Origin of the sequence: Brachybacterium sp. JB7 (assembly GCF_003335205.1) — a bacterium.
Lineage (GTDB): Bacteria > Actinomycetota > Actinomycetes > Actinomycetales > Dermabacteraceae > Brachybacterium > Brachybacterium alimentarium.
In genome coordinates this window covers 57,672-113,875 of the sequence record NZ_QPGN01000009.1, presented here as the reverse complement: position 1 = coordinate 113,875, position 56,204 = coordinate 57,672, and the positions used below count along the sequence as shown (strand labels likewise).

Here is a 56,204-nt window from a genome sequence, read left to right as displayed (position 1 = left end):
CTCTACGCCCAGTTCGCGCGCGACCGGAAGGGCGCGACCGCGCAGTCGGAGTCAGAGTCAGAGGCGGAGGCGGAGCAGCACCCGTCCGAGAACTGAGGGCGGACCGGGCGGTGCGCACCAGCCGCTCGGCGTCCAGGGACCTCCGCCCCGCCACGGCACCGCGCCTGGTCGTAGTCTGGAAAAGTGCCTGAGCTCTCCTCCGCCCCCTCCCCCTCCGCACGTCCGGAGCGCCCCGCCCCGAGCCGTCGGTCCTGGCATCGCCGGGCCGCCCGACCAGTCACCTGGTGGATGCTCGCGCTGATCGTGGTGGTCCTCGTCCACCCCTGGATCCCCCAATCGCGCTGGCTCATGGTGCACATGGTGACCCTCGGTCTGATCACCACCTCGATCATGGTGTGGGGTCAGCACTTCACCGAGGCTCTGCTGAAGACCCGTCTCGGGGACGAGACCCGCGCCCGACAGGTCACGCGAATCCGCCTGCTGACCGCGGGCATCGTGGTGACCATCGCCGGCATGCTCCCCTCCTGGCCATGGCTGGTGCTGCTGGGCGCGCTGATGGTCTCCGCCGCGCTCGTCTGGTACGCGATCGCGCTGGGTCTGCAGGTCAAGGCCGCGCTCGCACCGCGATTCGTCTTCACCGTGAAGGCCTACATCGCCGCCGCATCCCTGCTGCCGCTCGGTGCCGTGCTCGGGTCGCTGCTCGCCTTCGAGGCCGGGGAGCCCTGGCAGGGCCGGCTGCTGCTGGCTCACCAGATCCTCAACGTCCTGGGGTTCGTGGGGATCACTGTGACCGGCACGCTCCTGACGCTGTGGCCCACGGTGCTGCGCACCCGCATCGATCTCCCTGTGGCGCGCCGGGCCGCACACGGCACGACCGGGATGCTGATCGGCGTGCTGGGTGCTGTCGTCGGGGCGCTGCTGGGCTCGCCGATGGTCGGCGTGATCTTCCTGCTCGCCTACGCGGCGTCCTTCGGCTGGGTCGTCACGACGCTGGTGCGGCTCAGCATCCAGTCGGCCCGGCAGGAGCGGACGGTCCCTCTCCCACGGTTCCCCCTGCTCTCGATCGCCGCCGGGGTGGCCTGGTTCGCCGTGGCCCAGCTGGGGCTGCTGACGCTGTGGTGGCGTCATGCTGACTCCCCGCTGTCCAGCTCCCTGCTCGCCGCGGACGTCCAGCAGCTCACCGCGCCCTTCGTCGCCGGTTTCCTGCTGCAGGTGCTGCTCGGGGCGATGAGCTACCTCCTGCCGGTGACGATGGGCGGTGGGCCCCGGGCACTGAAGGGCTCGCTCGGCATGATGAGCCGCTTCGCGACGGCCCGCGTCGTCGCCTACAACCTGGTGGTGGCGCTGGTCGTGCTCGCCGGTGCCGACGGCACCGTCGCGGACGGCGTGTTCTCGATGCTGACCCTGGGCACTGCGCAGATCGCCGACGTCGGTTCCTGGACCCGCATCCTGCTGTCCCTGCTGGGCTTCGTGGTGCTGGTGAGCTTCCTGGTGCTGATGATGCTCGCGGTGCGCGCGAGCGTGCGACTGCGCCGCGAATCGCTGCCGACCCCGGGGATCGGTGCACCGAGCGCCTCAACGCCTCCGGCGTCGCCAGCGGCCCCGGCACCCTCAGCGACCCCAGCAACCCCGGCAACCCCAGCAACGTCAGCCTCGTCAGCCTCGTCAGCCTCGTCGAAGCCTCCGGCGTCCCCGGCAGAGCGCACCGTGAACCGTCGTGCCCTGTCCGGTGTGCTCGTCGGCATCGGCTCCGTGCTCGGCGTCACGGCCCTCGGCACCTCGCTGGACCGCTCTCTCGGAACGAGAGCCGGCGGCGACGACGGAGCAGGCGTCTCCCCCGCAGGGTCCGTCACGCCCACCGGCGAGACCACCACGATCGCCGTGAGCATGGCGGAGATGCGGTTCTCCCCCGACGTGCTCGAGGTGCCCGCGGGGGATTCCCTCGTGATCGAGCTGAGCAATGACGACGAGCAGGACGTGCATGACCTGGTGCTCGCCTCGGGCGTCTCCTCCGGTCGGCTGCGCCCCGGGGAGTCGACGACCGTGGATGCCGGAGTGATCGAGCACGATCTGGACGGCTGGTGCTCGATCGCCGGCCACCGCGCGATGGGCATGACCCTGCAGGTCGTCACCGGTGAGCGCGGCTCGGAGCATGACCACGCGGCGAACATGACCGGTGCGGACGAGCTGGCCCGCATCCCCCTGGACCTCCAGTCGGCTCCCGGCGCGGAGCACACGCTGTACGACGCCCGCCTCCCCGAGAGCAGCGGTCCCGAGCAGCGCCTCACGCTGGAGGCGGTCGATGTCCCCGCCGAGATCGCCCCCGGTCTGGTCATGGATGCCATGACCTATGCGGGCACGGTCGTGGGGCCGGTGATCCGCTCCGAGCTCGGCGCCCGCCTCACCGTGGATCTCGTCAACCACGGCGCGATGGGACACTCCCTGGACCTCCACGCCGGCCAGGTCGCCCCCGATCAGGCGATGCGCACGATCGCTCCGGGCGAGAGCCTGGAGTACGCGATCACCACCGACCATGCCGGCGCATGGCTGTACCACTGCTCCACGATGCCGATGAGCGTGCACGTCTCCGCCGGCATGCTCGGCGCGCTGATCGTGCCGCCCGCAGGTCTCGCCGCAGCGGACCGCGAATACGTGCTCGTGCAGTCCGAGCACTACCTGGTCCCTCCGGGCGCCCCCGGAGCCGCGGAGACGATGCACGAGGGCGCGCTGCCGGTGAGCTCGGCGAAGATCGCCGCGGAGCAGCCCGATGCCACGGTCTTCAACGGTCACGCCACGCAGTACCTGGACGCACCGCTCGTGGCGAAGGTCGGCGAGCGGGTGCGCGTGTGGGTGGTGGCGGGAGGACCCTCACGAGGAGTGTCCTTCCACGTCGTCGGCGCCGTGTTCGACACCGTGTTCAAGGAAGGTGAGTACCTGCTGGCCCCGGAGAACGAGAACGCCGGAGGCGCCCAGGTGCTGGACCTCGCCTCTGCCCAGGGTGGCTTCGTGGAGATGGTCTTCGAGGAGCCCGGCACCTACACCGCCGTCAACCACTCCATGGTCGAGATGGAGCGCGGAGCGCGGGCGCTGATCACCGTCACCGATTGACGGATGCGCCCACCTAGACTCCGGCCATGGCCTTCACCGTTCGCCCGCTGACCACCGACGATGCGGACGCCGTGCACGCCCTTCTGCGCCGCTCCTCCGACTGCCGCCGAGAGATGAGGCGCCGCGATGCGACGATCGAGGACGGTCTCGGCCTGCTCGGCCCCTGCGTCCCGCTTGAGGGGTCCGGGGCGAGGTGCACGCACGGCCTGCTCGACGCGGAGGGCACGCTGCGCGGGATCTGCGAGACGGTCTCCCACTGGCCCGCGCCGGGAACAGCCCACCTCTCCCTGCTGCTGGTGGACGGTTCGGCCCGGGGCCGCGGGCTGGGACGGCTCCTGCACGACAGCGTGGTCGCCCAGCTGCGGGCCGACGGGGTACGGCGCCTGCGCACCGACACGCTCACGGCCGCTTCCCCAGGCGTCCCGAGCACCGCGGAGACCGAAGAGACTGAAGAGACTGAAGAGACTGAAGAGACTGAAGAGACTGAGGGTCCCCGAGAGCGGGACCCCGTCGGCTTCTGGGAGCACCTCGGATATAGGCCGACGGGCGCACCCCTCGCCGCCCTCGACAGATCGGTCGAGCACCCCGCACGGACCTTCCTCCGCGAGCTGGTGCCGGTCGTCCCGGAGCCACGCGCCGGTCTGCATCATCTGGAGCTGTGGACCGCTGCCCTCGCAGTCACCGCGCCGAGCTGGCACTGGATGCTCACCACGCTGGGCTGGACGGCGGAGCCGGTCCCGGGCTGGGACACCGGGAGGATCTGGCGTCACGACGACGGGTCCTACCTCGTGCTCGAGCAGTCCCCCGACACGCTGGGACGGCGCTCCGAGCGACGCGGCCCCGGGATGAACCATGTCGCGTTCACCGTGAGATCCCGCGCAGAGCTCGACGCCCTGCGCGCCGAGGCCCCGGCACACGGCTGGACCGAGCTCTTCAGCGGTGCGTACCCGCACGCCGGCGGGCCGGACCACACCGCCTGGTACGGCGAGGACCCGGAGGGCATCGAGGTCGAGCTGGTGGCAGCGGTCGTGCCGGCAGCTGCCCCGGACGGTGCGGCCGAGGACTCCTCGCGGAGCTAGAGCTTCGTCATCGGCGCGTAGCGCAGCAGCAGGCGCTTGGTGCCGTGGGGCGGTTTGAACTGCACCTCGATCTGGGTCTTCTCGCCCTGGCCGGAGACCTCGGTGACCGAGCCCATCCCGAACGTGTCGTGGGTGACACGGTCGCCGACGGCGAGCTGAGGCATCTGCGCCGCGGAGACCGGCTTGCGCCCCGAACCGAGGCTGGGACGCTTCACATCGCTGCGTCCGCCGCCGAGTCCTCCGCTGAAGGACGGGCCGCGCTGGTCGCCCGCGGAACGGAATCCACCGCCGTAGCTGCTCGACCCGGAGCCGCCGAAGCCGGCACCGCTCAGCGAGGACCCGGCCCGGGCGACGTCGAGCACGCCCTCGGGGATCTCGTCGAGGAACCGGCTGCCCGGCATGAACTGGGACTGTCCCCAGGTGGATCGCATCTGGGCGCGTGTGAGATAGAGCCGCTCGCGGGCACGGGTGATGCCCACGTAGGCCAGACGCCGTTCCTCCTCGAGCTCGTCGGGATCCCCCAGCGTGCGGTTGTGGGGGAAGGTGCCGTCCTCCATCCCGGTGAGGAAGACGACCGGGAACTCCAGGCCCTTCGCGGTGTGCAGGGTCATCAGGGTGACGAACTGGTCCTCGGAGCCGGGGATCTGATCGGCGTCGGCCACCAGGGCGACCTTCTCCAAGAAGCGGTCCACCAGCGAGGCCTCAGGGTCGTCCGGGGCGTTCAACGCTGCATCCGGCGCAACGTCGGCTCCCGGTGCGACGTCGGCTCCCGGTGCGACGTCGGCTCCCGGCCGGGCCTCCGCGTCCGGCTGCGCAGCTGCAGTCCCGTCCGCCTCCGCAGTGACCGCGATGCCCGCCGCTGCGGCAGGCTCCGTGACTGTCGCGGCGGCGTCCTCGTCCTCGTCCTCGGAGAGGGCTTCGAACTCGCTGGCCGCGGCGTCGGCGGCCTCCGTCTGCGCTTCGAACTCCGCGGCGACGCTGATCAGCTCGGCGAGGTTCTCCAAGCGCGATTCGTCCTGCGGGTCATCGCTCCCCTGCAGCTCGGCGTAGTAGCCGGAGCGCTGCAGGATCGCCTCGACCAGTTCTGCCGGGCCGTCGCCCCGCTCGGCCATGTCCTGGAGGTCCTCGAGCATCGCCACGAAGCTGCGCACCGCGTTCAGCGAACGGGTCGCGATTCCGGGAGCCTCCTCGGCCCGCCGCAGCGCCTCTCCGAAGCTGATCCGGTCGCGCTCGGCGAGCATCGCGATCGCCGCCTCCGCACGGTCGCCGATACCGCGCTTGGGGACGTTGAGGATCCTGCGCAGATTGATCTCGTCGGCCGGATTGGCAAGAACCCGCAGGTAGGCCATTGCATCCTTGATCTCACGGCGCTCATAGAAGCGCGTGCCGCCGACCACGCGATACGGCAGGCCCACCCGGATCAGCTGGTCCTCCAGGGCACGCGACTGCGCATTGGCGCGATAGAAGATCGCGATGTCCCCGGCGGAACGGCCGTCGTCGACCAGCGCGTCGATCTGGCGCCCGATGTAGCGGGCCTCGGCCTGCTCGTCGTCAGCCACGTAGAGGGTGATCCTGTCGCCCTCACCGTGGTCGGTCCACAGGTTCTTCTTGCGCCGGCCCTGGTTCTCCTCGATCACCGCGTTGGCCGCGGAGAGGATGTTCTGGGTGGAGCGATAGTTCTGCTCGAGCACGATCGTGCGCGCGGAGGGGAAGTCCTTCTCGAACTCGACGATGTTGCGGATCGTCGCACCGCGGAACGCGTAGATCGACTGGTCGGAGTCGCCCACCACGGTGAGGTCGGCGCGCGGGTCCTCCCCCACCAGCTCGCGGACCAGCTGGTACTGGGCGGTGTTGGTGTCCTGGTACTCGTCCACCAGGAGGTGTCGGAAGCGGCGACGGTAGCCCTCGCGGATCCCCGGGTTCTCCCGCAGCAGCGTCACCGTCAGCCCGATGAGATCGTCGAAGTCCACCGCGTTGGCCTGCCGCAGCCGCTCGGTGTAGTTCGTGTAGATCCGCGCGAGCGTGCGTTCGAAGGGGTTCTTCGCGCTCTCGGCCTGGTCGGCGAAGTCGATCGGATCAGTGAGATCGTTCTTCAAGGAGGAGATCCGCGAGGCCAGGGCGCGCGGCGCGTGCTTCTTGGTGTCCAGCTCGAGATCCTTGGCGATCGTCGTGATCAGGCGCAACGAATCGGCGCTGTCGTAGATCGTGAAGGAGCTCTTGAGCCCGGCGGCCTTGGCGTCGCGCCGCAGGATCCTCACGCAGGCGCTGTGGAAGGTCGAGACCCACATGCTGCGAGCGACGGGGCCCACCAGTTCCTCGACGCGCTCACGCATCTCGGCGGCGGCCTTGTTGGTGAAGGTGATCGCGAGGATCTCCCCGGCCATCGCCTCCCCGGAACGCATCAGGTGCGCGATGCGACGGGTCAGCACACGGGTCTTGCCGGAGCCGGCGCCCGCGACGATCAGCAGCGGGCTGCCGCGGTGCTCGACGGCCTGCAGCTGAGCGGGGTTCAGGCCGTCGGCGAGCTCGGACAGGATCGCCGGATCCACTCTGCGTGGCATCCAGGGTCCGGGCGTCACGGACTCGCGGTCTGCGAGCTCTGCAGGGTGCGGACCGTCCCCGAGAGGCTGCGCGTCGCGGCGCAGAGGCGCTTCGTCGAACGGCGGCTCGTCCTCGTAAGGAGGCTCGTCCTCGTAGGGCGGTTCCTCCTCAGGAGGCGGCTCCTCCTCGGTGAGCTGTCCAGTGAAGCTCCCTCCCCGGGACAGCGCATCGCGCCCGTCGGCCCCGTCGTGCTGCGAGGTCGACGGGGTCACCTTCACACCGTCGAGGCGGCGGAAGGAGTCCGGCAGGGAGAGATCGTCGAAGAGTGAGCTCATGAGGTCTCCAGGATAGGCACGGGACCCGACAGCGCGTGCGCCGCCAGGTCCGGTGTGGACGGCGGGACGTCGGTGGAGGATCGATGGATCCGCACGATCCGAGGAGGGTCAGGCGCCGATGCGGAACACCGCGACGATCACGTTGAGCACGATCGCGGTCGGGATGCCGAACCAGACGAGGGAAGGGGTCTCCTCGCGGCGGCTGATCGCCACGACGGAGCAGATCGCCGCGATCGCCGCGAACAGCAGCTTCAGGGCGAACCACAGATGACCGGTGCCACCGGTGGCCATGGACAGCCCCATCATCACGATGCCGATCACGAGGGCGGTGGCGGACGCGTGGGCGATCGCCTTGTTCGGCTGCCGGGTGCCGGCGGCGGCGACCCACAGCCCGAGCGCCACGGCCCAGGAGAGCAGGTGGAGGACGACGAGAACCGAGAGCACGAAGGACATGCCTCCACGATACGGGGACGCACCTGAGAGCTGCCCTCCCCCACATGCGAGAATCGCCGCATGTCAGCGGCATCCGACGGCTCCCCCGACTTCCCACGCGCGGCCGGCTCGTCCGGCTCGTCCGGTGCATCCGGCCCCGAGGGATCCGAGGGCTCCGCGGAGCGCGACGGCACCGCGGGTTTCGAGGAGCGCCACGACACTGCGGGTTCCGTCGGCTCCGTCGGGTCGGCCGTCCCCTGGGTGCCTGCAGACCTCGACCTCGCCGAACGCCCAGGCATCCCCGCCTCGAAGATCGTGCTCGGCGCCCTGTCGCTCGTACTGGTGCTCGTGGTGCTGATCTGGGCGCTGCCCTGGGCGACCGGCGCGAGCTGGGCGCAGATCTTCGGCACGCTCGCCGGGGCTCCCGTCTGGGCCGTGCCCGCGGTGACGCTGCTCGGGGCCGCCGCCCTCGTGCTCGAGACGGTCACCGTGCGCACTGCCGTGACCGGGTCCCGCTATTCCTCCGCTCTGCTCGGGCACACCGCGTCTGCCGGACTGGGTCTCGCCCTGCCCGGCGGGTCCGTGCTGGGTCTCGGGTTGATGGGGTGGATCCTGCGCCGCGCGGGCCTCACGATCCCGGTGATCCTCACCGGGATCATCGCCGCCTCGCTGGTCGAGATGGTGACCACCTCGATCCTCGTCCCCCTCCTGGGACTGGGCGCCTACGCCGTGAGCTCGACGCTCGGCATCACCGGCCTGTCCCTGCCCGGCGCGCTCTGGGCCGCCCTGATCGCCGTGCTGGGTGCCATGGTCGCCCTCGCCCTCCTCGTGGTCGTGCTGCGGCGGGGATCCCTGGCCGGGATCCTCGGACGGCTGGACGGCCTGGTGCCCGCGCACGTCGCCGCCGGGATCCTCACCCAGCGCAACGCCCTGGTGGAGATGCTGCGTCAGCGGCCGCTCATGCTGCTGCTCCCCACGCTCGCCGCACGGGCTCTGCAATGGACGGCGCTGCTGCTGGCGATCCACGCCGTCGGTGCCGACGTCCCACTGCTGCTCACGGTGGCCGTGTTCGCGCTGGGACGGGTGATCTCGCTGGTCCCGATCACCCCCGGCGGGGCCGGCATCGCCGAGACCGTCGGTGCTGCCGCCCTGGTGGCCCTGGGGGTCGGAGCGGCCGACGCCGCCGCCGCGATGCTCCTGATGCTGGTGACGACGCTGGTGGTGCCGCTCGTGGCCGGTGCCGTCAGCACCGCGATCGCCTTCACGCTCCCGGCCGTCCCCCGCCGAGGAGCCTGACCGCCGCGAGAGCTGACTTCGGCCGGATCCTGCCCCGCCGGGCCACGGAGCGCCCGAGCCAGGATCCCCCTCGTCGTCATACTCAGGCGTGTGGATCCGTCGGGTGCACGCGGAGAGCGGCGGAGAGCGCGAGCGAGGACTGCGAGGATTCCTCGGCGCTCGTCGTCGGCGGTCAGGGACCGATCGACTCCAACCAGTCATCGAGGATGTGCACGGAGCGGGCACGCGCGTCGGCGTCCGAGAGGAAGACATCGTGGCGAGCTCCCTCGATCGCCTCGATGCGCACCTGCGGGCCCAACCTGCTGGCGGCCGCAGCAAGGCTCCGCACATCGAGCACGGAGTCCGCCCGACGCATGCCCTCGGTGAAGCGCGTGCCGATCCTGGTGCGGGTCGAGTGCAGCACGAGGACGGGGATCGTGAGCGGGCCGGCCGCCCGCAGGCGACGCTGCCCGTCCATCACGGCGGCGAAGGTATCCGCCGGGAAAGGGTGTCCCCGAGGCGGTTTGAGCGAGAGGTCGTAGTCGTACCGGCCGCCGAAGTCGCGGTGGGTGGTGCGGGCGTAGTGCGTCGAGCCGGGCGGGAGTATCGGCCGTGCCCGCAGCCGCTCCGCGAGCAGGCGGACGGGCCTCGACGCGACAGTGCGTGTGCCCGGCCCCAGGTGCATCTCGAGCCAGGGGGAGTTCAGCGCCAGCCCACGGACCGTCCCGGGTCGGCGCTGCGCCCAGAGCGCGGCGATCAGGCCACCGGCGGAGTGGGCCAGCAGGATCGGCGGCCGGTCACGGCCGATGATGCGCAGCGCCTGTCCGATCTCCTGGTCGTATCTGCTGAGGTGGTCCACCGACGTGGGCGTCTGGCCCGGCAGCAGGCTGCGACCGTGCTTGCGCAGGTCCAACGCCCAGACGTCATGCCCCCGCGCTCCGAGATGCTCGAGCAGGCCGCGATCGAAGACGTAGTCCGACCAGCCGTGAAGGACCAGTACGGGAGGAAGCTCCTCTCCCGAGCGTCCCGTTCGGGCGCCACCCTCGGTGTTCGTCTCCTCGTGATCGGACCGCGCCCGATCGTCCCCGGACCGCTCCCGGCTGTCGTCGGACCGGTCCCGGTGGATGAGGGTGGCGACCACCGGCCCTTCGGCGTCGGACCCCAGCTCGAGCCGGATCGCCGAATACCCCTCGCCGAGGACCGTGTCCGAGCTCACTCGTCGTCGGTGCTGTTCCGCAGCAGGTCGATGACCTCGTCGCGACGGTAGCGGCGATGGCCGCCGAGGGTGCGCATGTAGGTCAGCTTCCCGGCCTGTGCCCAGCGTGTCACGGTCTTGGGGTCGACGTGGAACATCTTGGCGACCTGCGCCGGGGTCATCAGCTCGGCGCCGGGCGGCACGCCGGTGTCGGCGCTCTCACGCTCGGGGTCCGGAGATCCGTTCATGTGCTTGCGGCCTTTCGGAGCTGGAGGTCCAGGAGAGCGCGCCGGATGGAGTGGCGCGGTGCTCCTCCGCGGCCGCGGACACGGCCTACTGACGAGTCACGTCCCAGAAACATACGACGCGAAGTGTCAAAAGCCTAGACGGTCACCGGGCGGCACTGGTAAACATCTGGCCTGGGTCGGCCCAAGATCGAGGTCGTTCCTCTCCACCGGCCCGACGCCCATGAAGGGATGTCGGGCACGTCCGGGTGCCCGGGGTTCGCCGGAAGCGAGACCTTGCATGTACTCTTGGGTTCCGAATCAATGCCATCTTCCGGGTCGACAAGAACACCCGGCAGCCGACGCACAGGGGGTCAGATCCATGGGTCGCGGCCGACAGAAAGCCAAGCACACCAAGGTGGCACGGGACCTGAAGTACTACAGCCCGCCGACGGACCTGACCGCGCTGCAACGAGAGCTGCAGTCTCAGCGGAGCGAGTCGTCTGCCGACGGCGAGGACCTGGCCGAGAACAACGACGACTGGGCTGACGAGGACGCACCGTCCGCCCATCGTCGCTGAGGACGCACCCGCAGCTGCAGCATCCTCCGGACAGTACCGGGGACGTCGCAGATCCGGGACGCAGGAGCATCGTCCGCACTCATCGGCTGGACCCGTGACCATGTTCGAGGGCCGACCCGTTCCGGGTCGGCCCTCGAACTGTCTGTGGAGCCGTTCCTCAGGCCCAGCCCGGGTGCTGTCCGGCCAGGAGCACGGATCCGCCCTCGACGCCCTTGGCGCCGGCGATGACCCGTTCGAGCGGCGACCCGGGCTCGGGCAGCGAGTCCTCGCCGACGACCTCGCCGATCACCCGTGCACCGAGCCCCCGCTCGGCGAGCACGGCGATCGTGGCGTCGGCCTGCTCCGCGCTCACCAGAGCGACCATGCCGATCCCCATGTTCAGCGTGCCCTCGAGATCGAGCTGGGGCACTGAACCCCAGCGCGAGATCTGCGAGAACACGGCGCCCGGCTCCCAGCGGGAGCGCTCGACCCGTGCGGCCGAGCCTCGCGGCATCACGCGAGCCAGGTTGGCCGCGAGGCCACCACCGGTGACGTGGCTGAGCGCGTGGACAGCGCCTGCGGTGCGCGGGTCGGCGAGCACGGCGAGGATGTCGGCGGTGTAGATGCGGGTGGGTTCGAGGATCTCCTCGCCCAGCGTGCGACCGAAGTCCTCGACGTGGGTGTCCAGGGCGACGTTCTGAGCGCCGATCACGGCACGCACGAGCGAGTAGCCGTTGGAGTGCAGGCCGGAGGCGTCCATCCCGATCACGACGTCGCCGTGGCGCACGCGCTCCGGTCCCAGCAGCTGGTCCGCCTCGACGACGCCGACGGCTGCGCCGGCCACGTCGTAGTCCTCGGCGGCCATCAGGCCAGGGTGCTCGGCGGTCTCGCCGCCCACGAGCGCGCAGCCCGCGTCCCGGCAGCCCTCGGCGATGCCGCGCACGATGTCCGCGATGCGCTCGGGGACCACCTTGCCGCACGCGATGTAGTCCGTCATGGCCAGCGGTGCCGCGCCCACCACGACGATGTCGTCGACGACCATGCCGACGAGGTCGCGGCCGATGGTGTCGTGCACGTCCATCTCGCGCGCGATCGCGATCTTCGTGCCGACGCCGTCGGTCGAGGAGGCCAGCAGCGGACGCCGGTAGTCCTTCAGCGCGCTGACGTCGACGAGGCCGGCGAAGGCGCCGATCCCTCCGAGCACCTGCGGGCCATGGGTCGCCGAGACGGCCTCCTTCATGAGCTCGACGGCGCGATCGCCGGCGGCGGTGTCCACACCGGAATCGGCGTAGGTGATCGCGGGGGCGGTGGGGTCCGTGGTGTTCATGCGTCCTTCCCGACGGCGATGGAGCGGTTCTCGTCCTGTGACGAGCTGTCCTCTCCCGAGGTGATGATGCCCTGGGCACGGGCGACCGGTTCGGGGAGCGTCACCGGGTACTTCCCCGAGAAGCAGGCGGTGCACAGGGAGTCGGCGGGCTGGGTGGTCGCGGCGACCATCCCCTCCTCGGAGATGTATCCCAGCGAGTCCGCGCCGAGCGAGCGGGCGATGTCCTCGATCCCGAGGCCGTTGGCGATCAGCTCCGCCCGGGAGGCGAAGTCGATGCCGTAGAAGCAGGGCCAGCGCACCGGCGGCGAGGAGATCCGCACATGCACCTCGGCCGCGCCGGCCTCCCGCAGCATCCGCACCACGGCGCGCTGAGTGTTGCCGCGCACCACCGAGTCGTCGACGACGACGAGGCGCTTGCCGGCGACGACCTCGCGCAGAGGGTTCAGCTTGAGCCGGATGCCGAGCTGGCGGATGGTCTGCGAGGGCTGGATGAAGGTGCGGCCCACGTAGGCGTTCTTGACCATGCCCTGGCCGTACGGGATCCCGGACTCCTGGGCGTAGCCGATCGCCGCGGGAGTTCCGGATTCCGGGGTGGGGATGACCAGGTCGGCCTCCACGGGATGCTCGCGGGCGAGCTGGCGGCCCATCTCCGCGCGCGATTCGTTGACGCTGCGGCCGGCGATGCGGGTGTCGGGACGGGCGAGGTAGACGTACTCGAAGACGCAGCCCTTGGGCTTGGCGGGCATGACCTGCTCGGAGCGCAGTCCCTGCTCGTCGATGACGAGCATCTCGCCGGGGGCGACCTCGCGCACGAAGCTCGCACCGCAGATGTCCAGAGCGGCGGTCTCGGAGGCCACCACCCAGCCGCGCTCGAGCCGACCCAGCACGAGCGGACGGATCCCCTGCGGGTCGCGCGCCGCGTACAGCGCGGTCTCGTCCATCAGGGTGAAGCAGTAGGCGCCGGCGAGACGCGGGAGGACCTCGCGCAGGGCGTCCTCGAGGGGCCCTTCGGTGTTCAGCAGCGCCGTGACCAGCGCGGTGTCCGTGGTGTTGCCACGCGCGAGCTCGCCGCTGCGGGGCATGCCGTGCCGCTCACCGATCAGCGCCTGCAGCTCCTCGGTGTTGATGAGGTTGCCGTTGTGCGCGAGCGCGACCGTGCCGTCCGGTCGCGGGCCGAGCGTCGGCTGGGCGTTGGACCAGATGGAGCCGCCGGTGGTCGAGTACCGGGTGTGCCCGATCGCGATATGACCCTGGAGCGCCTCCAGGGAGGCCTCGTCGAACACCTGCGACACCAGGCCCATGTCCTTGTAGACCAGGATCTGGGAGCCGTCGGAGGTTGCGATGCCCGCCGATTCCTGCCCTCGATGCTGCAGGGCGTAGAGACCGTAGTAGGTCAGTTTCGAGACATCCTCACCCGGGGCGAAAACGCCGAAGACGCCGCAGGAATCCTGCGGGCCCTTCTCGCCGGGGAGCAGGTCGTGGGAGAGATTTCCGTCGCCGCGTGCCACCGCACCATGATGACACAGAGCCCGCCGCCGTCGACCCGTCGTCCGTGAGCGGGACGAGACGCGCCCCTCGGTGTCGGGGACGTGCACGCGCCGGTGTCGCCGGGCGGCTCGCAGCGTGGGGACTCGTGACCCGAGGACGCCTCATGACGTCCCTGACCTGCCGCTCAGCGTCCTCGTGGGCCCGAGGAGCGGTGGCGGAAGGCGTCGATCGCGGCGGCGATGGCCGCGAGCGGCACGCCGATGAAGACGGCCGAGGTGAGCATGAAGTTGAGCACACCGGTGGCGTCCACGAAGTCGAACAGCGGCGAGATCAGCAGGGCCACGACCGCGGGGACCGCGATGGCCAGCGTCACCCAGAACCCCAGGGCCGGAGTCCGTCGACGGCGCACATAGATGCTCGTCGAGCCGGCGACGGCGGACCTCTCCTCCGCAGCGGTCTTCTGCGCAGCCTCGTCCGCAGCGGTGTCCTGCGACTGCTCGTCCGCAGGGGCCTCCTGCGTCGCCTCGGGTGTCACGCCCGCCTGTTCGCCCCCGGCTTGGTTCTCCGGATCGGCCGGGTCGTCGTTCCTGATGTCGTCGTCGTTCACAGCACTCCTGCGGCATCGACCGCGGCGGTCACGACCGCGGGGTCGGTCTGGGTATCGGGGGCTTCCGCTTCGCGGGGAGCTCCGGGGCGGCGGCGCGCCGAGAGGTGCACGTCGGCCACCCCGCTGCGCTGCACGAGGTCGGCGATGTCTGCGGGGCGGACTCCCCCGCCGGCGCACACGTCGAGGATGCCCTCGCCGGCGTCGACCATCGCCCCGAGGTCCTCGGCGCCGTCGAGGGCTCGGACGGCGCCGCCCGAGCTCAGCACCCGGTGGAAACCGAGGCCGAGCAGCGTGCGCACCGCGTCGACCCGCGCCTCGGTGCCGGGCAGGGCGTCGACCGCCCGATGGCAGGTCAGCATCACGCCCCGCACGGCCGACTGACCGGCACGCAGCGCGGCATCCCGCACCGTCTCGATCGCGGGGATGTCGAGGGCTCCGTCAGGAGTGAGCGCGCCGAGCACCACTCCGGCAGCACCGGCGAGCACGGTCTGCTCGGCCTGGCGAGCCATCTCCTCGATCTCCTGCGCGGTGTAGGCGAACTCCGCGGGCCGGCCCAGGAAGTCGTCGTCGCCGGCGCGGGAGCGGATCAGCACGTGCACGTCGAAATGCGGCTTGGCATCCCGGGCGGCGACCATGGCCGCGGCGCGCTCGGTGCACTGAGCGACGAACTCGGGCGGCGGGGTGGTCCCGCCGCGGGCGAGGTCCACGCACAGCTCGACCCGATCCGCACCGCTCAGCGCGGCGGTCTCGAGGCCCGCCAGATCCTGGACGGCGATCTCCACGGCGATGCTCATCGGGGCTCCTGTTCTCCGTCTTCTCCGTCCGCCGCCTGCTCCCGCGCGGTGCGCACGGTGCGGCGGGGGCCTGTCAGGGGCAGCAGCTCGGAGAGGTCGCTGCGCTCTCCGCTGGCGCGGACGCGCCCCTCATCCACGGCATCTCCCCACGTCAGCTCGCCGCTGACGAGACCCAGCCAGGTGCCGGCGTCGGTCTCGACCACGGCGGGCGGGGTGCCCCGGGTGTGTCGGGTCCCCGTGATCGCCTGGACCGCAGCGAACGGCGGGACCCGCAGCTCCACGGCTCCGCCGGGGAACTCCTCGGCGAACAGCTCCAAGGTGTGCCGGACGGCGGGTGCGAGCACCGCGCGCGGAGCCTCGGGACCCACGGCCCACGCGGCCAGCGCGCTGCGTCCGGCCTCGGGATCGGTACGTCGGGTGACCACGTCAGCGGGTTCCCGAGGGCAGCAGGTCGTGGACGGCGATGGTGGCGGTCCGGTCCGGGCCGACGCCGATCGCGCTGATCCGGCAGCCGGCGAGCTCCTCGAGGCGCAGCACGTAGTTGCGTGCGTTCTCCGGCAGCTCGTCGAACGTCCGTGCCTCGGAGAGATCCTCGCTCCAGCCCGGCAGCGTCTCGTAGACCGGCACCGCGTGGTGGAACTCGGTCTGCGTCATGGGCATGTCGCGGTGGATCACGCCGTCCACGTCGTAGCCGGTGCAGATCGGCACCTCGTCGATGCCGGTGAGCACGTCCAGCTTGGTCAGCACCAGATCGGTGCAGCCGTTGATGCGCACGGCGTGGCGGATCATCAGGGCGTCGTACCAGCCGCAGCGGCGAGGGCGGCCGGTGTTCACGCCGACCTCACCGCCCGTCGTCTGCAGGTATTCGCCCCACTTGTCCTCGAGCTCGGTGGGGAACGGCCCGGCGCCGACGCGTGTGGTGTACGCCTTGACGATTCCGATCACCCGGTCGATGCGGGTGGGGCCGACGCCGGTTCCGGTGCAGGCGCCCCCGGCGGTCGGGTTCGAGCTGGTCACGAACGGGTAGGTGCCGTGGTCCACGTCGAGGAAGGTGGCCTGGCCGCCCTCCATGAGCACGACCTCGTCACGATCCAGCGCCGAGTTCAGCAGCTCGGTGGTGTCCACCACCATCGGGCGCAGGCGGTCGGCGTAGGAGAGCAGCTCCTCGACGACCCCGTCGATCTCGACGGAGCGGCGGTTGTACAGCTTGACCAGCAGCTCGTTCTTCTGACGCAGCGAGCCTTCGATCTTCTGACGCAGGATCGACTCGTCGAACAGGTCCTGCACCCGGATGCCCAGGCGGCCGATCTTGTCCATGTACGCCGGGCCGATGCCGCGACCGGTGGTGCCGATGGCGCGTTTGCCCAGGAAGCGCTCGGTGACCTTGTCGAGGGTCTGGTGGTACGAGGCGACGATGTGGGCACTCGCACTGATCCGCAGGCGGGAGGTGTCCACACCGCGCTTCTCCAGCATCGCGATCTCCTCGAAGAGCGCCTCGAGGCTGACCACCACGCCGTTGCCGATCACCGGAGTGACCTGAGGGGAGAGGATCCCGGCGGGAAGGAGCTTGAGCTCGAACTTCTCGTCTCCGACGACCACCGTGTGGCCGGCGTTGTTGCCTCCGTTGGGCTTGACGACGTAGTCGACTCGTTCTCCGAGGAGGTCAGTGGCCTTGCCCTTCCCCTCGTCACCCCATTGGGCTCCGACGATCACGACGGCGGGCATGGCAACTCCTGGAATACGGGGGATAGCGGGAACCAGCGGAACGAGCAGTGACGGAACGAGCACTGACGGATCGAACCCGTGGATCGTACCAAGCACCGCCCGCACCTCGCCTGGACGAGGTGCGGGCGGTGAAGTGCGCCATGCTCCGGCGCGGAAGCGGGTCGAGATCGACCCGGGGAACCCGGGGGCAACCTCTGAACAGCCGGGAGGAGCCCCTGGGAGTCAGCCCAGCAGGCTGGGATCTGCCTCGCGGAGGAACTCGGTGACCCGATCGCCCTCCACGTCATCGCCCAGTCGGCGCGACGTCTCGCCGAGCATCGCGAGCGCCCGCAGGAAGCCGCGGTTGGGAGCGTGGGACGCGGGGATCGGGCCCTGGCCTCGCCATCCGGCGCCGCGCAGTGCGTCGAGCCCGCGGTGGTACCCGGTCCTGGCGTAGGCGTAGGCGGCGACCTCGTCGCCGTCGCTGAGGGCGTCCTGCGCGAGGGTGGCCCATGCCAGGGGGGATTCGGGGTGACGCGCGGCGATGTCGCGAGGATCGCCTTCTTCGAGCTCGGCGGCCACCTGGACGTCGATGAAATCGTCGGGAAGACGGGTCTCCGGGATTCCCAGAAGGTTCCCGCTGGTGAGGTTATCGGTACGATCAGCCATGCACGCATCGTAGGCGCTGTCCGCCGATGACCTCTCGGAGCAGATGGATTCACCCCATGTCACGTACGCAGGACGGCTCGGAGCTTCTCACCGGGCCCGGAGCCGGCGGGCTGCTCCGCTCAGCCGTCGGCAACTCCGGCGGCGTGCTGCACAGCTGGCAGCTCGATCATGTCGACCACCGTCCCGGCCGCAGCACCAAGGCGCTGTACCGCACCATGGTCTCCTGGCCCGAGCTCGACGGCCCGCAGGCTCCCGCCCGCGAGGAGCTGTTCGGGGCGAGCGCCCACATCGGCGAGCGCGAGAAGAACCTCTACGTCGCCGAGCAGACGCTGGTGATGACCGACGGCGATATCAACGTCCGCGTGTGGCGCTACCCCCACGACCCCTGGCTCCCGATGCTCCCGCTGGTCTGCTACCCGGATGTGGTGGGTCGCACCCTGCACGATCTCGGAGTCGCGCTGGGCCCGGATCCCGCCGTCCCGATCGCGATCGACGTGGTCTCCTATCGTCCCGGCCGACGCGCGGTGCTGCGCGCCAGCCAGGGTGATCACGCCGTCTTCCTGAAGGTCATGCAGCCCCATCGCAGCGAGGAGATCGTCGAGCGTCACCAGCGTCTGCTCGCCGCCGGCGTCCCGGTCCCCGCGGTGGTCGCCCATCACAACGGGCTGGTCGTGCTCGAGGAGCTGCCCGGCCGGCCGCTCGCCCGCGCGGTGATCGACGAGGGCGTGGACGCGTGCCGGGCAGAGGACCTCGTGGCTCTGCTGGACCGGCTCCCCGCCTCGATGTATACGCTGCCCCTGCGGCCCCCATGGACCGATTCGGTCGACTTCTACGCAGGGATCGTGAGCTCCTCGGTCCCGTCCCTCGGCCCGCGGCTGGATGCGCTGGTGCGCACCATCCGGGAGGGTCTGGGCGCGCTCGAGCAGCGCATCGACATGGGCCCGCACGACGTGGTCCACGGTGACTTCTACGAGGCCCAGGTGTTCGTCCAGGACGGGAAGGTCGTGGGGCTGCTCGACATCGACACCGTGGGTCCCGGCCGACGGTCCGACGACCTCGCCTGCCTGCTCGCCCATCTTAGCGTGCTCGCCGACTACGGCAATGCCGGGCGCATCGATCGGACGATGCAGGAGCGCGTCGAGGGGGCCATCCACAGCTGGCGCACCGTCTTTGCCGATCGGGTGGACCCCACGGAGCTCGCCCTGCGTTCCGCGGGCGTGGTCCTCTCCCTGGCCACCGGTCCGCATCGTCAGCAGGAGGCCTCCTGGGAAGCGGCGACCGAGGCGATCGTGCGGGTCGCCGAGGAATGGGTCTCCCAGGCCCGTGCGGCGGAGTCGGAGCGCATCGCCGCCGCGAGCGGCCCCGCCGCGCAGATCCCCTCCCCGGTGCAGCCTGCTGACCCCGACAGCCCGAGCGGGGTCGCTCCGCAGCCGCCGGCACCGGCGGAGCAGGACGGGACGCAGCCGCAGGCCCAGGTGCAGCCGGAGTCGCAGTCGCAGTCGCAGTCGCAGTCGCAGTCGTTGGCAGGGTCACCTCCGCAGCCCGGAGGCGGCTCTCCCTCCGGTGCGCTGCCGCAGTCGGCGTCCTCCACCCCGCCTCCTGCTGCGCGGCTCCCCCACCCGGTGGCCGCAGAGGCCCCGGAGGCCCCGGGCGCCCCCGCCGCGACCCCCGGCGACGAATCCCCCACGCAGGAGCGCCGGATCGACACGATCCAGCCCTACTGAGCGCTCGCGTCCGTCGGCCGGGGCCGTGTGCCACCATCGGAGCATGCGTGCAGTGCTCCAGAGGGTCGACGGTGCTCAGGTCGAGGTCGATGGCGAGGTGATCGGCTCCGTCGAGGGCGAAGGCGTGCTGGCGCTGGTGGGCGTGACGCACGATGACGGCCCCGCCCAGGCCGCCACGATCGCACGGAAGATCTGCGAGCTGAGGATCCTCGACGGTGAGCGCTCCGTCGTCGACTCCGGCGCCCAGGTGCTGGTCGTCTCACAGTTCACGCTCTACGGCGATGCCCGCAAGGGCCGTCGGCCGTCATGGAGCGCAGCCGCCCCGGGCCCTGTCGCCGAACCGCTCGTGGAAGCCGTCGTCGAGGCGATCCGCGAACGCGGGGTGACGGCCTCGACCGGCCGCTTCGGCGCGATGATGCGGGTGGGGCTCGTCAACGACGGCCCGTTCACCATCCTGGTCGAGGCGTAGGCGGGATCTGCGAGCCCGGCGGTGCGACCAGACCACGAGCGCGGCCGCAGGGCCCTCAGCGCCCGCAGGACCCTCAGCGGCCGGGGGGCCCGCAGGGCTCTCAGCCCAGCAGCATACCGGAGAGCTCCTCGACGGTCCGGGCGACCGGCAGCCCGGCGTTCAGCTCGACCTCTCCCCCGTATCCCCAGCCGACCAGCACCGCGGGCAGTCCGTGCGCCGCAGCCCCCTCGGCGTCGTGTAGCCGGTCCCCGATCATGACGGCGGCGGGCACCTCGTGCGAGGCGGCCTCCGCGACGGCCGAGCGGAGGTCAAGCCGATCCAGGACGCTGGCGATGACCGCGGACTTGTCATCGCGGCCCGTGGCCCGATCGGTGCCGCCGATCAGCGCGAACTCCCCGTCCAGCCCTTGGTGCGCGAGGAGGCGCCGGGCGCTGGTCTCGGGCTTGTTGGTCGCCACGGCCACCGTGCGCCCCCGCGCCGTGAGAGAACGGACCAGCTCAGGGATCCCGGCATAGGGCGCGGCGGAGAGCAGGCCGCGCTCCTGGTAGTGCGCCGAATAGGCCAGGCGCAGCTGCTCCGAGCGCTCCGGAGCGAGGCCCAGCGTCCCTTCGAAGGACTCCGTCAACGGCGGGCCGATGAAAGTGCGCAGCACCTGCTCGGAAGGCAGCGGCTCCCTGCACTCGGCGAAGGCGTGGGCGAGCGCAGCGAGGATCCCGGGCCCGGAATCGACGATCGTGCCGTCAAGATCCAGGAGGACGACGGGGACATCGGTGAGGCGGCCGGGCGCGAGAGCGGTCATGGAGCCGAGACTAGAGGAGCGGGGCACGTCGATGCTGTGAGCACGACATGCGCGCCCCAGCGGCCCCGCGTACCCTGGGAGCATGACCTACACACTCGTGCTGCTCCGCCATGGCGAGAGCGACTGGAATGCGAAGAACCTGTTCACCGGCTGGGTGGACGTGCACCTCACGGAGAAGGGGCGACAGGAGGCCACGGAGGGCGGCGACCTCATGAAGGAGGCCGGCATCCTTCCCGACGTCGTGCACACCTCCCTGCAGCGTCGCGCGATCATGACCGCGAACCTCTCCCTGGATGCTGCGGACCGTCACTGGATCCCGGTCAAGCGGGACTGGCGCCTGAACGAGCGTCACTACGGCGCCCTCCAGGGCATGGACAAGTCCGAGATCCGCGAGAAGTACGGCGAAGAGCAGTTCATGGCCTGGCGCCGCTCCTACGACACCCCGCCGCCGGAGATCGAGTTCGGCTCGGAGTTCAGCCAGGACCAGGATCCGCAGTACGCGGACCTCGGCGACCAGCTGCCGAAGGCGGAGTGCCTCAAGGACGTCGTCGAGCGCTTCCTGCCGTACTGGGAGGAGGGCATCAAGCCCGACCTCACCTCCGGCAAGGTCGTGCTCGTCGCCGCCCACGGCAACTCGCTGCGCGCCCTGGTGAAGTACCTCGACGGCATCTCCGACGAGGAGATCTCCGGGCTGAACATCCCCACCGGCCAGCCGCTGGTGTACGAGCTCGACGAGAACTTCCAGCCCGTCGAGAAGGGCGGCCGCTACCTCGATCCGGTCGCCGCGAAGGCCGCCGCCGAGGCCGTCGCCAACCAGGGCAAGAAGTAAGCCCTGCAGCTCATCTGAGCGACGCCACGAGGGGCCCCGATCCGCTGATCGGGGCCCCTCGTGGCGTCGGAACGCACCGTTTCGCGACCACACACCCTTCCCCTGCCCAGCACCCGTCCTGCCCCTGCCGGACGCCCGCCCCTCCGGTGTCGGGGCGGGCGGTGACCGGCCACGGCGTCGGGGCGCCGAGGGGCGACCCGGGTCACAGTCAGCGCTGCACAGGCGATACGGTGGCCCCATGACAGATCGCCGTGCCGCGCGCCCCGACCACCTCGGCGATCCGCCGACCTCCGTCCGGGCGGCCGACGAGCTCGGCCCCGACGACGTCGCCGCTCTGCTCATCGCACCGTCGGCCCCCGACCTGCTCGACCAGCTCGGGATCACCGGCCGGGACCGCGAGGAGCTGCTGCCCCTGCTGCCCCGAGCGGTCGCGGACGAGGAGATCCTCACCGAGATCACGCGCACTGCGAACCTGCTGCGTGCTCGCGCCGGACTGGACGTCCCCGAGGTCCGCCTCGAGGAGCTCGCCTCGACGCACGACCGCCTCCAGGAGCGCCTCGCGCCCGGCGAGGGCCTGATCGCGATCCTGGCCCTCGCCGTGGGCACGAGCACCGTGCGCACCTGGCACGAGGCTCGAGGACTGGGCGCCGAGCTGTCCTGGGAGGTCCTCGCCGACCTCGGCCAGCAGATGCGCGTGCACCGTCGTGCCAGCGGGCGCCTCGGGCTGCACCAGCGCGGCTGGACGGCGCTGAACTGGGCGGGCCGACTGGTCCACCTGGGACGTCTGCAGTTCGACCTCCATCGGGTCGACCCGGGCACTGAGCTGGAGCGCTGGGCGGTCGGGACCCACATCCCCGCCCGCGGGCCCCTCGCCCCTGACGAGGTGGAGGCCTCCTTCGAGCGCGCCACCGCCTACTTCACGACCCACTACGCGGACCTCGACGAGCAGCGCCCGCCGTCCGCTCCACGCTTCGGCACGGAGTTCTTCTGCGATTCCTGGCTGATCAACCGCGCCCTGGTCGAGGAGCTGGGCGTGTCCTCGAACATCGGCGCCTTCGTCGATCGCTGGGAAGTCCTGTCGACCTCGCCGAACCCCGACGGCGCGGCGTTCTTCGTCTTCGACGAGCGTCCCCCGTACGACGCGGCCGCCTTGCCGCGCACCACCCGGCTCGAGAAGGTCGTCGCGGAGCGCCTCGCCGACGGACGGGGCTGGGACAGCGGCATCGGACGCCTGGTGCGCTGAGACGAGTCCGCGCGGCCGGACCGACCGGGACTCAGACCTCCCGGAGGCCGCCGTCGTAGAGCTCCAGGACCCGGTCGTACGCGCTGGGCAGATCCAGGCCCCGGGTCATCGAGAGCCCGAACGCGCTGCGGGTCAGGGCGAACCCCACCTGCACCACGATCGCCGCGCGCAGGCGGGCGTCCTCGGGCTCCATGCCCTCGTCGAGCATCCCCTCGCTGAGCACCTCGACCAGCTCGGACTGCACCTCGAAGAGATTTCCCGAGGAGATCGTGTGCAGGTGCGGCTCCTTGGTCATCACGAGCTTCTTGAGCTCGCGCAGCTCCGGATCGGCGGGGATCCCGGCGAGCACGTCCCTCAGCACCGCGCGGAGCGCGTCGCGGGGGCTCGCCACCTCGAGCTGTGCCCTCAGCTGCTGCGAGAGCTGCACGGCTTCGCCGGGGACCACCCCCAGCACGGCCGCATCCTTCGTGACCCAGTGGTTGAAGAAGGTGCGGGTGGAGACCCCGGCCTTCCGCGCGATCATCTCGACGGTCACCTGCGTGAAGCCGTGCTCGGCCACGAGCTCGACCGCTGCACGGTGCATCGCGATCCGGGTCTGGCGCTTCTTGGTCTCGCGCAGACCCAACCCGTCCTCGGGGGGATCGTCGGGACTGCCCGGAAGCGGGTCGGGGGGCATGGAGGGTGTCGCTGCGTCAGTCACCCCTCCATCGTAAGTCCGACGGATCACAGAAATTGCACTCGATGAAATAGTGCAGTCGATGTAACAGGTCGCTAGACTGTTCCGGTCGAGGCTCAAGGATGCGCTGCGACCGTCGGACGAGTTCTTCCCGCCCGAGAACCACTCCGCCCATCCGCCATCGCCCTCCGAGGAGCTCCATGAGCACAGCATCGACCCCCGCAGCACCTCCCGGCACTGCCGCAGCCTCCGGCCCCACCGCGGCCCCGGCCGCCCCTGCCCCCTTCACCGGCCTGGATCGTCAGGGCAAGCTGGTCTTCGTCGGCCTCATGCTCGGCATGTTCGTCGCCTCCATGTCCCAGACGATCGTCGGCCCCGCGATGCCCCGCATCGTCGCCGAGCTGGGCGGCGTGGAGCACTACAGCTGGATCGCGACGGCCGCGATGCTGGTCTCCGCCGTCGCGGTCCCGATCGTCGGCAAGCTCTCGGACCTGTACGGGCGCCGCTGGTTCTACCTCGGCGGCCTCGCCATCTTCATGCTCGGCTCGATCCTGGCCGGCATGGCCACGGACTTCTGGTTCCTGGTCTTCGCGCGCGCCGTGCAGGGCCTGGGCATGGGCACTCTGATGCCGCTGAGCCAGACGATCATCGGCGACATCATCCCCCCGCGCCAGCGCGGCAAGTACCAGGGCATCATGGGCGCCGTCTTCGGCGTGACCTCGGTGGTCGGCCCGCTCATCGGCGGCTCCGTCACCGACCACCTCGGCTGGCGCTGGCTGTTCTACATGATGCTCCCCGTCGGCGTGATCGCCTTCGTGTTCATCCTGAAGTTCCTGCACCTGACCGCCGAGACCCAGCACGGCAAGGTCGACCTCCTGGGCATGTTCACCCTCACCCCCGGCATGGTCATCGCACTGCTCGCCACCACGTGGGGCGGCGGGGACTACGCCTGGAGCTCCCCGGTGATCATCGGGATGTACGCGGTCGCCGCAGTGTTCCTCATCGCCTTCGTGATCATCGAGACCCGGGTCCCCGAACCGCTGCTGCCGATGCACCTGCTGATGCGCCCGATCGTGGCACTGTCGGTGGCCGCGTCCTTCGCGATCGCCGTGGCCATGTTCGGCGCGATCATCTACATCCCGGTCTACGCCCAGGGAGTCATGGGCGTCTCCGCCACCAACTCCGGCGCGATCCTCATCCCGCTGTCCGTCGCCATGATCGTCACCTCGATCCTGGTGGGCCTGCTCATCTCCAAGACCGGTCGCTACAAGGAGTTCCTGGTCCTGGGCGGCGCGGTCCTGGTGGCCGGCTACTGGCTGCTCTCCCGCATGGAGTACGGCGACTCCCAGCTGAAGCTGACCATGGCGATGATCGTCATCGGCCTGGGGCTCGGTCTGTCGATGCAGGTGTACACGCTGGTGGTGCAGAACGTCGTCGCCCAGCGCGAGCTCGGCGTCGCGACCGCTGCGATCCAGTTCTTCCGCAATATCGGCTCGACCATCGGCACCGCGGTGCTCGGCACCGTGATGACCGCGCAGATGTCCAGCTCCATCCAGACGCAGCTCGAGCAGATCCCGCCCGAGAAGATGACTGCGCTCCAGCAGTCCGGAGGGTCGGTGGACAGCTCGGGCCTGGAGAGCGCCGTGCTGGATCCGACCGCTCTCGAGAAGCTCCCCGATTTCCTCGTGGAGCCGATCCGGATGGGCATGGGGGACGCCATGCACATGGTGTTCCTGACCGCGCTCCCCTTCGTGCTCATCGCCCTGGTGCTTTCGCTGTTCATCAAGCAGGTGCCTCTGCGCGAGACCCTGCACACGGTCGAGGAGACCCCGGTGCAGCCCGGTTCGGACGCCGCGGCGGACTTCGCCGGCACGGGCAGCGAGTCCCAGGAAGCGCACCCGCACACCGGTGAGCTGGCGGCCGTGGGCGCCTCCGGCGAGGCACCGGCCGGCCACGACGATGGCAACCACGACGGCGGCGGCCGGGGCGGCTACGACAGCGACCGCGGGTACGACGGCGGCGGCCACGGCGACCACCTGGCGCAGTCCTCCGACCGCTGATACCACCCGCCGGGCCTGTCGAGCGCCCGGGCTCGGGCTCTCGGGCTCTTGGAGCAGCCCCCACCGACCCACCGGTGGGGGCTCCTCTGTCCCTGAGCCGGTCGGATGCTCGTTACTCCTCAGTACCCGGGGGCAGTAGGCGTTGAGGACGCCTCATTCCGCCTGTTTCGCCGGGGTGCCCATACCGTCGGGCTGCCAGACGCGCCGGGATGCCCACACCGTCGGGCCGCCTGTTCCCCGGGGCACCCGCGCCGTCGGGCTGCGGGACGCGCCGGGCTCCACAACGCGGGCCTTGCGGAACCGTCTCCGGAGGCAGCCGCCCGCTACCCGCAGCCATCGTTCTGCGTGGAAGCCGCCGTTCTGCTTGCCGGAGCGACAGCGCGAACCTTTCGATCCTGCATCCCTTCTCTCCCTCCCAGCCGCTTTCCCTGCCCTGCCCGGCCCGTACGTGGCACCATGAACCGGTGCTCCTCGTCGATCATTTCCCGCCCACGATCCCGCCCGCCCTCGAGGGACGGTTCACCTCGCGTCTCCCTCTGGAGAGGGACGTCGACCCAGTCGCCGCGCTCGTGACGGCAGGCATCCGACGCCATACGCCTGACGGGGCGGCTGATCCCGACGGACTGCGCTCGCGCATGGTCGGACTGAAGTCCTGGTCCCGTCGCCAGGTCGTGGTGGTGCCCACCGCGCACGACGGCTCCCCCAGCACGGATCGCGCGCCGGTCGCCTGGATCGCACTCGAGGACCGTGCCTCGGGCCGCACCAACGTGCAGTTCGTGGTCGACACCGAGGTCCCCGATCGCGATGCCCTCGCCGCCTCCCTGCTGGACTGGGCCGTCGAGGTCGGCGGGTCCTTCGCCCGCCACCGGGGACTGGGCTCCACTCAGCTGTCCTGCGATGCGAACGAGCTGGACACCGATCGCAGCCGTCTCCTCGCCGCCGCGGGCTACGACATGGTGCGCACCTGGCTGCACATGCGTCGGCCGGTGAACGCCGGCGAAGCGATCACCACTCGCGAGCCCCGCGCAGGCACTCGCGTGCGTCCGGTCCATCGCCATGAGTCCGGGCTCCCCGTCGCGCAGGACGTGCGGACCGTGCACCGGATGCTGGAGGAGTCCTTCGCCGATCACTTCAACTCGTACCGGGAATCCTTCGCCGAGTTCGTCCAGCGTCTCATCGAGAGCCCGGACGAGGCCGCCTGGGACCACTGGTGGATCGCGGAGGTCGAGCGCGAGGGCCAGTGGCTCCCCGCCGGCGGACTGGTCGCCGCGCGGATGTCGGCGACGCCGACGCTCGGCGAGGGCACTTACCTGGAGTACCTCGGGGTGCACCGCAGCGCACGCGGGCACGGCATCGCGAAGTCCCTGCTGCGCGCCGCGACCCAGGACGCCGCCGAGCGCGGCCGCACCCACGTGGATCTCGAGGTCGACAACGACTCTCCCACCGGCGCGGACGGCCTGTACGAGTCGATGGGCTGGGAGACCTACGAGCGCACCCAGTCCTGGCATTCGTCGGCCGACGCGCACCCCTCGCGCCTGCTCGAGCCGCCGCGGGACTGACACCCGCGGCTCTCTCCGCCACGTACCCGAGACACGCACCCGGGCCAGGCCGGGACGGGACGGGCTGCACATGCACACCAGGCCATGCCGAGCCACACCAGGCCATGCCGAGCCACATCGGGAAGACCACGTCAGGCCGCGCCGCGCCACGCCCGCCACGCCAGACGAAATGTGAGCTGGGGACCGATGTTTGGCGAAACATCGGTCCCCAGCTCACAAAAGCGTGACGGGTCGGGCCGTCACGCCCGGTCGATCATTCCCACTCGATGGTTCCCGGCGGCTTGCTCGTGATGTCGAGAGTGACGCGGTTGATCTCCCTGACCTCGTTGGTGATGCGCGTCGAGATCCGGCTGAGCACGTCGTAGGGCACCTTGGCCCAGTCGGCGGTCATCGCGTCGTCACTGGTGACGGGTCGCAGCACGACGGGGTGGCCGTAGGTGCGGCCGTCTCCCTGCACGCCCACGGAGCGCACCTCGGCCAGCAGCACCACCGGGCACTGCCAGATGTCGCGGTCCAGGCCCGCGGCGGTCAGCTCGGCGCGAGCGATGGCGTCGGCGTGGCGCAGGATGTCCAGGCGCTCCTTGGTGACCTCGCCGATGATGCGGATGCCCAGACCGGGGCCCGGGAACGGCTGACGCCAGACGATCTCGTCGGGCAGGCCCAGCTCCGAGCCGACGGCGCGCACCTCGTCCTTGAACAGGGCGCGCAGCGGCTCGACCAGCTCGAACGAGAGGTCCTCGGGCAGTCCGCCCACGTTGTGGTGGCTCTTGATGTTGGCCGCGCCCTCGCCGCCGCCGGACTCGACGACATCCGGGTACAGGGTGCCCTGGACCAGGAAGGCCTTGGCCTCGGCGTGATCACCCTCGATGACGCCCCGCTCGCGCAGGATGTCCTCCTGGGCGCTCTCGAAGGAGCGGATGAACTCGTGCCCGATGATCTTGCGCTTCTGCTCGGGATCGGTGATACCCGCCAGAGCGGTGAGGAACTGCTCCTCGGCATCGACCATGATGAGCTTGGCGCCGCCGGTGGACTCCCCGAAGGCCTTCTCGATCTGCTCGGACTCGTCCTGGCGCATGAGGCCATGGTTCACGTAGACGCAGGTGAGGCGATCGCCGATGGCGCGCTGCACGAGGGCCGCGGCGACCGCGGAATCGACGCCGCCGGAGAGCCCGCAGATCGCGGCGCCCTCGCCCACCTGGGCGCGGATCCGGGAGACCTGCTCCTCGATGACGTTGCCGGTGGTCCAGCTGGGCGCGATACCGGCGCCGTGGCGCAGGAAGTTCTCGAGCACCTCCTGGCCGCGGTCGGAGTGGCCGACCTCGGGATGCCACTGCACGCCGTAGAGCTGCTTCTCCCGGTTCTCGAAGGCGGCGACGGGGCTGCCCGACGAGGAGGCGATGACGTCGAAGCCCGCGGGGGCTGCGGTCACGGAGTCGCCGTGGCTCATCCACACGTTCTGGTCGACGTCCTGCGCGCTGAGCAGCTGCGAGGAGGCGTCGAGGGCCTCGAGTCGGGTGGCGCCGTATTCACGCACGCCCGTCGGGGCGACGGTGCCGTCCAACGCGGCGGCCATCGACTGGAAGCCGTAGCAGAGCCCGAGCACGGGCACGCCGGCCTCGAGCATCGCCGGGTCCAGGCGCGGGGCGCCATCGGCGTAGACGGAGCTGGGCCCGCCGGAGAGGATGATCGCGCGTGGCTGCTTGGCGAGGATCTTCTCCACCGGCATCGTGTGCGGCACGACCTCGGAGTAGACCCGTGCCTCGCGGACACGTCGAGCGATGAGCTGGGCGTATTGCGCTCCGAAGTCGACGACGAGGACTGGGCGCTGGTCGGTGTCGGTCACGATGCAGAGTCTACGGGCGCACGCGGCCCGGATGCGTCACCTGGGGGCCGGGAGGAGCGCAATACTCGTCACGCCCGTGCCCGAGCGGAGAACTCTCGTCGCGGGCACGGCATCCCGGACCGTGCCCGCGAGACAGCCCCGGCGAGGAGCCGAAGGCATCCCGGGTGGCGCGTCGAAGGCTCTCGAGCGGGGCCGTCGAAGGCATCCCGGTGGCGCGCACCTCAGGAGCCTGCTCAGACGCCCGGGGCCCCGTCCGCCGAGTCCGGGGCCTTGTCCTGGAGGGTGGGGCGACGCTTGAGGTCGGCATCCACCGACTGGTGCGTCCACCGCTCGCCGAAGAACGAGAGCACGGGGATCACGCCGAAGAACATCAGGAGCACCATCCGGGGCAGGCCCCAGCGCATCTTCGCCCACAGGTCGAAGCTGAGGATCACGTAGATCATGTAGATCAGGCCGTGGATCGGGGACCAGGTCTTCGAGATCTGTGCCCAGGTGTCGGAGGTGCTGGTGAAGATCGCCTCGCCGCCGAACACCACATAACGCATGATCATGATCGACACCAGCACGAGCAGTGCGATGCCTTCCACGATGGAGGCCACACGGAAGCGGGCGAAAGAGGTCCGAATGGCGACTTCGTCCAGGGGGCGAGAGGGGGGCACGGGTCACACGTCCTTATCGAGGGTCGAGCCGGCCTGCACGGAGGCCGAGGCGGTGGGGGCGGCGGACGCCGCGGCAGCGTCAGCGGTGGCGCCGACGGAGGGATCGTCAGCAGCCGCCGAGGACACGGCAGGGCCGACGGAGGGATCGTCAGCAGCCGCCGACGACACGGCAGGGCCGACAGAGGGATCGTCAGCAGCCGCCGAGGACACGGCAGGGCCGACGGAGGGATCGGTGGAAGTCGCCGAGGACGAGGACGCAGCTGAGCCGGACTCGGCGGAGCCTGCGACCGATCGCTCGAGGGCTTCACGCTGTTCGGCGAGCTCGTCGAGATAGGCGGTGCGCACCGACCGCCACCACAGGAAGAGGAAGAAACCGCCGAACAGCACCCACTGCAGGGAATAGCCGATGTTCTGCCAATTCAGCCCCTTGGAGAAGGCGGACTCCGCCGGGGGCATCGGCTGCATGCCGTCGGCGGGCTCGGTCACGGCGACGAATCCGGCATACATCGGCGAACCCCACTCGTTGACGAGCAACGGGGTCGCGATCTCGTCGACGACACCGTCCTCCACTCCCCCGACGGCGGATTCGCTGGCCTCGAGGCGGCCCGTGACCTGCACCTGGCCGTCGGGGACCGGTGGGGCGAGAGAGGCGTCGATCTCCCCGTCGTCCCCGGTGACCTCGTCGGCCCGGACCCAGCCGCGGGCCACCGGCAGGAGCGCTTCGGTGCCGTCGTCGAGGTCGACGTGGAGCGCGGCCACGATGATCGCGGCGTCCTCGCCGTCGATGGACCGCCCCGGCACCACGACCTGGTCGTCCGCCGTGAAAGCACCGGTCGCCGTCACGATGTCCCCGACGATCGCATTGGTCACCGCGTCGCCGACGCCGAGCACGTCCTCGATGTCGCCGAGCTGTGCGGGGCCGTCCGCCTTGTCGGTGATCGCGCGGTGAGCACGGTCCCACTGCCAGCCTGCGAGCAGGCCGCAGACGAGGGTCGCCACCACCATCAGGGCGAGCAGGCCCAGGAATCGGGGACGGAGGGCGACGCGGAGCATGAGGCTCATCGTACGAGTCGCACCTGGGACCCGGCTAAGACAACAGGGGCTGGGGAGGGAGATCTGTGCGACGTCGGCGGGGCCGCCGAGACTCCCGCCCCCGCCGGGCTCCGAGGGTCCCGACTCCGAGGGCGGAGGTCCCCGCCGTCGGCGGCCGAGCGCGCCTATGCTGGCTGCTGTGACTCAGAGTGTGTATATCGCCAGTCCCGAGGGGACGACCGGGAAGTCGATGGTGGCCTTCGGTCTGCTCGAGGCGCTCGCCTCCCGCTCCGACCGGGTCGGCGTCTACCGACCCGTCGTGCAGGCCGACCGCGCGCGCGATCATGCCGTCGACCTGCTGACGAGCCATCCGGCCGTCGACCAGGAGTACGACGACGCGATCGGCGTGGATCACCAGCTGCTGCTCTCCGATCCGGACACCGCCCATGAGCGCATCCTCAGCCATTACCGCGACCTCACCGAGCGCTACTCGATGCTCGTGGTGCTCGGCAGCGACTACGACGATCTCGCCAATCCCACGGAGCTGACCTTCAACGCGGAGGTCGCAGCGAACATGGGGGCCCCGGTGGTGCTGGTCGTCTCCGGCCTGGATCGCACCCCCGAGCAGATCGCCTCCCTCACCGCAGTGTCCGTCGGCCAGTTCACCGCGCACCACGCCACCCCGATCGCCGTCGTGGTCAACCGTGCCCCCCTCGATGCCCTGGAGCAGGTGCGCGAGGCGACTGCAGCGAGGGTCGAGGGCGCGCTGGTCTCCGTGATCCCGGAGAACCCCGTGATCATGGCCCCGACCGTGCAGGAGGTCCACGACGCCGTCGGAGGCTCTCTCCTGCAGGGCAACCCGGAATGGATGGGCCGTGTGGCGATCGGCACCGTGATCGCCGCAATGAGCCTGCCCAATGTGCTCAGCCGCCTCACCGAGAACTGCACGGTGATCGCTCCGGGCGACCGTTACGACCTGCTGCCGGGCCTGATCATGGCGCAGCAGTCCGGCACCTTCCCGGCGCTCTCGTCGATCGTGCTGACCGGCGGCTACGACGTCCCCGGCGAGGTGAGCCGACTCATCTCCGGCGTGCAGCAGGACCTTCCGATCATCGCGTCGGACCTGTCCACGTTCGACACCGCGGTGAAGGTGGCTAGCACCCGCGGGCGTTTGAGCGCCGACAGCCCCCAGAAGATGGACGCCGCCCGTCGTGCGGTCGCCGAGCACCTCCCCACGGCCGACGTGCTGGCGGCGCTCGAGGTGAGCCGCAGCGAGGTCGTCACCCCGATGATGTTCGAGTTCGAGCTGCTGGCGCGCGCCCGCGGCGAGAAGAAGACGATCGTGCTGCCCGAGGGCGAGGACCCCCGCATCATCGCCGCCGCGGAATCGATCCTCGCGCGGGGCGTGGCCGACCTCATCCTGCTGGGTGAGGAGAACCAGATCCGGGCGAGGGCTGCCCAGCTGGGACACGACATCTCCGAGGCGGAGATCGTCTCGCCGCAGTCCGAGGAGCACCTGTCCCGGTATGCGGCGGAGTACGCCCGGCTGCGGGCGAAGAAGGGCGTCACCCTGGAGCAGGCCCGCGAGAGGATCCAGGACGTCTCCTACTTCGGCACGATGATGGTGCAGATGGGCGAGGCCGACGGGATGGTCTCCGGCGCGGCGCACTCCACGGCGCACACCATCCGCCCCTCCTTCGAGATCATCAAGACCAAGCCCGGCGCGAAGATCGTCTCCTCGGTGTTCCTCATGGCGCTCGAGGACCGTGTGCTGGTCTACGGCGACTGCGCCGTGAACCCCGATCCCACCGCCGAGCAGCTCGCGGACATCGCCGCGCAGTCCGCCGCGACCGCCGAGCAGTTCGGCATCAGCCCGCGGATCGCGATGCTCTCGTACTCCACCGGCACCTCCGGCACCGGGGCCGACGTGGACAAGGTGCGCGAGGCCACCGGCCTGGTGCGCACGGAGAATCCCGACCTCGACGTCGAGGGACCGATCCAGTACGACGCCGCCGTGGACGCCTCGGTCGCCAAGACCAAGCTGCCGGACTCCTCGGTCGCCGGCCGCGCCACGGTGTTCGTCTTCCCTGATCTGAACACCGGCAACAACACGTACAAGGCGGTGCAGCGCTCCGCCGGGGCGATCGCCATCGGGCCAGTCCTGCAGGGACTGAACAAGCCGGTCAACGACCTCTCTCGTGGGGCCCTCGTCGAGGACATCATCAACACGGTGGTCATCACCGCCATCCAGGCCCAGGCGGAGCCGTCGCCCGGTGCCGGCACCGCCTCCGCCCTCTGATCCCACTGCCCAGGAGCTGACACGCCCATGACCGATCCCGCCGCAGAGGCCCGCGTCCTCGTCATCAATTCCGGTTCCTCGTCGCTGAAATTCCAGCTGCTGGACCCCGAGACGGGCACGGTCGACGCCTCCGGGATCGTCGAGCGCATCGGCCTCGAGCGCGGCGTCGCCTCCCTCACCGCGGGCCAGCAGGAATCGAGCTTCGAGGGGGACGTCCCCGACCACGGGCAGGCGATGACGATCGTGCAGTCCCTGTTCACCGACGTCGGGCTCTCCTTCGCCGATGACCGGATCCGCGCCGTCGGCCACCGGGTGGTTCAGGGCGGAGCCCGTTACTCCTCCCCGGTCCTGATCGATGAGCAGGTGCGCTGGGACATCCACGACCTCGGCAAGCTCGCGCCCCTGCACAACTACGCGGCGGTCGACGGCATCGACGGGGCGAAGGCGCTGCTGCCCGACGTCCCGCACATCGCCGTCTTCGACACCGCGTTCTTCACCGCGCTGCCCGAGGCCGCCGCGAACTACGCCCTGAACCGCGAGGTCGCCCGGGAGTACAGGGTGCGTCGCTACGGAGCGCACGGCACCAGCCATCAGTACATCTCCCGCACGGTCTCCGATCGGCTGGCGGCCGAGGGCCGCGACGTGTCGAGCCTGCGCCAGATCGTCATGCACCTGGGCAACGGCGCGTCCGCCTCCGCAGTGCTCGGTGAGCAGGCGGTGGAGACCTCGATGGGGCTCACCCCGCTCGAGGGGCTCGTGATGGGCACGCGCACCGGCGACATCGATCCCACGATCTACCTGCATCTGCATCGCCGGGCGGGGCTCGACGCTCCTGAGATCGACGACATCCTCAACAAGCGCTCGGGGATGATCGGGATGTGCGGGATGAGCGATTTCCGCGATATCACCGCCGCCGTCGAGGACGGCGACGAGGCCGCGATCCTCGCCATGGACGTCTACGTGCATCGCCTGCGCAAGTACCTCGGCTCCTACACCTTCGTGCTCGGCGGCCTGGACGTCCTGACCTTCACCGCCGGTATCGGCGAGAACGTGCCGATGGTGCGTGAGCGCGTGCTGACAGGCCTCGAGGACCTCGGCATCGAGCTGGATCTCGAGGCGAACGCGGTGCGCAGCAAGGAGGCACGGGTGATCTCCACGCCCGCCTCGAAAACCCTCGTGATGGTCGTGCCGACGAACGAGGAGCTGTCCATCGCGCAGCAGGCTGCCGAGGTCGCGCGCGAGAGACGCGACGGAGACGTCCCGCGCGGAGCAGAGGACGCTCGCGGAGCAGACTGCGTACGCGGAACAGAGGGCACGCGCGGAGAGGACTGACCCGGGGCCGGCCCGTGTGCGCGGGATGCCCTCGCGCCGGGCGAGCGCGGCGAGACCTGCTCAGGCGTCCAGCGCGCGGAACATCTCGCCTGCCAGCTGGTAGCCGAGCTTCGCCTCGTCCAGGTAGTCCTCGCGCACCCGCGGATCCACGATCTCGTCCAACTGTGCCCGGTAGGCGTCCTTGACCCGCTTGGGGGCGTCGATGTCGCTGAAGTCCCACATCGTCAGCTGCTCGCGCGGCACGCCGTAGTGGCGCGCGACCAGAGCACCGATCGCCTGTCCCCCGGAGAGGTCACCGAGATAGCGCAGGTAGTGGTGCGCGAGCAGCTGCGGAACCGACGCCTCACGGATCCGCACCGCGTACCGCTGCGTCACGGGCAGGGGCGCGTCGATCCCGTCGTGTTCACCGAAGCGTCGTGCGAAGTCCTCCCGGATCGCCGCGGCGCGAGCGAAGCGCGGATCGTGGAAAGCGGCCGCGAGCGCGTCGTGCTCGGCGGCCGCGGAGATCGCCTCTTCGAGGGCCACGTACACCGGCAGATACTGCGAGAGCAGTCGCCAGTAGTCCTCCTCCAGCAGCTCGCCGCCCATCAGGCGGGTGATGAAGCCCTTGTTCTCCGCGTCGGAGTGCTCCTCGCGCGTCGCCTCCCGAAGGAGGGTCGAGAAACTCGTGGCCGGATCCTGCACCGCAGTGCTCTCCCCCGCTGTCGTGGTGATGGCCATATGACGCTCCTCGTTCTGCATGGTGCGCCGGAAGAGAGCGATCGATCCGGGGCCGGAGTCCGGCAGACTGTCCGGCCGTCGGACCGGTGAACCGTCGAGCCGTCGGACCGTCGGATCGTCGGATCGTCGGATCGTCGCCGAACATCTACCCGAACCCATTTTCCTGACGCTGTGTCAGATCGAGTATGGGGTGCGGTCGCTGCGGTGACAAGAGGCGTCTCGGGATCCGAATGACCTCATCGCCGCAGGCGACGTCGACCGGCAGTCCTCGGGCCGCCGGCCACCACCATCGCCCGCACCGAAACCGGCATCGGCGCCGCCCGAATCCGCTGCCGACGAGCCGCGGTGCGTCAGCGGCGCGACCGCACGACAGGTCTCGTCCGAATGAATTATGCAACACCTTCGGTCCGTAAACAAGTGCGGCAGCCCGCTGTGCCGACAGTGGCCGCTCTGGTCCCGGCACCGTCCGGCCATGGGTAGTCCTCCCCGTCTCGCGAGAGCGCTCCAGCCCGTATTCTGTGGGGACCATCTACGGCGTACCCAGGGGGAACTGATGGCGTACCAGCAGCCTTACGGCACCTACTACGAGCCGCGCAGGAAGCGGGGCCTGAAGCGGATCATCTTCGGCAGCCTGGGCATCATCGCCAACGGCATCGGCCTGCTCGTGATGCCCATTCTCGCCGGTGTCGTCGTCATGATGATCGCGATGCTCTCCGTGACCCCGGTGCCGTCCGGAAGCGATTCCGTCACGTTCGACGCCTCGTCGTCCTCGCTGCACTTCGTGTACGTCCCCACGACCGAGGCGAACTCGGCGTCATGCACGGTCGAGGACGGTGCGGGAGTCAACTGGGAGCCCGAGGTCACCACCCTGACAGCGACCGTCGACGGCACGGAGTACACGCCGGTGGGTCAACTGGACGTCACCTCCGATCAGGAGGTCACCATCACCTGCGCTGGAGCCGGCGACGTCGCGATCGGTGAGGTCGGAGTGGGCGGCACCCTCATCGCCCTCGTCATCGGCCTGGTGATCCCGATCGTGCTGGGCCTGCTCGCGATCGCACTGCTGGTCTGGGGGATCATCGCGCGCGTGCGGTCCTGACGCCGAGCGTCCCCGAGGGCCCGGGCTCCGCGGTCATCCTCAGGGGGCGGGCGCCTGCTCGTCCCGTGAGGTCGACCGCGGACCCCTATCGTCCGGACCGCCCTAAGGGTTCTGTTCCCCCCGAGGGCCCTGTTCGTCCTGACCCTCCTGAGGGTCCTGATCCTCCGGAGGGTCCGCGGAGTCCGCGGTCAGCGAGAAGCCACTCCGGTAGACGCTCGTCGGGGTGTAGACCGCAGAGCTCCCAGAGAACACGGCAGGGGTGGTCAGCGAGGCCCAGGCCTCCGGGAGCTCCGTCTCGTACGCGGGCGTCTGCGGGTCAGAGATATCCGTCAGTTCCGGGGTATCCGTCAGTTCCGGGCCATCCGGCAGCTCGGCGCCGTTCGGCAGCTCGGCTCCATTCAACAGCTCGGCACTGTTCGACACCTCTGCTTCGCTCGGCACCTCGGCGCCGTCCGGTTGACCGACGCTGTCCAGCCGGTCCGGTTCCGCGGGCACCGTCGGCAGCGCAGGCGTGGCCTCGTCCGCCGCGGCGGCCGGTTCCCTCTCGGCCGGCTCCGTCTCGGCCGGTTCCGTCTCGGCCGGCTCCATCACTGCCGACGGGGCCTGCGAGGGAGCCGGCTCCTGGTCCATCCGCGTCTCCGGGGCTGCCTGCTCAGGCGTCGTCGCCGCGCCGATCGTGCTCGCCGGGCTCAGCGGGGACTCCGGGTTCTGCGGAGGTTCCGCGCTCTTCTGAGTCGACGCTTGCGCGCGGCCCTTGGGTCGCCACGGCTCGACCTTGCGACGCATCGTCACTGTGGTGCGCCCCGGCGTCGGCCAGGAGTCCTGCCGTGCCCCGTCATTCGACGGGGAGCGGTCCCGACGATTCTTGGAGCGCTTCCGCGAGCCTGTCCGCGTGCCCACCACGACGAGGACGACTCCGAGCAACACCATCCAGACGAGATCCACTGCCCCACCCCTCTCCCGAGGTTCCTCTCTGCGTCGTTCGGCATCCGCGGATCTGTGCGGAGGCATCGCAGAGTCCGATCACTGACGAAGCCGGTCAGCCTCACGCTCTGCCGCCTCGCGGCATGCAACGGCCCACCCCTGAGCGTCGACGATCAGCTCATCACGCCACGGGATGCCGAGCGCCTGGGCCATCTGCCAGCGGTGCTCGACGCCCAATTCGGAGAGCTCCGTCGACGGCACACGCAGCAGCTCCTCATCCGTCGTCGAGGCCCCAGGTCCACCTGATGATGCTCCGGAGGGTGTCCGGGTGCGTGTCTCCTGAATGCGCCGACGGCTGCCCAGCCGGACGAGCATCCCGGGCACAGCGGACAGGACGAAGAGCGCCAGCACGAGGCTGGGGAATCCGCTGGCCGGATCGAACACGAAATATCGTGCGTACCTGAACTGCGACCAACTGTGGAGCACCCCGGTGTATCCGTCGTAGACCCACAGAGAGGCCGCGACGGCCAGCACGAGCGCGATCACGAGCCGCCAGGGGCGCAGGATCCGTCCCGCGCCGTCACCGGCCGCGCGGACGTTCTCGGCGCGGTCGCTCATCGGCTCACCTCCTCGCCCTGGTCCTGGTCGTCGTCGCCCAAGATCTCGTGCTCCGCCCGAGCGGAGTCGTAGAGGGAGGTCGGCGTGTAGACCGACCCCGAGGAGGCGGTGAATCCACTGCTCCAGATGCTCGAACCCGGAGCGTCGTGCGTCATCGACCCGTCAGCCGACGAGCGCGTCCCCGCCGTCGGTGACGGCTGGGCAGCGGGGAACGGCGGCTGCTCAGCGGCGAACACCGGCTGTCCCGCGCTGAACGCCGGCTGCTCTGCAGCCGACGTGGACTGCTCCAGCCCCACGTCATTCGCATCGCTCGGGTCGTTCAAGCCATTCGGCTCGCTCGCGTCGCTCGGGTAGCTCAAGCCACTCGGGTCACTCGGGTCACTCGGGTCACTCGGGTCACTCGGGTCACTCGGGTCACTCGACGAGGCGAATGCGTTCTGCCCGGCCGGCGCGTCCTCGGTGCGCGGTTCTGCGGCGGAGCGCCGCGTGGAGTCCGAGCTGGACCGCGCGGACGGACCGGCATGCAGCGCCCGGAGGATCTCCAGGAGTGCACGGGCACCGCCCTCGGTCTCGTAGACGGACTTCCAGGGGATGCCTGCGACGCCGGCCATGGCTTTCAGGTCCTGGACGCTCATCAGTCCCACACCTGCGCCCGCGCCGTCGTCGGATACGAGGAGGTCGTCGTCACCGAAGGTCACGGACGAGGAGCGCTGCGTGCGAGTGACCTGCCAGGAGATTCCGCCGCTCAGTGCCGACGAGCCCCCGCTCGACCAGGAGGACGTGGAAGTCCAGGCAGGGGGTGCTGTTGAGGAGGGCCGGCTGCGGGAGGCACGTTGCCGGAACCTTGCGATCCCCCAGGGCAGCACCGCGAGAACGAGCAGCAGGATGATGAGCGCGACCACGGTGAAGCGCTCCATCAGGAGCACGTAGATCCACCACGGCAGGACGGGAGCCAATGCAGCGTATGCGGCACCCGCCACCAGGAAACCAGGGTTCGCATACTCCTCGTACATCGGGCCGAACAGCAGCAGCATGCACACTGCGACGCACAGCAGCCCCAGGAGCAGCGCCAGCGTCGGCATGAGGCGGCCCTGCCGCCTGCCCCGCGCGGCGGTGCCGGAGGGCACGCCCCCGGCCCGGATGGTCATCGCGCGCTCGACTCGAGGATCACGCGGTGGTCACGACCTCGACGCGCTGGAACTCCTTGAGGTCGAGGTACCCGGTGGTGGCCATCGCATGACGCAGGGCACCGACCAGATTGGTCGAGCCGTCGGCCGCGATCGACGGACCGAACAGGATCTGCTCGAGCGGTGCGACGGTGCCCACGTCGACGCGGTGACCACGGGTGAGCGTGGGGTGGTGCGCCTCGCTCCCCCAGTGGTGGCCGTGGCCGGGAGCCTCCTCGGCGCGGGCGAGGGCGGCACCCACCATGAGACCGTCGGCGCCGCAGGCGATCGCCTTGATCAGATCGCCGGAGCGCCCCAGTCCGCCGTCGGCGATGACGTGCACGTAACGGCCGCCCGATTCGTCCATGTAATCGCGGCGAGCTGCGGCGACGTCCGCCACGGCGCTCGCGAGGGGGACGGAGATCCCGAGGGTCTCCTGGGTGGTCTGCGACGCGCCGCCGCCGAAGCCGACCAGCACGCCGGCCGCCCCGGTGCGCATGAGATGCAGAGCGGCGGTGTAGGTCGCACAGCCGCCGACGATCACGGGCACGTCGAGCTCGTAGATGAATCGCTTGAGGTTCAGCGGCTCCCGGCCGGTGGAGACATGCTCGGCGGAGACCGTGGTGCCCCGGATGAAGAACAGGTCGACCCCGGCGTCCACGACGGTCTTCCAATGCTCCTGGGTGCGCTGCGGGGAGAGAGAACCGGCGGCGGTGACGCCGGCGTCCCGCAGCTGCTGGATCCTGTCACGGATCAGTTCAGGCTTGACCGGCTCTTCGTAGATGTCGCGCATGACCTGCACGACCTCGTCGTCCGAAGCGCTCGCGACCTGCTTGAACTGGGCGGAGGGGTCCTCGTACCGGGTCCACAGGCCCTCGAGGTCCAGCACGCCGAGCCCGCCGGCCTCGCCGAGCTGGATCGCGGTCTCCGGCGACATCAGCGAGTCCATGGGGGCCGCGAAGATCGGGATGTCGAAGTGGTAGGCGTCCACCTGCCACGCGGTGGAGACGTCTTCGGGGTCTCGCGTACGACGGGATGGCACCACCGCCACGTCGTCGAAGCTGTAGCTGCGGCGTCCCCGCTTGTTGCGGCCGATCTCGATCTCGCTCATCACACCGGGAGTCTACCGTCGGCCGGATCAGAACCGGGCATCAGCGCCGCGAACGGCCCCGGACAGGCACGGACGCTAGCTCTTGTCACAGCGGCCAGCTGGTGTTGACGTCGGGCGTCTTGCCCTTCTTCTTGAGGAACTCGTTGAAGTTCTCCGCCCAGGTGCGGTGCCAGCCGACCTGCTCGCGGTGGAGGTCCGCAAGGGACGAGGCGGCGATCTGGGGGTGCTTGGCGACGATCGCCCGCAGCACGTCGAGCGTCGCGGAGACGTCGACGTCGGCCGTATGCAGCCGACCGTCCTGCTGGATGTCGAAGTGGGCCAGGAGGTCGGTGAGCGTCCGCTTGCCCTTGCGGTAGCGATCCACCCCACGGTCCACCACCAGCGGATCGATCACCGGGGCGATGTCATGGCCCAGTCGCTGGGCGAGCGTGGGCAGGCCCAGACGGGTCAGCTCGTTCTCGAGGATCGCGAGGTCGAAGCCGCCGTTGAACGCGACGAGCGGGACGTCCTTGCCGAGGGCGTCGGCGATCATCGTCACGACCTCCTCGAGCGCCTCGGTCGCCGTCATGCCATGGGCGCGGGCGTGCTCGGTGCTGATCCCGTGGACCCGCTGGGCAGGCTCGGGGATGTCCATCTCCGGATCGATCAGCCAGGTCGCGACCGTCTCGCTCCCACGGCCGGGCCCCACCGAGTGCACGAGGGCCACCGTGACGATCCGGTCGGAGGCCACATTGGTGCCGGTGGTCTCGGTGTCGAATCCGAGCAGGGGCGCATCGGTCCAGGACAGGGGTGCCGCAGTCATGGGGCCAGCCTAGATGCCGGGGCCGACGTTCCTGACCCGTCGTCCACAGGACCCACAGGACCCTTTCCTCCCGCGCCCCTCCCCGGGCCGCGGACCTCCGCTCGGGAGGCCCGGTCCCGGGCAACTCGCGCCGAAGTGCACCGGCGGACGGCTCGTCTCAGAGCTGGGCGATGTCCACCGCCATGGTCGTGCCCAGGACGACAGGCACCAGGAGGGGAGCCACCACGCTGAGCACGATCGCGAGGACGCCGCGGATCGTCCCACGGTTCCCGACCAGGCCGACGATGCCCAGCACGATCGCGGCGATACCCATCACGGTCCACAGCAGCAGTGATCCGAAGGCCCCGAGCACCGCTGTCTGATACCAGGCAGGGGTGTCGCTGAGGTGATAGCCCGAGGCGGTCTCCATCGGCACCACCGTCAGCCCCACGAAGGCCATCGTTGCGATCGAGCCGAGCAGCGCGATCAGCGCGAGCGCGAACCCCCAGGACGAAGCGACTGCTCGACCGCGCCGCTCCGGGGAAGGCGCATCGGAAGGCGCGTCGGTGCCGGCGCCGGCGGGGGCCTGCCAGGACGTATGGGGCGTCTCCGTGGAGGACGGGCCGACGGCGGACTGCGTGTTCTGCAAGCTCATGAACTCGATGCTAGGAGCCCGCTCCGGCCGCGCTCCATCCAGGGATCCGTCCTGATCGGCGGGGGCTATCCCCACCGATCAGGACGCGCCCGTGCGAGGCTCAGTGCGAGACTCGGCGCGAGGCTCGGTGCGAGACCCAGCGCGAGGCGTGGTGCACGACTCAGTGAGAGGCGTAGTTCGGCGCTTCCATGATCGCTGCCATGTCATGGGGATGGGACTCCTTGAGCCCGGCCGCGGTGATCCGCACGAACTGCCCGCGGTCCTTGAGCTCGGGGACCGTGTTCGCGCCGACGTAGAACATCGACTGATGCAGCCCGCCCACGAGCTGGTGGACGACGGTGCCGAGCTGACCCTTGTAGGAGACGCGGCCCTCGATGCCTTCGGGGACGATCTTGTCGTCGCTGGGCACATCGGCCTGGAAGTAGCGGTCCTTGGAGAAGGACTCCTTGCCGCGTGAGGACATGGCCCCGAGCGAGCCCATGCCCCGGTAGGCCTTGTACTGCTTGCCGCCGACGAGGACGACCTCGCCCGGGGACTCCTCGGTGCCGGCCAGCAGGGAGCCGACCATGACGGTGTCCGCCCCGGCGACGAGCGCCTTGGCGATGTCGCCGGAGTACTGCAGGCCGCCGTCGCCGATCAGCGGCACGCCCGCCGGCCCGCAGGCCTTGGACGCCTCGTGGATCGCGGTGACCTGCGGGACGCCGACGCCGGCGACCACGCGCGTGGTGCAGATGGAGCCCGGGCCCACGCCGACCTTGACGGCGTCGGCCCCGGCATCGACCAGGGCCTGCGCGCCCGCGCGGGTGGCGACGTTGCCGCCGATCACCTGGACGCCGGCGAAGAACGGATCGGCCTTGATCGTGCGGATCATCTCGAGCGACAGGCGCGCGTGCCCGTTCGCGGTGTCGACCACCAGCACGTCGACGCCGGCCTCGCACAGGGCACCCGCACGCTCGAGCGAGTCGCCGAAGAAGCCGACACCGGCGCCGACCAGCAGCCGGCCCTGGCTGTCCTTGGAGGCCTCGGGGAACTGTTCGGACTTCACGAAGTCCTTGACCGTGATGAGACCGGTGAGACGACCGGACTCGTCGACCAGCGGGAGGCGCTCGCGCTTGTTCTTGCGCAGCAGCGCGGTGGCCTCCTCGGGCGTGACATCGTCGGGAGCGGTGAACAACTCCGTGGTCATCACGTCGGAGACCTTGGTGGTGGACCATTCGGCGACCGGGATGAACCGCAGGTCACGGTTGGTGCAGACGCCGAGCAGCTGGCGGGAGGGATCGACGACGGGAAGGCCCGAGACGCGATACTGACCGCAGATCGAGTCGAAGTCCTCGAGGGTGGCGTCGGGCCCGATGGTCACGGGGTTGGTGATGCGGCCGGTCTGGGTGCGCTTGACGAGGTCGACCTGGTGGGCCTGGTCCTCGATCGAAAGGTTGCGGTGGAGGATGCCGATGCCGCCGTGCCGCGCCATCGCGATGGCCATCCGCGATTCGGTGACCGTGTCCATCGCAGCGCTCGCGAGGGGCACTTTCAGCGAGATCTCCCGCGTGAGCCGACTGGTGGTGTCGGCGTCCGAGGGGATGACATCCGTCTCCCCGGGCAGCAGCAGCACGTCGTCGTAGGTGAGTCCGATGAAACCGAAGGGATCCGCGCTCGTCATGCACCGATGGTAGCGGCGCGAACGCTGCGTGTGCAGACCCGATCACCGCCACCGGGATCATCCAGCGCGGTGATGACCAGCAACGATGAATCGCGTGGGCGGGATCACGCCCGGAGGCGGAGACAAGGAGCGCCAGATCACGCCCACGCCGCCGGGCCGGACGGCTCACCAGGGCCTCGCGCGCGCGGCGCGTCCGGCAGGGACACCGGGGTGGCATCCTGATCTACAGTGACGGCGCCCCTCGGGGGCGCTGCACGACCCTGCCCCCAGTCCTCACACACCCCGGGAAATCGACGATGCCGCCTTTGAAGGCCCAGCCCCCCATCGATGCTCCTGTGACGGCCGGGTTCCTCGGACCCGACCGCAACTGGCATCTCAGCGCAGGCGCGGTGACGGCAGTCACCGTGATCGCCTTCGCCATCTGGTCGTTCGGTCACGCCGGCGCCGGCGTGAGCCCGCCCCTGCTGCTGCTGGCGATCGCGTTCGGGCTCTTCATGGCCTTCAACATCGGCGGGAACGACGTCGCCAACTCCTTCGGCACCAGTGTCGGAGCAGGCACACTGACCATGAAGCAGGCGCTCATGGTCGCGGCGGTCTTCGAGGTCTCCGGCGCCGTGCTCGCGGGCAGCTCGGTCACCGAGACCGTGCGCAGCGGCATCGTCGACATCGACAGCATGCACGTGGACCCGCAGTCCTTCGTCTACATCATGATGTCCGCGCTGCTGGGCGCCGCGGTCTGGCTGCTGCTGGCCACGAAGATGGGCTGGCCCGTCTCGACCACGCACGCGATCATCGGCGGGATCGTCGGCGCGGCCGTCACCACCGGGCTCGTCACGGGCACCGGCGGCCTGGAGATGGTGCAGTGGGGCGAGATCGGCCAGATCGCGATCTCCTGGATCCTCTCCCCGCTGCTCGGCGGCATCGTGGCCTTCCTGCTCTTCGGAGCGATCAAGCGCCACATCCTGGCCCCCGCCGCCCGGGCGATCGCCCTGGGATCGCACGGCTTCGACGATGCCGAGGACGACGACGATGACGACGAGGACGAGGACGAGGACGAAGAGCGTCGACACGTGCCCGCCTCCGAGCGTGTGAGCGAGCTGCAGCAGGCGGCCTTCGCCGAGTCCGCGGCCCTCGACCTCACCCCGGGGGGCCCCGGCGCGGAGCTCGCGGCGCAGGCCGCCGGCCTCTCCAAGAAGAAGCGCAAGGCCGCTCGCAAGATCGAGCGCAAGGCCGCGTACCACGCGCTGGAGAAGCGCGTCCCGCCGCTGGCCGCGGGTGCTGCCGTCGTGATCGCGGCGATGCTCGTCTTCAAGGGGCTGAAGAACGTCGGCCTGGATCTCTCGCTCGGCGGCGGCATCCTGCTGCTGATCATGGTGGGCATCGCTGTGTGGATGGCGGTCACGGTGTTCGCCCGTGCTCTGAAGAAGCAGTCGATCTCCCGCGCGACGTTCATCATGTTCAGCTGGATGCAGGTGTTCACGGCCTCGGCCTTCGCGTTCAGCCATGGCGCCAACGACATCGCCAATGCGGTGGGTCCGTTCGCCGCCGTACTCGATGTGCTGAGCACCGGTGAGATCTCCGAGGAGGCGGCCGTCCCGACCGCGGTCCTCGCCGCCTTCGGCATCGCCCTGATCTCCGGCCTGTGGTTCGTCGGCCGTAAGGTGATCGCGACCGTCGGCTCCGGACTGACCTCGATGCACCCGTCCTCCGGCTTCGCCGCCGAGCTCGCTGCGGCGGCCGTGGTGATGCTGGCTTCCGTGCTGGGACTCCCGGTCTCCTCGACGCACATCCTGATCGGCGCCGTCCTCGGCGTGGGCATCGTGAACCGTGCGGCGAACTGGAAGCTCATGAAGCCGATCGCCCTCGCCTGGGTGATCACGCTCCCCGCCGCGGCCAGCATCGGCGCCGTCGTGGTGCTCGTGCTGCGCGCGATCTTCTGAGCCGCATGCGGCCGGACTGACACGCATCGCCGGCCGCGAGGCACCGGCCCGTCCGGGCCTGGCCCGGACGTATCGGTCCAGCCGGGCCGCATCGGTCCAGCCGGGCACAGCACAGCACAGCACCGCCGGATACAGCCCCGGCCCGCCAGGTTCCCGCTCTATTCGGGGTCGGCGGGTCGGGGCTCCTCCTTGCCACCGAGCACCCGCCGCACGCGATCGAACTCCGCACGGAAGGCTTCTTCGTCGTACTCGTACTGCGGTCGCCAAGGCATGCCCAGACGCTCGGCGAGCTCGTGGTTCGACCGCGCGATCCGCCGCCGACGGTTCTCGCGCACGAGCACACCGCGAGGCGGGGCGGGACGCAACCCGGCCGCGGCCTGCAACACTCGCAGGCCGTCGAACGATCTCGCGTCCCAGCCGATCTCCTGGACCACCCATTGGCGGTCCTCCGGCTCCCCGTGGCGCGGTCGGGCGCGCAGGCCGATCAGAGCGATGCTGCCGCGCTCCGCCTCCCCCACGGCGTGGTCGACCTGGGAGATGTCGGCGCGGTCTGTGGTGCGCAGCCCCTTGCGCAGCGTGAGCGTGCCGGCCGCCTCATCGAGATGGACCACGCGATGGGTCACGAGCATCGGCACGATCGCCCAGAGGGCGAACAGGGCCCACAGCAGGAGCGCTCCCGTCAGCAGCTGCACCCATGCCGGGGAGAGGAGCTGTTCGAGCAGTCCATCGTGGCCGCCCCGGAGCCGGCCGAGGCGCCACTGCTGGAGGCCGGCACCGGCGAAGGGCGAGAGCAGCACAGAGATCAGCGGCAGGCCGATGAGGGCACCGGGCACATAGCGCGCGGCGACGGTGGGGCCCACGATGACGGCACCGCTGCGGGTCCGCCGCGGGGCGGGCTCCGGGACGGCGGAGTCGGGGATCTGAGGGGTGCTCACGGCGACAGCGTACGTTCCGCACGCAGGGAGTCTCCTGGTGGTGGCCGGGCCGGACCGCGAGCGCACGGACCATCAGGGATGACCGCCAGGAACCGACAGCCAAGTGCTGGCAGCCAGGTACCGACAGCCAAGTACTGGCAGCCAGGTGCCGACAGCCAAGCGCCGGCAGCCCGTGGTGAGTCACGCCCCTGCAAGCTGCCGACCGCTGCGGAAGCGCCGCTCCTGCCCCGTGATCGGGTCGAGGAACGCGAGCGACCGTGCGAGCAGCTGCAGCGGGAGTCCGGGGACCGCGTCGCCGTCCGTCGACGGGCGAGGCTCCGGATAGAGGTCCTCCCCCAGGATCGGCGCGCCGCGGGAGGAGAGCTGCGCCCGGAGCTGATGCGTGCGTCCGGTGCACGGGTGCAGTCGCAGCAGCAGCGTGCCGTCGGTCTCCGAGGTGGCCACCTCGAGCAGTGTCCGCACGTTCGGCTCGCCGGGCAGCACCTGCGTGATCAACTCTCCGCGCTGCTTGACGAGGCGGTCCAGGAGCATCACCCGCTCCCCCGGGGTCGTCGGGATCGACGTCTCCGGTCCGAGCCGCACTCGCGCCTCGTACCCCTTCGCCACCTCGGCGCGCGCGAAGAGCTGCTGGTAGGCGGAGCGCTCGTCGGGCACGATCCCGAAGGCGAGCACGCCGGCAGTGCGACGGTCCAGGCGGTGCAGGGGCACCAGGGTCTCGATCCCGGTGGCCCGGCGCAGGCGCACCAGAGCACTGGAGAGCACATGCGCGCCTCGCGGCATGGTGGCCATGTCATGGGGCTTGTCGAGCACGAGCAGGTGCTCGTCACGGTGGATGATCGGCAGCTCCGCCTCGGGGACGTGCTCCTCGCGCAGCTCCCGGTGGAACCACAGCTCGTCCTCCGGGCCGACGGGGGCATCTGCGGACCAGGGGCTGCCGTCCGCGTCCACGATCTCGCCCCGGACGAATCGTGCATCCAGCGGCGTCGCCTCCGCCACCGCGAGCGCGGGGAAGCGTTCGAGCAGCGCCTCGAGGGCGGGACGTCCCTCGGCCGCGTCGCGCGGGACCCTCCAGCGCACGGCGTCCAGTCCCTCGCGCTGGGGCAGGGGCGGCGGCCGACGGCGGGCACGACGACGGGCAGCTCGTCCCGGCTGCTCGCTCACAGCCCCCACACGGCGAAGGTCAGGACGTTGTGGGCGGTGTAGAACACCGCGAGCAGGAGGAGCAGGAGGTTGGGGTGGCGATCCACGACGCTCATCGCCTGCGGGGCCTGAGAGCGCAGGTCCGCGGCAGTGATCACGTCGACGTGGTCGATGCGCACGCCGGCCTCGCGGGCCCGCTGCAGCGTCATCTCCTGGGCGCGCGGGCCGAAGAAGCGGCTGGAGACGGCGAGCATCCGGCGCCCCTGCCGGTCCATGACGTACACGCCGTCGTAGGTGGTCTCCGACGCCTCGAGCAGCTCTGCCGCCGAGGCGCCGCGGTCGATGTCGCGCACCGCGATCACGCGACCCACCTCGTCCCAGCGTGCCGCGCGAGTGCGCCGGGCGAGACTGCGCAGCACGAATCCGTGCGCGTCGATCTGCAGCCAGGCGGTGAGGATCCGCAGGCACACCACGGCCGTGGCGGCCGCGACCAGCACCCACAGCAGCAGGGGCAGGGTGAAGACGATGTCGTGCATCAGCGCGGGGTCGCGCCACAGCCGCTGGCCCACGAAGCTGATGATCACCAGGAACTCGAGCACCACGGCGAACACGAAGCCCGCACCGAGCGTGCCGAGCACGACGCCGACCGGGGGCCCGAAGGTCCGCGTGGGCAGACTGTCGTCGCCCGCGGGATGCACGAGATCAGGGCTGCTGCTCACGGGTGCTCCTCCCACGGTGGTCGCACAGGGACCTGGCCATCTTAGGCCGCGACGACCCTCCAGACGTGATCCTCGCCGCAGGTCGGACGCCCGATATGCCGACGGGCGGGCGGACCGGGTCTCCCCGTTCCACCCGCCCGTCGGACGACGTCGAGCGACCTACCGGTCGGCTCGAGTGAGGATCACTCCTCCTCGTCGTCCTGCTTCTCGATCACGAGGGTCTCGGTCGTGAGGACCATCCCGGCGATGGAGGCGGCGTTACGCAGCGCGCTGCGGGTCACCTTCACCGGATCGATGATGCCCTCGGCGACCAGATCGACGTAGTCGCCGGTCGCGGCGTTCAGGCCGTGACCGACCTGGGACTCCTTGACCTTCTCGACGACGACGTAGCCCTCGAGGCCGGCGTTCTCGGAGATCCAGCGCAGCGGCTCGACGACCGCACGGGCCACGGCGCGCACGCCCACGGCCTCGTCGCCCTCGAGCCCGAGGCCGCCCTCGAGCACGGAGGCAGCCTGGACGATGGCGCTGCCGCCACCGGCCACGATGCCCTCTTCGATGGCAGCGCGGGTCGCGGAGACCGCGTCCTCGATGCGCATCTTCTTCTCCTTGAGCTCCACCTCGGTGTGAGCTCCGACCTTGATCACGGACACGCCGCCGGCCAGCTTCGCGAGGCGCTCCTGGAGCTTCTCGCGATCCCAGTCGGAATCGGTGTTCTCGATCTCGCCGCGGATCTGCGCGACACGATCGGCCACGGCCTCGTCGTCACCGGCGCCGCCCACGATGGTGGTGGAGTCCTTGGTGATGACCACACGGCCGGCCTGGCCGAGCACGTCGGTGTCGACGGTCTTGAGGTCCAGTCCGAGGTCGGCGGTGACGACCTGGGCACCGGTGAGCACCGCGATGTCCTGCAGCATCGCCTTGCGGCGATCGCCGAACGCGGGAGCCTTGACGGCCGCGCCCTTGAAGGTGCCGCGGATCTTGTTGACGACCAGCGTGGACAGTGCCTCGCCGTCGATGTCCTCGGCGATCACGAAGAGCGGCTTGCCGCCTTCGACGACCTTCTCCAGCAGCGGCAGGATGTCGGCCACGGCCGAGATCTTGCCCTGGTGCAGCAGCACCTGCGCGTCCTCGAGGACGACCTCCTGGCGATCTGCATCGGTGACGAAGTGCGGGGAGATGTAGCCCTTGTCGAACTGCATCCCCTCGGTGAAGTCCAGCTCCATCGCGGTGGTGGAGGACTCCTCCACCGTGATGACGCCGTCCTTGCCGACCTTGTCGAACGCCTCGGCCAGCAGCTGGCCGATCTCGCGGTCCTGGCTGGAGACGGACGCCACGGAGGCGATCTGCTCCTTGCCGTCGACCGGGGTGGCGATCTCGCCGAGCTTGTCGGAGAGGGCCTCGACGGCCTGCTCGATGCCGCGCTTCAGGGCCGACGGAGCGGCGCCGGAGGCGACGTTGCGCAGACCCTCGTGCACGATGGCCTGAGCGAGAACGGTGGCGGTGGTGGTGCCGTCACCGGCCACGTCGTTGGTCTTGGTCGCGACCTCCTTCGTGAGCTGGGCACCGAGGTTCTCGTAGGGATCGTCGAGCTCGATCTCACGGGCGATGGTCACGCCGTCGTTCGTGATGGTGGGAGCGCCCCACTTCTTGTCGAGAACGACGTTGCGGCCCTTGGGGCCGAGCGTCACCTTGACGGTGTTGGCGAGCTTGTCGACGCCACGCTCGAGAGCGCGGCGCGCGTCCTCGTTGTAGATGATCTCCTTGGGCATGTGTTTCAGCCCTCGATGATCGCGAGGATGTCGCGCGAGCCGAGCACGAGGAACTCGTCGCTGCCGTACTTCAGCTCGGTGCCGCCGTACTTGGAGAAGACGACCTTGTCGCCGACCTTGACGTCCATGGGGACGCGCTCGCCCTTGTCGTCGAAACGACCGGCGCCGACGGCGACGACCTCGCCCTCCTGGGGCTTCTCCTTGGCGGAGTCGGGGATCACGAGGCCGGAAGCAGTCGTCTGCTCGGCCTCGAGCGGCTTGACGACGACGCGATCCTCGAGGGGCTTGATGGAGACCGACATGCGGCTCACTCCTTCATGAAGAGATGACTCTGTGAGTTCTAGGGGCAGGGAGCCCGATCCCGGTCGTCGTCGCGGTGCCGACCGAGGAGGTTCCCTCTGCGGCAGCTTCTGGCACTCTCGGCCGTCGACTGCCAACGGGACAACTGTAGGACCGTGCTGGCACTCATGCAAGGCGAGTGCTAAATCGGTGTCCGGGACCGCGGTGCGGGCGACGGCCGACCCTCTCGCGGTCCGTCACGTCACAGGCCCGCCACACATCGCGCAGATCACCATTGCGCACCAGGTCACCTGCTTATTGTGAACCTGGCAACCAGTGGGCTCCGAAGCCTGGAGTCCTCAGCCCGCGCACGGTAGAACTGACAGCAGAGACGTTGCCGTGGCCCCTGCGATCCAGGGCGCGGCATCCCGCCGCTCCGACCCAGAGGAGATTTCCCCCTGATGACCATTCTTCGTGCCTTCGGTGCCATGCTGCGCCGCCGTTCCGATTCCCAGCTCGCTGAGGACATCGTCGCGGCCGGGAACGCCGCCCGCCACCAGCACGGCCAGGACCCGATCACCCCCGGCCCCGTCAGCAGCCAGGGCGTCCGTCCCTACGGATTCGGCTACTGAGGAGTCGGCTGCACAGCCACTGATCGCCTGAGCCCCTGTGGAGAGGATCCGCGGGGGCTTCTTGCTGCCCTGAGCCGGAAAGCGAGGGAGCGGATCAGCGCCCGGCCGCGTCGACGATCGCGGCGACCTGCTCCGGCCCGAAGTCGTAGACCGGGGTCTCCGGATCTGCCGAGGTGTCACCCGCGTTGGGGAAGATCGAGGTGACCACCCGGGGCGCCCCGGCACCGAGCTCGACCAGGCTGGCTCCGGATTGGGCCCGGGACTGCTCGTGCTCGCCCGCCGTCACCGGGTCCACGACGTTCGTGATGCCGGGGACCACGTGCAGCGGGATCCCGGCGATCGCCCCGGTCATCTCGTGGTGGTAATGGCCCGAGAGCACGATCCGCACGTCGGAGCCCTCGAGCACCGCGGCGAGCTCGTCGAGCCCGTCGAGGTCCAGCGCCCGCAGCAGCGTCGTCGCGCCGACCAGCGGAGGATGGTGGATCGCCAGCACGGTGCCACCCGCGGCGGGTTCGTCGAGCACCCCGGAGAGCCAGGTGAGCTGCTCGGGATCCAGATGTCCGTATCCCGCCCCCGGAACGCTCGAGTCGAGCACGACGATGCGTCCTCCGGTCTCGAGCGGGATCACCCTGTCCTGGACCGTCGTGCCGCGGTCCCCCAACGCGATGGTCTCCCCGTAGGCGACGGAGACGTCATGGTTGCCCATCACCACGGCGAGCGCGGCGCCCTTCTCGGCGGCGAAGGGGTCGAGGATCTCGTGGAGCAGGCGGTAGCTCTCGGGGGTGCCGTCCTCGGAGGCGTCCCCCGTGTGGACGATCGCGTCCAGGCCGTCGACCGCGGCGAAGCGGTCCAGCAGCCCGCGCAGGGCAGCCGTGGTGTCGATCCGGTCGTAGTGCCGAGCCGCGGGATCACCGTGGAGGTGGGTGTCGCTGAGGTGGAGGATGCGCATGGTGCCACCGTAACGAGCGCAGATGACGGGGCGGTGACGCGCAGCCGACGCGCACGGGCACGGGCATGCGGACGGGCGCGGGCACACTCACAGGTAGAGGCACAGGCACAGGCACAGGCACGGCACGCACGCACACGGGCACTGGCACTGGCACTGGCACTGGCACGAAAGGCACGGCACGGCACGGCACGGATCAGCCGAGCGCGCCCACCCATTCGCTCTCGCCGTCGTCGAACACCTGGAGCTTCCAGATCGGCAGACGCTGCTTGACCGTGTCCACGAGGTCGTCGCAGGCCACGAAGGCCTGTTTCCGGTGCGGCGCGGCGACCGCACAGGCCAGGGCGCTGTCCCCGATCTCGAGCGGCCCGTAGCGGTGGGCGACGGCGATCAGCGTGTCCGGATAGCGCGCGGAGATCTCATGCGCGACCTCGAGCATCACGGCTGCCGCGCCGGGGTGGGCCGAGTACTCCAGCCGCTCGACGCCGCGGCCTCCGTCGTGGTCGCGCACGACGCCGTCGAAGGTGACGACCGCGCCGCAGCGGGGATCCGCGACGGCCTCGACCATCCGGGCCACGGAGACCGGCTCCGTGGTCACCTCGGCAAGGCGGACGCGCTCGGCGGCTGCTCCCATCGCCGGGTCGCCCTCGATGCGCAGCGGCTCGGGCTCGGTGCCGGCGCTCATGCGTGGCCCCCGCCGTCGCGCTGTTCGAGCAGGTGGTCGAGGATCGGGTCGAGCACCGTGATCCCGTCGCGCACTCCCCCGCGGGAGCCGGGCAGGTTCACCACGAAGCTGCGCCGGGCCATCCCGGCCAGCCCCCGGCTCAGCAGGGACGTCGGGGCCTTCTCGGCGCCGAGGCGGCGCACGGCCTCAAGGATGCCGGGCATCTCCCGGTCGAGCAGCGGAGCGGTCTGCTCGGGGGTGACGTCGGTGGGGCTGATGCCGGTGCCGCCGGAGGTGATGATGACGTCGATCCCGGCGTCGATCGCCACGGAGAGGGCGCGACCGACCTCGGGGCCGTCGCTGACGACCTGCTTGTCCGCTGCCTCCAGGCCCCTGCTCTGCAGCCACTGGAGCAGCAGGGGGCCGGTGCGGTCCTCGTAGCTGCCGTCGGCCGCGCGGGTCGAGGCGATGATGACGCGGGCGGTGCCGCTCAGCGCCGGCGCGGCGTCGGGGTCCTCACGCACTGCGCAGTCCGCATCGGTGCGTCGGGCGGGCATCTGCTTCATCTCTGCTCCTCCTGGGACCCTTGCTGCGCAGCGTCCGTGGGCGCCTCTGCAGCGGCCGACGGCCCCGTTCCCCCGCAGTCTTCTCGACCGCTGCGGGTCCAGTCGCCGCTCTTGCCCCCTGACTTCGCGAGCACCTCGACGTTCTCGATGCTCGCCAGATGGTCCACGGCCTTGATCATGTCGTACACGGTCAGCGCCGCGACCGTGGCCGCGGTGAGCGCCTCCATCTCGACGCCGGTGACGCCCCTGGTGCGTACGCGGGCCGTGATCTCCACCCGGTCCTCGGCGGGCACGAGGTCGAGCTCGACCCCGCTCAGGGGCAGCGGATGGCACAGCGGAATGAGATCGCTGGTGCGCTTGGCCCCCATGATCCCGGCGATCCTCGCCGTCGCAAGGGCTTCCCCCTTGGGCAGGTCGCCGCTCGCGATGCGGCCGACGACATCGGGCCGGGTGCGCAGCACGGCCCGTGCGGTCGCCTCGCGGGAGGTGACCGCCTTGTCGGTCACGTCGACCATGTGCGCCGAGCCGTCGGCCCGCACGTGCGAGAGGTCGTGGGACACGTCGTTCATGAGTCTCCTCCAGGGATCAGCACGGTCTCCAGCATGTCGCCGTCGTGCACCATGTCGGTCCCGACGGGGACGATCACGAGGGCATCGGCGGCGGCGAGCCCGCCGATCAGGTGCGAGGACGCCCCACCGACCAGGCGCACCCGACCCGATGGCAGGAGCCGAGCCCGACGGTACTGCTCGAGGGCGAGTGGGGAAGGTTCCGGGAGCTCGACCCCCACCGGGAGACGCAGACGGGTGCGAGGCGGCGCCCCGAGAGCCGGCCGGGCGATCAGCTCGCAGCTCAGCAGCGCGGAGACCGGGTTGCCGGGGAAGGCGAGCCAGGGCACTCGCCGCGCGGGCAGATCGAGGGTGCCGATGCCCTGCGGGCCCCCAGGCTGCATCGCGACCTTCGGGAAGGCCATGGTCACGCCCGCGGACCCGGCCGCGTCCCGCACCACCTCGAACGCTCCTGCGCTCACGCCGCCACTGGTCACGACGAGGTCGGCGTCGTACGAGTCGACCAGAGCGCGCAGTCGGGAGAGCAGTGCGGCCGCATCGTCCGGGACGGCGGCACAGTGCACGACCTCCGCCCCGGCCGCAGCCAGTGCCGCGGAGAGCCCCGGCCCGTTGGCGTCGAACACGCCTCCGGCCACCGGGGAGGCACCCGGGACCGCGACCTCGCTCCCGGTGGACAGCACGATCACCCGCAGCCGTGACTCGACCTCCACGTCGGCCAGGCCGCAGGCGGCGAGGTGGGCGATGCGGGCCGGCGTGAGCACCTGGCCGGCGCGCAGCACGGTATCCCCGGCGTGGGTGTCCGAGCCGCGACGCCGCACGTAGCGCCCGGGGTCGCGCGAGACGGGAGCCAACGTCACGGTCCCGTTCTCGCTGCCCTCGGGCTCCCCGCCGCGCCCGGGCTCGAAGCGTCCTGCTGCGCTCTCCTCGACCGGGATCACCGCGTCGGCGCCCTGCGGGATCGGTGCTCCGGTCATGATCGGTCGGGCGGTGCCGGCGTGGAGAGTGCCGGGGGCGTCCCCGGCCGCGATCATGGGTCCTCGCGGCATCGCTGCCGAGCCGTCGGCGGTCAGGGCGGCCTCGAGGTGCGCGGTGCAGACCGCGTAGCCGTCCATCTGCGAGTTGTCATGGCCGGGCACGTCCACCCGGGAGCGGGCGTCGACCCGTGCCACCCGGCCGACGGCGAGCGCACCCAGCGGCAGCACCTCGCCGCTGCGCACCGGGGCGAGCAGCGCGAGCGCGTCGGCCACATGGTCGGCGAGCGGGATGCGCTCGGCAGCGGTCATCGTGTCCACTCTCCGATCGAGCAGGGTGAGTCGAGCAGTGCGATCCCTCAGGGCGATCCGTGCAGGGTGCAGGGCCGTCGGGGTCGGCGGCCCCTCCAGTATCCCGCCTCGCGGCGCGTGTGTGGCCGATGCCTTCCTCCGGGCCCCGCGCCGGATCACGCACGGTGTCACACGGACGCCTATCCTGGAGGGACCGGATCCGCCGGCAGCTCGAACCGATCACCGCCGAGGAGGTGCTGTCGATGGCCGCTCGCCGCATCGGCCTGGGCATGCCCAAGCTGCGCACCACGGACGAGACCGTCTCGACCCTGCCCGACACCTCGGACCGGCCCGCGACGACCGCGCTCGCGGACCGCTTCGGCCGCGCCGCCACCGATCTTCGACTGTCGCTCACGGATTTCTGCAACCTGCGCTGCACCTACTGCATGCCCGCCTCCGGCCTCACGTTCCTGAACAAGGAGCAGATGCTCTCGGTCGACGAGGTGGTGCGGCTGGTGCGGATCGGCGTGGAGCGTCTGGGCATCGAGCAGGTGCGCTTCACCGGCGGTGAGCCGCTGACCCGCCCCGACCTCGAGGAGATCATCGCCGGCGTCGCCTCGCTGCCGCAGCGCCCGGACATCTCGCTGACCACGAATGCGATCGGTCTCGACCATCGCGCGGCACGCCTGCGGGATGCGGGACTGGATCGCATCAACGTCTCCCTGGACTCCGTGGTCTCCGAGACCTTCGAACGGCTCAGCCGCCGGCCGCTGCTGCACCGTGTGCTCGCCGGGATCGACGGGGCGCGCGAAGCGGGGCTGGATCCGATCAAGGTCAACGCCGTCCTGCTGCCTGGCGTCAACGACCACGAGCTGCCCGACCTGCTCGACTGGTGCCTCACCCGGGATCTGCAGCTGCGCGTGATCGAGCAGATGCCGCTGGATGCGGACCATATCTGGGACCGCTCCTCGATGATCTCCGCGGCCGACGTGCACGAGATGCTCGCCCCGCGCTATTCCCTCGCCCCCGTGGCCGAGGCGCGCGACGGCGCCCCCGCCGAGCTGTTCGAGGTCGCCGACCGGGCCACCGGCCACCACCGGGGCCGGGTCGGGATCATCGCCTCGGTGACCCGCCCCTTCTGCGCCGACTGCCGACGCACCCGGCTCACCGCCGAGGGCCGCGTGCGCACGTGCCTGTTCTCCCGTGAGGAGACCGACCTGCGCGGCGCGCTGCGCTCCGGAGCCGACGACGAGGCCATCGCCGAGATCTGGCGGGCCGCCCAGTGGGGCAAGAAGGCCGGCCACGGCATGGATCGCGACGACTTCGTCCAGCCCGAACGCCCCATGAGCGCCATCGGCGGCTGAACGCCATCAGGCACATGGCCCGTGTGCCGCCGAGCCGCTCCACGTCACTGCGAGGAGAGACATGACCCCCACCGAGACCGGCTCTGCCCACGCTCCCGCCATCTCCGTCCAGCTCTTCGCCGGCGCTGCCGCGGAGTACGGCGCCGACACGGCGACCGTGCACGGAGCCACACTGCGCGAGGCGCTCGAGGACCTCTTGCGCACGGCCTCCGCGGACGCGGCCCGCGTGATCGGACGCTCGAGCATCCTCCTGAACGCCGTGGCCTGCACCGACCACGACCGGGCGCTCACGGAGGGCGACACTCTCGATGTGCTTCCGCCCTTCGCCGGCGGCTGAGGAACCCGCCGCGATTTCCCCGCCGGAAGGTACGGTCGACGTCAGAGATGAAGCCGGATACTCGGAGCCGGACGCAGCTCGAAACAGGATGCACGAAGGCCCCGAGCGTGCTCGCTCGGGGCCTTCTGCTCAGCTTCCGGTCAGCCGTCCAGCTTCGCGGAACCCTCGACGTATCCGATCTTCGTCCAGTCGGGGGTCTGGAAGCCCTTGGCCCCGTAGTTCGCCAGGTCCTCGTTCTGCACGAAGAAGTCATAGGACTGCCACAGCGGGAGCGTGCCGGCGAGCTCCCAGAGGTTCGCATCGATCTGGTTGATCAGATCGAGACGCGCGGCCTCATCGGTCTCGACCGCGGCCTGCTCGATGAGCTCGTCCGTCTCGTCATTGCCGACCTTGCCGAAGTTCTGCTCTCCCGTCGACTTCCAAATCGCATCGCCCGACGACAGGTAGGGGGTCCCCAACCAGCCGAAGAGGGTGAGATCGAATTCGCCGG

The 56,204-nt window shown here is 70.4% G+C and carries 53 protein-coding genes (2 of these 53 cut by a window edge); 18 read left to right on the top strand and 35 right to left on the bottom strand.

What is annotated here, in order from left to right; all coding sequences use genetic code 11:
* The 3 genes from CIK81_RS12175 to CIK81_RS12165 form a co-directional block, all read left to right on the top strand.
* Positions 1-96, top strand: partial view of a hypothetical protein gene (locus tag CIK81_RS12175; protein WP_181861464.1) — the end only. The gene continues 588 nt to the left of window position 1, outside the view; 96 of the gene's 684 nt are visible here — the last part of the coding sequence; the start codon falls outside the window, past its left edge; it ends in the stop codon at positions 94-96.
* 87 nt (positions 97-183) lie between these two features.
* Positions 184-3,108: a multicopper oxidase domain-containing protein gene (locus CIK81_RS12170; protein ID WP_338022860.1), complete on the top strand. Its 2,925-nt coding sequence runs from the start codon at positions 184-186 to the stop codon at positions 3,106-3,108.
* A 26-nt stretch (positions 3,109-3,134) separates the two neighbouring features.
* Entirely contained in the window at positions 3,135-4,187 is a 1,053-nt protein-coding gene (locus tag CIK81_RS12165; RefSeq protein ID WP_114355761.1) for a GNAT family N-acetyltransferase, read from the top strand.
* On the opposite strand, the gene CIK81_RS12160 is transcribed toward CIK81_RS12165, so the two are convergent.
* The gene (locus CIK81_RS12160) at positions 4,184-7,063 is read right to left on the bottom strand and encodes a UvrD-helicase domain-containing protein (RefSeq protein WP_096163954.1); all 2,880 of its coding nucleotides are present in this window, start codon (positions 7,061-7,063) and stop codon (positions 4,184-4,186) included. The genes CIK81_RS12165 and CIK81_RS12160 overlap by 4 nt on opposite strands.
* 108 nt (positions 7,064-7,171) lie before the next feature.
* Positions 7,172-7,516 carry a hypothetical protein gene (locus tag CIK81_RS12155; protein WP_114355760.1) on the bottom strand — a complete coding sequence of 115 codons (345 nt, stop codon included), beginning with the start codon at positions 7,514-7,516 and terminating at the stop codon, positions 7,172-7,174.
* A gap of 60 nt (positions 7,517-7,576) precedes the next feature.
* On the opposite strand from CIK81_RS12155, the gene CIK81_RS12150 reads away from it, so the two are divergent.
* Complete coding sequence (locus CIK81_RS12150; protein WP_241964145.1) at positions 7,577-8,791, top strand: lysylphosphatidylglycerol synthase domain-containing protein; 1,215 nt, start codon at positions 7,577-7,579, stop codon at positions 8,789-8,791.
* A gap of 172 nt (positions 8,792-8,963) precedes the next feature.
* Here CIK81_RS12150 and CIK81_RS12145 read toward each other — a convergent pair whose 3' ends face one another.
* Positions 8,964-9,986 carry an alpha/beta hydrolase gene (locus CIK81_RS12145; protein ID WP_096163952.1) on the bottom strand — a complete coding sequence of 341 codons (1,023 nt, stop codon included), beginning with the start codon at positions 9,984-9,986 and terminating at the stop codon, positions 8,964-8,966.
* On the bottom strand, positions 9,983-10,147 hold the full coding sequence (locus tag CIK81_RS12140) for a BldC family transcriptional regulator (protein ID WP_369406892.1): 165 nt from the start codon (positions 10,145-10,147) through the stop codon (positions 9,983-9,985). Before CIK81_RS12140 ends, CIK81_RS12145 begins: the two co-directional genes overlap by 4 nt.
* A gap of 424 nt (positions 10,148-10,571) precedes the next feature.
* Between CIK81_RS12140 and CIK81_RS12135 the strand changes: the two genes are divergently transcribed.
* The gene (locus tag CIK81_RS12135) at positions 10,572-10,769 is read left to right on the top strand and encodes a DUF3073 domain-containing protein (RefSeq protein WP_096163950.1); all 198 of its coding nucleotides are present in this window, start codon (positions 10,572-10,574) and stop codon (positions 10,767-10,769) included.
* 157 nt (positions 10,770-10,926) lie between these two features.
* Here the strand turns inward: CIK81_RS12135 and purM are convergent, their stop codons facing one another.
* From purM to CIK81_RS12100, 7 genes are all read right to left on the bottom strand, one after another.
* The gene (gene purM, locus CIK81_RS12130; RefSeq protein WP_114355759.1) at positions 10,927-12,075 is read right to left on the bottom strand and encodes a phosphoribosylformylglycinamidine cyclo-ligase; all 1,149 of its coding nucleotides are present in this window, start codon (positions 12,073-12,075) and stop codon (positions 10,927-10,929) included.
* Entirely contained in the window at positions 12,072-13,583 is a 1,512-nt protein-coding gene (gene purF / locus CIK81_RS12125; protein ID WP_096163948.1) for an amidophosphoribosyltransferase, read from the bottom strand. The genes purM and purF overlap by 4 nt, the downstream gene beginning before the upstream one ends.
* Positions 13,584-13,747: 164 nt before the next feature.
* Positions 13,748-14,170, bottom strand: coding sequence for a hypothetical protein (locus CIK81_RS12120; RefSeq protein ID WP_096163947.1), 423 nt, complete (start codon positions 14,168-14,170; stop codon positions 13,748-13,750).
* Entirely contained in the window at positions 14,167-14,964 is a 798-nt protein-coding gene (locus CIK81_RS12115) for a copper homeostasis protein CutC (protein WP_096163946.1), read from the bottom strand. Before CIK81_RS12115 ends, CIK81_RS12120 begins: the two co-directional genes overlap by 4 nt.
* The gene (locus CIK81_RS12110) at positions 14,961-15,389 is read right to left on the bottom strand and encodes a sterol carrier family protein (RefSeq protein ID WP_096163945.1); all 429 of its coding nucleotides are present in this window, start codon (positions 15,387-15,389) and stop codon (positions 14,961-14,963) included. The genes CIK81_RS12115 and CIK81_RS12110 overlap by 4 nt, the downstream gene beginning before the upstream one ends.
* 1 nt (position 15,390) lies before the next feature.
* On the bottom strand, positions 15,391-16,689 hold the full coding sequence (locus tag CIK81_RS12105; protein ID WP_096163944.1) for an adenylosuccinate synthase: 1,299 nt from the start codon (positions 16,687-16,689) through the stop codon (positions 15,391-15,393).
* A 222-nt stretch (positions 16,690-16,911) separates the two neighbouring features.
* Entirely contained in the window at positions 16,912-17,337 is a 426-nt protein-coding gene (locus tag CIK81_RS12100; RefSeq protein ID WP_096163943.1) for a DUF3151 domain-containing protein, read from the bottom strand.
* 56 nt (positions 17,338-17,393) lie between these two features.
* On the opposite strand from CIK81_RS12100, the gene CIK81_RS12095 reads away from it, so the two are divergent.
* A complete protein-coding gene (locus tag CIK81_RS12095) occupies positions 17,394-19,061 on the top strand; it encodes a phosphotransferase (RefSeq protein WP_096163942.1) in 1,668 nt (555 codons plus the stop codon).
* A gap of 43 nt (positions 19,062-19,104) precedes the next feature.
* Positions 19,105-19,530 (top strand): D-aminoacyl-tRNA deacylase, encoded by a 426-nt coding sequence (dtd, locus tag CIK81_RS12090; protein ID WP_096163941.1) that lies wholly within the window; start codon positions 19,105-19,107, stop codon positions 19,528-19,530.
* A 100-nt stretch (positions 19,531-19,630) separates the two neighbouring features.
* On the opposite strand, the gene CIK81_RS12085 is transcribed toward dtd, so the two are convergent.
* The gene (locus tag CIK81_RS12085) at positions 19,631-20,329 is read right to left on the bottom strand and encodes an HAD hydrolase-like protein (protein ID WP_114355758.1); all 699 of its coding nucleotides are present in this window, start codon (positions 20,327-20,329) and stop codon (positions 19,631-19,633) included.
* An 82-nt stretch (positions 20,330-20,411) separates the two neighbouring features.
* Here CIK81_RS12085 and CIK81_RS12080 point away from each other — a divergent pair, with 82 nt between their 5' ends.
* Together CIK81_RS12080 and CIK81_RS12075 are read left to right on the top strand one after the other, a co-directional pair.
* The gene (locus CIK81_RS12080) at positions 20,412-21,158 is read left to right on the top strand and encodes a phosphoglyceromutase (protein ID WP_096163939.1); all 747 of its coding nucleotides are present in this window, start codon (positions 20,412-20,414) and stop codon (positions 21,156-21,158) included.
* A gap of 238 nt (positions 21,159-21,396) precedes the next feature.
* Complete coding sequence (locus tag CIK81_RS12075; RefSeq protein ID WP_114355757.1) at positions 21,397-22,401, top strand: acyltransferase domain-containing protein; 1,005 nt, start codon at positions 21,397-21,399, stop codon at positions 22,399-22,401.
* Between the two features lie 31 nt (positions 22,402-22,432).
* On the opposite strand, the gene CIK81_RS12070 is transcribed toward CIK81_RS12075, so the two are convergent.
* Positions 22,433-23,101 (bottom strand): TetR/AcrR family transcriptional regulator, encoded by a 669-nt coding sequence (locus CIK81_RS12070; RefSeq protein ID WP_241964144.1) that lies wholly within the window; start codon positions 23,099-23,101, stop codon positions 22,433-22,435.
* 176 nt (positions 23,102-23,277) lie between these two features.
* Between CIK81_RS12070 and CIK81_RS12065 the strand changes: the two genes are divergently transcribed.
* Positions 23,278-25,137 (top strand): MDR family MFS transporter, encoded by a 1,860-nt coding sequence (locus CIK81_RS12065; protein ID WP_096163936.1) that lies wholly within the window; start codon positions 23,278-23,280, stop codon positions 25,135-25,137.
* Between the two features lie 464 nt (positions 25,138-25,601).
* Complete coding sequence (locus CIK81_RS12060) at positions 25,602-26,696, top strand: GNAT family N-acetyltransferase (protein ID WP_096163935.1); 1,095 nt, start codon at positions 25,602-25,604, stop codon at positions 26,694-26,696.
* 253 nt (positions 26,697-26,949) lie between these two features.
* Here CIK81_RS12060 and guaA read toward each other — a convergent pair whose 3' ends face one another.
* The 3 genes from guaA to CIK81_RS12045 all read right to left on the bottom strand — a co-directional run bounded on the left by guaA (position 26,950) and on the right by CIK81_RS12045 (position 30,251).
* Positions 26,950-28,539, bottom strand: a complete 1,590-nt coding sequence (guaA, locus tag CIK81_RS12055) for a glutamine-hydrolyzing GMP synthase (protein ID WP_096163934.1) — start codon at positions 28,537-28,539, stop codon at positions 26,950-26,952.
* A gap of 233 nt (positions 28,540-28,772) precedes the next feature.
* Positions 28,773-29,198, bottom strand: coding sequence for a DUF3817 domain-containing protein (locus CIK81_RS12050; protein WP_096163933.1), 426 nt, complete (start codon positions 29,196-29,198; stop codon positions 28,773-28,775).
* Between the two features lie 3 nt (positions 29,199-29,201).
* Positions 29,202-30,251: an SURF1 family protein gene (locus tag CIK81_RS12045; RefSeq protein ID WP_158542021.1), complete on the bottom strand. Its 1,050-nt coding sequence runs from the start codon at positions 30,249-30,251 to the stop codon at positions 29,202-29,204.
* 166 nt (positions 30,252-30,417) lie between these two features.
* Between CIK81_RS12045 and pta the strand changes: the two genes are divergently transcribed.
* Positions 30,418-32,529 carry a phosphate acetyltransferase gene (gene pta / locus CIK81_RS12040; protein ID WP_158542020.1) on the top strand — a complete coding sequence of 704 codons (2,112 nt, stop codon included), beginning with the start codon at positions 30,418-30,420 and terminating at the stop codon, positions 32,527-32,529.
* A gap of 27 nt (positions 32,530-32,556) precedes the next feature.
* On the top strand, positions 32,557-33,861 hold the full coding sequence (locus tag CIK81_RS12035; protein WP_096196746.1) for an acetate/propionate family kinase: 1,305 nt from the start codon (positions 32,557-32,559) through the stop codon (positions 33,859-33,861).
* A 60-nt stretch (positions 33,862-33,921) separates the two neighbouring features.
* Here the strand turns inward: CIK81_RS12035 and CIK81_RS12030 are convergent, their stop codons facing one another.
* Complete coding sequence (locus CIK81_RS12030; RefSeq protein WP_096164231.1) at positions 33,922-34,581, bottom strand: heme oxygenase (biliverdin-producing); 660 nt, start codon at positions 34,579-34,581, stop codon at positions 33,922-33,924.
* A 553-nt stretch (positions 34,582-35,134) separates the two neighbouring features.
* Here CIK81_RS12030 and CIK81_RS12025 point away from each other — a divergent pair.
* Positions 35,135-35,680, top strand: a complete 546-nt coding sequence (locus CIK81_RS12025) for a hypothetical protein (protein ID WP_096163930.1) — start codon at positions 35,135-35,137, stop codon at positions 35,678-35,680.
* A 102-nt stretch (positions 35,681-35,782) separates the two neighbouring features.
* Here the strand turns inward: CIK81_RS12025 and CIK81_RS18035 are convergent, their stop codons facing one another.
* The 7 genes from CIK81_RS18035 to guaB all read right to left on the bottom strand — a co-directional run bounded on the left by CIK81_RS18035 (position 35,783) and on the right by guaB (position 42,595).
* Positions 35,783-36,268: a hypothetical protein gene (locus CIK81_RS18035; protein WP_147272358.1), complete on the bottom strand. Its 486-nt coding sequence runs from the start codon at positions 36,266-36,268 to the stop codon at positions 35,783-35,785.
* A gap of 435 nt (positions 36,269-36,703) precedes the next feature.
* Positions 36,704-37,222 carry a hypothetical protein gene (locus CIK81_RS12015; RefSeq protein WP_114306955.1) on the bottom strand — a complete coding sequence of 173 codons (519 nt, stop codon included), beginning with the start codon at positions 37,220-37,222 and terminating at the stop codon, positions 36,704-36,706.
* A complete protein-coding gene (locus tag CIK81_RS12010) occupies positions 37,219-38,370 on the bottom strand; it encodes a hypothetical protein (protein WP_114355754.1) in 1,152 nt (383 codons plus the stop codon). Before CIK81_RS12010 ends, CIK81_RS12015 begins: the two co-directional genes overlap by 4 nt.
* A 19-nt stretch (positions 38,371-38,389) precedes the next feature.
* Positions 38,390-39,499 carry a GuaB3 family IMP dehydrogenase-related protein gene (locus CIK81_RS12005; protein WP_096163926.1) on the bottom strand — a complete coding sequence of 370 codons (1,110 nt, stop codon included), beginning with the start codon at positions 39,497-39,499 and terminating at the stop codon, positions 38,390-38,392.
* An 85-nt stretch (positions 39,500-39,584) separates the two neighbouring features.
* Positions 39,585-40,301 (bottom strand): exonuclease domain-containing protein, encoded by a 717-nt coding sequence (locus tag CIK81_RS12000; protein ID WP_114306957.1) that lies wholly within the window; start codon positions 40,299-40,301, stop codon positions 39,585-39,587.
* Between the two features lie 157 nt (positions 40,302-40,458).
* The gene (locus tag CIK81_RS11995; protein ID WP_114306958.1) at positions 40,459-40,935 is read right to left on the bottom strand and encodes a hypothetical protein; all 477 of its coding nucleotides are present in this window, start codon (positions 40,933-40,935) and stop codon (positions 40,459-40,461) included.
* 160 nt (positions 40,936-41,095) lie between these two features.
* The gene (gene guaB / locus CIK81_RS11990) at positions 41,096-42,595 is read right to left on the bottom strand and encodes an IMP dehydrogenase (RefSeq protein WP_096163922.1); all 1,500 of its coding nucleotides are present in this window, start codon (positions 42,593-42,595) and stop codon (positions 41,096-41,098) included.
* Between the two features lie 305 nt (positions 42,596-42,900).
* Here guaB and CIK81_RS11985 point away from each other — a divergent pair, with 305 nt between their 5' ends.
* Positions 42,901-44,535, top strand: a complete 1,635-nt coding sequence (locus tag CIK81_RS11985; RefSeq protein WP_346218059.1) for an inorganic phosphate transporter — start codon at positions 42,901-42,903, stop codon at positions 44,533-44,535.
* Between the two features lie 158 nt (positions 44,536-44,693).
* Here CIK81_RS11985 and CIK81_RS11980 read toward each other — a convergent pair whose 3' ends face one another.
* The 5 genes from CIK81_RS11980 to groES all read right to left on the bottom strand — a co-directional run bounded on the left by CIK81_RS11980 (position 44,694) and on the right by groES (position 49,400).
* On the bottom strand, positions 44,694-45,470 hold the full coding sequence (locus CIK81_RS11980) for a hypothetical protein (protein WP_241964143.1): 777 nt from the start codon (positions 45,468-45,470) through the stop codon (positions 44,694-44,696).
* A 180-nt stretch (positions 45,471-45,650) separates the two neighbouring features.
* On the bottom strand, positions 45,651-46,631 hold the full coding sequence (locus tag CIK81_RS11975) for a pseudouridine synthase (RefSeq protein WP_241964142.1): 981 nt from the start codon (positions 46,629-46,631) through the stop codon (positions 45,651-45,653).
* Positions 46,628-47,329 (bottom strand): hypothetical protein, encoded by a 702-nt coding sequence (locus tag CIK81_RS11970; RefSeq protein WP_096163919.1) that lies wholly within the window; start codon positions 47,327-47,329, stop codon positions 46,628-46,630. Before CIK81_RS11970 ends, CIK81_RS11975 begins: the two co-directional genes overlap by 4 nt.
* A 182-nt stretch (positions 47,330-47,511) precedes the next feature.
* Positions 47,512-49,098: a chaperonin GroEL gene (groL, locus tag CIK81_RS11965; protein WP_096163918.1), complete on the bottom strand. Its 1,587-nt coding sequence runs from the start codon at positions 49,096-49,098 to the stop codon at positions 47,512-47,514.
* Between the two features lie 5 nt (positions 49,099-49,103).
* On the bottom strand, positions 49,104-49,400 hold the full coding sequence (gene groES / locus CIK81_RS11960) for a co-chaperone GroES (protein WP_096163917.1): 297 nt from the start codon (positions 49,398-49,400) through the stop codon (positions 49,104-49,106).
* A 438-nt stretch (positions 49,401-49,838) separates the two neighbouring features.
* Between groES and CIK81_RS18215 the strand changes: the two genes are divergently transcribed.
* Positions 49,839-50,009 carry a hypothetical protein gene (locus tag CIK81_RS18215; RefSeq protein ID WP_158542019.1) on the top strand — a complete coding sequence of 57 codons (171 nt, stop codon included), beginning with the start codon at positions 49,839-49,841 and terminating at the stop codon, positions 50,007-50,009.
* Positions 50,010-50,103: 94 nt separating this feature from the next.
* Here CIK81_RS18215 and CIK81_RS11955 read toward each other — a convergent pair whose 3' ends face one another.
* The 5 genes from CIK81_RS11955 to glp form a co-directional block, all read right to left on the bottom strand.
* Positions 50,104-50,958: a metallophosphoesterase gene (locus CIK81_RS11955; protein ID WP_096163916.1), complete on the bottom strand. Its 855-nt coding sequence runs from the start codon at positions 50,956-50,958 to the stop codon at positions 50,104-50,106.
* Between the two features lie 193 nt (positions 50,959-51,151).
* Positions 51,152-51,640, bottom strand: a complete 489-nt coding sequence (locus CIK81_RS11950) for a molybdenum cofactor biosynthesis protein MoaE (RefSeq protein ID WP_241964141.1) — start codon at positions 51,638-51,640, stop codon at positions 51,152-51,154.
* Positions 51,637-52,185, bottom strand: coding sequence for a molybdenum cofactor biosynthesis protein B (locus CIK81_RS11945; protein WP_096163915.1), 549 nt, complete (start codon positions 52,183-52,185; stop codon positions 51,637-51,639). The genes CIK81_RS11950 and CIK81_RS11945 overlap by 4 nt, the downstream gene beginning before the upstream one ends.
* Entirely contained in the window at positions 52,182-52,754 is a 573-nt protein-coding gene (gene moaC / locus CIK81_RS11940; RefSeq protein WP_176485535.1) for a cyclic pyranopterin monophosphate synthase MoaC, read from the bottom strand. The genes CIK81_RS11945 and moaC overlap by 4 nt, the downstream gene beginning before the upstream one ends.
* Positions 52,751-54,034, bottom strand: coding sequence for a gephyrin-like molybdotransferase Glp (gene glp, locus CIK81_RS11935; protein ID WP_096164228.1), 1,284 nt, complete (start codon positions 54,032-54,034; stop codon positions 52,751-52,753). The genes moaC and glp overlap by 4 nt, the downstream gene beginning before the upstream one ends.
* A 242-nt stretch (positions 54,035-54,276) precedes the next feature.
* Here glp and moaA point away from each other — a divergent pair, with 242 nt between their 5' ends.
* Together moaA and CIK81_RS11925 are read left to right on the top strand one after the other, a co-directional pair.
* Positions 54,277-55,377: a GTP 3',8-cyclase MoaA gene (gene moaA, locus CIK81_RS11930; RefSeq protein ID WP_096164227.1), complete on the top strand. Its 1,101-nt coding sequence runs from the start codon at positions 54,277-54,279 to the stop codon at positions 55,375-55,377.
* Positions 55,378-55,438: 61 nt separating this feature from the next.
* Positions 55,439-55,714: a MoaD/ThiS family protein gene (locus CIK81_RS11925; protein WP_114305067.1), complete on the top strand. Its 276-nt coding sequence runs from the start codon at positions 55,439-55,441 to the stop codon at positions 55,712-55,714.
* A 140-nt stretch (positions 55,715-55,854) separates the two neighbouring features.
* Here the strand turns inward: CIK81_RS11925 and CIK81_RS11920 are convergent, their stop codons facing one another.
* On the bottom strand, positions 55,855-56,204 hold the final stretch of the coding sequence (locus CIK81_RS11920) for an ABC transporter family substrate-binding protein (protein ID WP_114305066.1). It continues 1,372 nt past the right edge of the window; the window shows 350 of its 1,722 coding nt (coding positions 1,373-1,722); its start codon lies beyond the right edge, outside the window; the stop codon is at positions 55,855-55,857.

What these genes read in the sequence shown, in the direction of transcription:
- CIK81_RS12165 (WP_114355761.1), top strand. Translation starts at nt 3,135, where the DNA reads ATGGCCTTCACCGTTCGCCCGCTGACCACCGACGATGCGGACGCCGTG.
- CIK81_RS12160 (WP_096163954.1), bottom strand. Translation starts at nt 7,063, where the DNA reads ATGAGCTCACTCTTCGACGATCTCTCCCTGCCGGACTCCTTCCGCCGC.
- CIK81_RS12155 (WP_114355760.1), bottom strand. Translation starts at nt 7,516, where the DNA reads ATGTCCTTCGTGCTCTCGGTTCTCGTCGTCCTCCACCTGCTCTCCTGG.
- CIK81_RS12150 (WP_241964145.1), top strand. Translation starts at nt 7,577, where the DNA reads ATGTCAGCGGCATCCGACGGCTCCCCCGACTTCCCACGCGCGGCCGGC.
- CIK81_RS12140 (WP_369406892.1), bottom strand. Translation starts at nt 10,147, where the DNA reads ATGACCCCGGCGCAGGTCGCCAAGATGTTCCACGTCGACCCCAAGACC.
- CIK81_RS12135 (WP_096163950.1), top strand. Translation starts at nt 10,572, where the DNA reads ATGGGTCGCGGCCGACAGAAAGCCAAGCACACCAAGGTGGCACGGGAC.
- purM (WP_114355759.1), bottom strand. Translation starts at nt 12,075, where the DNA reads ATGAACACCACGGACCCCACCGCCCCCGCGATCACCTACGCCGATTCC.
- CIK81_RS12115 (WP_096163946.1), bottom strand. Translation starts at nt 14,964, where the DNA reads ATGAGCATCGCCGTGGAGATCGCCGTCCAGGATCTGGCGGGCCTCGAG.
- CIK81_RS12105 (WP_096163944.1), bottom strand. Translation starts at nt 16,689, where the DNA reads ATGCCCGCCGTCGTGATCGTCGGAGCCCAATGGGGTGACGAGGGGAAG.
- CIK81_RS12100 (WP_096163943.1), bottom strand. Translation starts at nt 17,337, where the DNA reads ATGGCTGATCGTACCGATAACCTCACCAGCGGGAACCTTCTGGGAATC.
- CIK81_RS12095 (WP_096163942.1), top strand. Translation starts at nt 17,394, where the DNA reads ATGTCACGTACGCAGGACGGCTCGGAGCTTCTCACCGGGCCCGGAGCC.
- dtd (WP_096163941.1), top strand. Translation starts at nt 19,105, where the DNA reads ATGCGTGCAGTGCTCCAGAGGGTCGACGGTGCTCAGGTCGAGGTCGAT.
- CIK81_RS12085 (WP_114355758.1), bottom strand. Translation starts at nt 20,329, where the DNA reads ATGACCGCTCTCGCGCCCGGCCGCCTCACCGATGTCCCCGTCGTCCTC.
- CIK81_RS12080 (WP_096163939.1), top strand. Translation starts at nt 20,412, where the DNA reads ATGACCTACACACTCGTGCTGCTCCGCCATGGCGAGAGCGACTGGAAT.
- CIK81_RS12075 (WP_114355757.1), top strand. Translation starts at nt 21,397, where the DNA reads ATGACAGATCGCCGTGCCGCGCGCCCCGACCACCTCGGCGATCCGCCG.
- CIK81_RS12065 (WP_096163936.1), top strand. Translation starts at nt 23,278, where the DNA reads ATGAGCACAGCATCGACCCCCGCAGCACCTCCCGGCACTGCCGCAGCC.
- CIK81_RS12045 (WP_158542021.1), bottom strand. Translation starts at nt 30,251, where the DNA reads ATGCTCCGCGTCGCCCTCCGTCCCCGATTCCTGGGCCTGCTCGCCCTG.
- pta (WP_158542020.1), top strand. Translation starts at nt 30,418, where the DNA reads ATGCTGGCTGCTGTGACTCAGAGTGTGTATATCGCCAGTCCCGAGGGG.
- CIK81_RS12035 (WP_096196746.1), top strand. Translation starts at nt 32,557, where the DNA reads ATGACCGATCCCGCCGCAGAGGCCCGCGTCCTCGTCATCAATTCCGGT.
- CIK81_RS12030 (WP_096164231.1), bottom strand. Translation starts at nt 34,581, where the DNA reads ATGGCCATCACCACGACAGCGGGGGAGAGCACTGCGGTGCAGGATCCG.
- CIK81_RS12025 (WP_096163930.1), top strand. Translation starts at nt 35,135, where the DNA reads ATGGCGTACCAGCAGCCTTACGGCACCTACTACGAGCCGCGCAGGAAG.
- CIK81_RS18035 (WP_147272358.1), bottom strand. Translation starts at nt 36,268, where the DNA reads ATGGAGCCGGCCGAGACGGAACCGGCCGAGACGGAGCCGGCCGAGAGG.
- CIK81_RS12015 (WP_114306955.1), bottom strand. Translation starts at nt 37,222, where the DNA reads ATGAGCGACCGCGCCGAGAACGTCCGCGCGGCCGGTGACGGCGCGGGA.
- CIK81_RS12010 (WP_114355754.1), bottom strand. Translation starts at nt 38,370, where the DNA reads ATGACCATCCGGGCCGGGGGCGTGCCCTCCGGCACCGCCGCGCGGGGC.
- CIK81_RS12005 (WP_096163926.1), bottom strand. Translation starts at nt 39,499, where the DNA reads ATGAGCGAGATCGAGATCGGCCGCAACAAGCGGGGACGCCGCAGCTAC.
- CIK81_RS12000 (WP_114306957.1), bottom strand. Translation starts at nt 40,301, where the DNA reads ATGACTGCGGCACCCCTGTCCTGGACCGATGCGCCCCTGCTCGGATTC.
- CIK81_RS11995 (WP_114306958.1), bottom strand. Translation starts at nt 40,935, where the DNA reads ATGAGCTTGCAGAACACGCAGTCCGCCGTCGGCCCGTCCTCCACGGAG.
- guaB (WP_096163922.1), bottom strand. Translation starts at nt 42,595, where the DNA reads ATGACGAGCGCGGATCCCTTCGGTTTCATCGGACTCACCTACGACGAC.
- groL (WP_096163918.1), bottom strand. Translation starts at nt 49,098, where the DNA reads ATGCCCAAGGAGATCATCTACAACGAGGACGCGCGCCGCGCTCTCGAG.
- groES (WP_096163917.1), bottom strand. Translation starts at nt 49,400, where the DNA reads ATGTCGGTCTCCATCAAGCCCCTCGAGGATCGCGTCGTCGTCAAGCCG.
- CIK81_RS18215 (WP_158542019.1), top strand. Translation starts at nt 49,839, where the DNA reads ATGACCATTCTTCGTGCCTTCGGTGCCATGCTGCGCCGCCGTTCCGAT.
- CIK81_RS11955 (WP_096163916.1), bottom strand. Translation starts at nt 50,958, where the DNA reads ATGCGCATCCTCCACCTCAGCGACACCCACCTCCACGGTGATCCCGCG.
- CIK81_RS11950 (WP_241964141.1), bottom strand. Translation starts at nt 51,640, where the DNA reads ATGAGCGCCGGCACCGAGCCCGAGCCGCTGCGCATCGAGGGCGACCCG.
- CIK81_RS11945 (WP_096163915.1), bottom strand. Translation starts at nt 52,185, where the DNA reads ATGAAGCAGATGCCCGCCCGACGCACCGATGCGGACTGCGCAGTGCGT.
- moaC (WP_176485535.1), bottom strand. Translation starts at nt 52,754, where the DNA reads ATGAACGACGTGTCCCACGACCTCTCGCACGTGCGGGCCGACGGCTCG.
- glp (WP_096164228.1), bottom strand. Translation starts at nt 54,034, where the DNA reads ATGACCGCTGCCGAGCGCATCCCGCTCGCCGACCATGTGGCCGACGCG.
- moaA (WP_096164227.1), top strand. Translation starts at nt 54,277, where the DNA reads ATGGCCGCTCGCCGCATCGGCCTGGGCATGCCCAAGCTGCGCACCACG.
- CIK81_RS11925 (WP_114305067.1), top strand. Translation starts at nt 55,439, where the DNA reads ATGACCCCCACCGAGACCGGCTCTGCCCACGCTCCCGCCATCTCCGTC.